This window comes from Mesorhizobium argentiipisi (SeqCode) (genome assembly GCF_037179585.1).
Lineage (GTDB): Bacteria > Pseudomonadota > Alphaproteobacteria > Rhizobiales > Rhizobiaceae > Mesorhizobium > Mesorhizobium argentiipisi.
In genome coordinates, this window is sequence record NZ_JAPYKO010000002.1 from 1 (window position 1) to 54681 (window position 54681).

Sequence of the window (54681 nt, forward strand, 5' to 3'; positions counted from 1 at the left end):
TCAGGCCCGGTCAATAACGTCACATGGCTCATGCTGTGCTGCTAACTACGCTCGTAAGGACGACCTTAAGAGCGCAGCCTCGCTACCATGCCATGCTCGCGCAAGGCGGCCCTCGCCGGAGGCGTACCTAGTTCTGAGAGGTTTTCTCTAAGGTAATTGGGGTCGTATTCTGACCCCACGTCGAGTTGTATACCGACCCCACGCCCGCTTTCCGTGGGGTCGTATTCTGACCCCACGTCAGCCTTGGCGGCAGCCAGTGCCTTCTTCCTCCGCTCCTCTTTTCGCTCTTCTGCCGCTCTTTCTTTCCAGCACTCGATCCGCTCATCCGCGTTCCGCCAGTAGTCACGGCGATAGAGCCGCGCCGTTTCGCCCAGAGCCTCGGCCACGCTGTCGTACAGCCTCGGCTGGCGATAGAGACGCGTGCCGTCGACGATCTTCCCGTAGGGGATATCGCCCGAGCGCCGAAGCTGCAGAGCCAAACGTATCACCACGTTGTTGTATTCAGTCTCGGTCTTCTCGATCAGCGATTGCGAGACCATCAGGTAAAACAGGTGCCGGATCGTCAATTCGTCATGGGCGGCGATGATCGCCAGCATCGAAGCCTTCAGGCGTTCGATCTCCGCCGACGTGCGGCGAGGCCGTTTATGGGGCATGCTGGATAAAATCATGCTGCGGCCGCCTTCAAGACTTCGATGTCCGACCGAAGCAGCTTGCCGCGCATTGCCCGATAGACCGCTCTCTCAAGTCGATCGCCGTTCGGGATCCCCTGCCCTGTCAGCCAAATCCGAGCAGCCTCGACCGTCTCAGGAGGATCAAGCGGAAGCTCGTCGGTAAACGTCTCTCGCGCGTGCGTAGACGCTAGTTCTTCCTCTTCCCGGCCATCTTTAATATCCTGCTCCTTCTCCTGTTCCTGTTCCTGCTCCTGTATGCCGATACTCTTCGGCTGACCTTTCAGGAAGGCTTTCGGTAAGGCTTTGCCGAAGCCTTTCGACATGCCTTCCGCAAAGGCTTTACCTATTTGAATTACCTCGTTTTTCAGGTCGCACTCGGGCAGCATATCCAGGCTGACTTCCCAAGCTTTGACCACATTCGGCGAGACGGGCGGGTTGTACTTGATGAAGTTGGGAAGGGCGATCAGGTGAACCCTTTCGTCATGCTTCGCCATACCCTTCCCGCATATCTTCGCGAAGGCTTCCCGAAAGTCTTCCGTCGACCAGCCGAGCTCTTCGGCAAGACCGGACGGCGTGGCCCGCATGGCGCCAAGAGGCGTCATTGCCGGGTGGGTCAGCAGCATGAAGAATGCCAGCTTCCCCTTGTCGTCGAGCGACGCAAACTTGGCGTCATTCCAGATGCGCACGTCGATCTTGCGGTATCGGCTCATTCGACCCTCGCAAGAATGAGGTTCGCCTGGGCGATAGCGGTGCAGGCCTCGACTGGCGTTAGCCCGAAGCGCTCCCTGAGCAGAACCACGGCCGGCCGATCACGCTGACGACGAGGCGTCGTGGCCAGCCAAGTGGCAGCCTCGTCAATTGCTGCAGTGTGTTCGTGATCGAGGCCGGTCATTATGCGGCCTCCGTCGGAGCCACGATCGCCTCGGCTTCGCAGGCCTTGCGCCAGTCGGCCTGCGCCTCAACGCTGATAAGTTCGCGACCATTCACATGCATGGTACGCGGTGCTTTGCCCACCTTTTTTAGATTGTAGAACGTCGATCGCGAGATGCCATGCGCGACGCAGAATTCAGGAATGCTATTAGCTTTGCGTTCAATGTCCATTTGAGTGCTCCCGTGTTGCTACGGGGCCAAGATGGACGCTCGTTTTGGTTGTCGCTAATTGTCAGTGGTCAGAGTTTGTCACTGTTGTAACTCTGACAGCAATTGCCGAAGAGCTTTGACACATGTGTTGCGGGAGGCGCCGAACATATCGCCCAGCGCATCCTGTTTCATCGCGTCCAGTTTAGACAGGTCATGGGCTCGCATCGCCTCCTTTACCCTCTCTAGGGTCAGTGGCTTGGTTCCCCGCTGTCGAGGATTGACGGCGGGCGATCTGTCCACCACGGTGGATATTTCTGAGCGAGACGCGCGCCCGGTGGCCATACCGACCGACACTTGATTGGCCTCGACAACTCTAGCACGCATCGGATGATCGGCCGGCACGTCTCGCAGGAACGCGCAACGCAGCGCCCGGTATTCGCCTTGCTCGCCCTTGGCGGTGCCGTTTTCGACGTCCAAAGTTAAGAAAGGCCAATAGTGGGCGGGGATGATTTCCTGGCCCTTTTCCGGGCTTCGGTGCCCAGCGGCGAACCATATGCCGTCAACGGCTTGGGAAATCATGAGCCGACGAACGGCAGCCTCCGTGTCAGCGATCCTAGCCATGATCGCGGCCACGTTCCCGTCATACGCTGCCCTCTCGCCGGCGTAGTGGGCCCGAACCTCTTCTGTCTCGCCTTTATCGTGTAAAATGCGGCGACTTCTTTCAGACAGCTCCCATGCCGCGTCCTCAAACTTTATCTGTTCCAAATATCCAGCAATGGCATCCTGTGCCGGCACGCCGTCCTCGAGCCTCTGCGCCCTTGCCAGGATAGCTTTGTAGATTTGATTTGGCGTTTTCCAGAAAGAGGCCATGGCCTAGGCGTCCTTCTGCATCGGAAGGATATTGCTCTTCTCGACCGTCTGGAACCGGGGCGCGCTCGCCCTAACCGCGTCGGCTACGTAGGACGGCGACAGATGCCCATAGTGCTTCTCGACCATGCGCGTGTCGCTGTGGCCAAGGTTCTTCGCGACGACCATTAGCGGCATACCGTTCATGACAGACAGGCTGGCCCAAGTGTGCCGCAACCCGTGGAAACCGATTGCAGGAACGATCTTGGCGTTCTTGCAAGCCTCCTTCATCGGCCGGAACTGGTGCGACTTCTCCCATACGCCGCCGGGTTCGGTGGTCAGAAGTAAATCGATGCGCGCTTTGCCAGTTTTCAACTGGTCGAACAGTTCTTGGCCTTCATCGGTCAGGACGATATGCCGACCCTTGCCCGACTTGCTCGCCCTGATCGTGAGGGTGCCGACGTCGCTGTTGAAGTCCTCGACGCGGAGCCGAGCGAGTTCGCTGTAGCGCGCGCCGGTCTGTAACGCCGCTTGCACCAGATCCCGGAAAGCACCGCTGGAGGCATTCACTAGGCGCTGAGCCTCGGCGATGGTCAGGTAGTGAATGCGGGCGCTCTCGACGTCCTCGAACGGCTCGACGCGGCGCCACTCCCTATCCGATGCTGCCTTCCCTTCCCGCCATGCATAGTTCAGCGCGGCTCTCAGGATTGTCAGGACGCGGTTTGCCGTCGCCCTGCGCTGGCGAATGGACTCGGGGTTGTCGTCATCATCGATCGCCTTGAACCGCTGTTCCTTCCCTGCCTTTGTGCGGAGCCGCGGCGCCGTCTTTGCAACGTCGCTATGCCACTTCCTGATCTGCTTCGCGGTCAGCTTCGAAACGTCGATGTCGCCGATCTGGGGAAGGATCAGAGCCTCGGCGCGATAGCGGGCATCCTTGGAGGATTTCCGGTTGCCCTCCATCCATTGCAAATAGTCCTCGAGCGCTTCCTTGACGGTGTAGGCCCCGGCGACCTTTCCCGCCTCGCCGGACATAGCCTTGTGAACGTCTCTCGCCTTGTCCTGGGCTTGCCAGAAAGTGAGGATCGATCCGCCGTTGGCGTCCAGCCTGTCGTCGGCATCAGCGATCGTCTCAACGCGGTAATCCTGTTCGCCGACATACATCCGCACGACCCAGCGGCCTGCTTCCTTGCCCTTGCGATAGCCGACATGCAGGCCGGGGCCGATCGACTTGTAATAGGGCTTGCCTCGAGGCTTGAGCTTCGCCCTCGCCTCTTTGCTATCCAGCGTCGCGTCCCGAACCCGCCTTGCCATTGCTCTGCCCCGTCGTGTCCAACAGTTTGTCCAATATATCGGCGTGTACCGTATTGGACAAGCATAAACACAACTGGACGCAAACCCATGCACGGTAAGGGGTTTTGAAAATTGGGCTGGACAGCGCTAGACGGCTTAGAAGCCCTTTCACGGCGGTAACAGGGGTTCGATTCCCCTTGGGCGTACCAGGCTTTCAAGAACTTAGTACGCGTCTCGCTGAATTCGTCGAATAATCATCGAATATACACCGACGGGCATAAGTCGACTTATCAGCAAGGCCGTCCCGGCACCCTTGGTTCTGTGTCGCTCACGGGCAGGCCCGGCTCCGTGCTGGCCTCCGCCAGACCAAGCCGAGCCCCCAGGGACAAGGGCTTCTCACTTCTTCTTCGGAGCGTCCGCCGGGTTGGCGAACGTGATGCCGCCAGGAGCACTGACCTGAACGTCAATGATCCCGCCTTCGTCTCCGGTCCACACGTAGTGCATACCGCCAGGTTGTAACGCGAAAAAGGCTCCCGGCTTGAGCCACGGGCCGGTCTTGTCGAGCTTATCCCCGAAGCCGAACCCGACCTGACCGCTGATCAGCCACACGGCCTCCGCATTAGGATGGCTGTGCGGCGGGACGACGTAATGGGGCGGGAACTTCACGCGTGCCACACTCCAGTTACCGGATTGCGCCAGGACAGCGACCTTGGCGCCAGGCGGCAGGTCGTCTATGTCCTGCCACTTCAGGTCCGTGCTATCGGTCGTTAGAACGGGGGTCGTCTTTACGCCCTCCTGACCCTCGACAGCGAAGGCCACGCCTCCAGATATAAGGGCTGCCGCACTGGTGAGCCCGAGCACAATGAGCATTGATCGGCCGTTTGATCGCGATGAAATCTTCATGATTGCATCCTCCCAGGTTCGTCACACGAGTGAACGTGCGAGAAGCCTCATATTAGCATAGCTGCATCTATCTGGCGTTGGGCGTTTTGCTGGCCTCCCCCCGCCATTCGCCGGCTCCATCAGCGGCGCCGCTTGTCCGGCGTCACCGCATGATTGGTGAACTGCAGATTGCGATCATCCCGGCCGGCGCCGCGGCATTCGTGGCAATAGATGATTTTCAGCAGACCCCAGTGCGAGCAGGACTGATCCGGCCCGAACCGTCTGACAGCCGCATTCGATCGTGGACACGTTGAAGAACATCAGCAGCGGGCAGAAGATCGGGCTGACTGGCGAAGTCCTCCGCGTCGATGAAAACACCGTGACTGTCGGCGGCAAGGATCTCGGGATTACGGTCAATCGCAGTGCCGTGCGGCTCGTAACGAGCTATGCGGCGCCGAAGCGGAAGACGCCGATGGCCGACAAGACCTCACAGCCACCTAAGTAGTAATAATGGGATATATCCGGCACCAATGTTTTGGTCCGCACTTGCTCAGACATTTACCCAAAATAATAGTTCCGCTTGCACAAACAAAGGCTTTAAGAGATGCTTAACCCTAAGCCGTGGGAGGGCTGGGGATGAGATTAAAGGCGTTGATGGCACTTTGTGCCAGTGCCGCGCTGTGCGGCTGTCAGACGAGCAATCAAGCCGATTATGTTCAAATAGGTTATGGGCCCAGTTTCGACGTCGCCCATGCTCAGTGCGAAATGCAAAAAGGGTCGGTAGACCAGGGATATATTGCTATCGGGTCTCCCGGTTTTGTGGCCGGCGCCGGTATTGGCAACGCCCTGGGCAATATGGCTCTTGAAGATCGATATATGAAGAACTGCCTCATCCTGAGCGGATGGAAACGGGCGCCGCGAGGTCAGGGAGCCGCTGCGGCAGCCGCGGAGGCCGCCGGCAAATCGCCGACACCGTACGGCATCGCTCGAGCGCCTGGGAGTTGGATTAACACCGCTCTCCTAGACTGGTCCGACGCCAACAAGAAATGCGTGGCAGGTGATAAAGCGGCCTGCGCCACTCGCGCGCAGCTCGGCGCGAAGCTCCGGGCAGCGGGTATGGACCCGTCGAGCTGACGTCGACGTCATGCATTTTAGCAAAATCTGAAACAAAGTGATTTCGCCCGCGTTGAAAGCTCCACAAAGGAGCTTCGGCGATGGACCCGGCAACTGCGGCAGTGATGGTTTTGCTTTCGTGCAGTCCAGGCGATGCGTCCATCTGCAAACCGGCTAAGACGGCGCCTCGGCTGTTCGCCTCCCTCAACGAATGCCGTACCTCGTTGGCAGCTGAACTCGCGGGCGCTCCAAGCGGAAGAATGATCGGCCGGTGCCAGGTGCTCGATCCCGCTGTCACAGGCTCCCTGCCTGCCGGCTATACGACAGTTACGGTTACGCACGGCGGCAGCTCCGACAGGTATATTGTTCCGCACAAAGAATAGCCCGCCACCAGCGCCAGCGAGCCATCGACTGTCCAAAGACACTTATCAGCAGTTCAGCTGCCTCCTCCGCGAACGTTGCCCGCCCGCACCCGACGAAACCCGTGACGTGATGATGTGACCAGGGTAGAGGTCGCCGTGAGGCTGCTCCTTTGGCCGGCCAAGACGTTGGCGGGACCTTCAAATCGGTGCTCAACGACTTTGCCTTTTCAGTGTAGAGTTATGCCTCCCCACGGAGGCGCGGATGACCTGCTTCGGATAGCTCTCTTATGTGCGGTAATGACCGGCCCGGCCGGGCTGCAGCCCGTCCTCGCCGAGGATCAGCCCATCCAGTCAAACGGCGACGCAGCGCAACAGCAGCCGCCCGTACACTGTGTGGGACAGAATTGCCTGCCGCCGAAGGACGATCCCGCCTTGGAGTGCAAGGGGCAGGATTGCACGCCGGCTCCAGCGACCGACCAGCCGACGGGCCCGGAGATTAAGAAGGTCACGTGAGAGGCAGCGGATGCGCTGCGGCGCGGCAAGCGCCGATCAATCCGGAACCATTGGCGCCGGCTCCTCGCACGATAAACCATGCACCGGCCATCGCTGGCCGGCACATAGTCGACCATCGGCACGTAGGGAGCATCGCACTCGTTGCCGAATTGGCGGACATAACGATCATAGGTGCTCGGTCCGGTGCTCAGCACCGCCGCATGCTGGCTCTCGATCAGCGCCTGGGTCTGCGCGCACGTCATCTTGCGCGTATCGGGCCGAGCGTCGGCGAAATGTGTGGCTGCAACGACCATCGCCGCCGCGCGGAACGCAATCTTGCCTATGGGCATGGTGGCATCCTCGCAAACATCGGATCGGCAAATTCGCATCCGGCGGCGCCGTTCCGCAACGGTCGCGCTATCACGATGCAGCGAGCGAGGCCGTCATCGGTACACAAAGATGTCCATGACGAGTCGAGGGCAATCGCGGCCCAATGCCGCGCCTGATATCGAAGGGCCAGTAAGACGAACACCCATTGGACTGGGCGAACGATGTCTATCCGCTTGTTGACAGCCCGTACAAATCTCCGTGAGCGATGGCCGCAAGCAATATCCCACTTATATAACAGCGTCGTTGAGGTAATGAGATGTCAGGCGCCTACGATCTCGGAACCAATCTGGTCCGCCGTATCTATGAAAAGCGCATAGATGCACCGGCCATTCTTGACGCCGGCACACATTTTCCCAATGCCACGAAGTTCACCGCCGCCTGGCAAAATATCCGTGACGAGGCGCTGGCGGCGAAGCTGAACAAGGCGCCGCGCTTCCACGACATCATGCCGGAGCAGGCCGATATCTCGGCCAATGACGGTCTCGACTGGCGCATGTTCGTGCTCAAGGCCTATGACATGACCATCCCGGAGAACCTCGCGCGCATGCCGGTGCTGACCCGGCTGCTCTCGGAATGCCCCGAGGTCAAATCGGCGGCCGTCTCATTTCTGGCACCGCGCAAGCACATTCCGCCGCACCGCGGACCCTTTCGCGGCATCATGCGGTTCCATCTCGGCCTGGTCATCCCCAAACAGCCAGACGGCCGTCCGGCAACGATCATGATGATCAATCACGAGGAGAGACGCATTGCCGACGGCGAATGCATGCTATGGGACGACACGTTCGAGCACGAGGTCATGAACAACTCGGATCAACCCCGCGTCGCTCTCCTGCTCGACGTGTGGCGTCCGCAAATGCCGCTGGACATGGAAATCCTGTCACGCGTGATCGTGCGCGGCGTGCAGGTGGGAATGCGCTATCGCGGCGTTTCGTTCGGCGGCTGAACCGATCGATGTCTACGCTCGCGTCTCGCGATACGTTCCTGCCCCGCTGCCACGCTTGCCAGGGAACATCGCGTCCTTCGCCAGCAATCCGCTGACGCGGCAGAAGGCCGCGAAGGCGCGGCAGGCTTCCTCGGTGCTGGCCACGTCGACCGTCGCCCCAAAACAGGCATTGAACGCGGCTTCATAGATCTTGCCCTGCCGGCGCTTCGGCCAATCCTGCAGGAAATCGAGCGCCTGCTCGACGCTGTAGATTTCCTCGACCGGCAGGCCGGGCGCGGGCGTGATACGCACCGGCACCTCGAATTGCAGTCTGTCCATTCCCTGTCTCCCGAGCTGGCGTAGCCGGGGCAAACGCCATTCGTTCTGAAAAGTTGCTTCTGGTGGCCTTCTGACTCGCAAATGTGACCTCAGTGCGATGAAGAATCGGTTCGCCGGTGCGGCGGATCGGCGTCGGGCCGCTACAGGTTGGCCGGGTCCGTCTCCGCGTCATGGCCATGCAGGTAAACACCATCAGCAGATAGGCGGACGGCAGCGTGAAGAAGGCCCCGAGCACGATCGCCGCCGTTTCTTCCTCCGAACATCAGGACCGACCCAACCCATGGAATGGCCGAAGGAAAGCCGCAATGGAGGCCGCAATCGCACTTCGTCCTTGAACCTTGCGGCTTCCGGTGCCAAATCTGGGGCAAATTTTCGCATTCGGCTCCTTGGAGCTCACGCCGGCAAACGGACAAGAATGGTTACCTATCTCGACGCCTCCACCGCGCCCCTTCGAAACACCGGTCAGATCCGCCTTTATGGCGAGGAAGGCTTTGCCGGCATGCGCAAGGCCTGCGATCTCACCGCGCGCTGCCTCGACGGGCTTGTGCCGATGGTGAAGCCCGGCGTAACGACGGAAGCGATTGATCGCTTCGTCTTCGAATTCGGCATGGACCACGGCGCGTTGCCGGCGACGCTCAACTATCGCGGCTACACCAAATCGTCCTGCACCTCGATCAACCATGTCGTCTGCCATGGCATTCCCGACAACAAGCCGCTGAAGGAAGGCGACATCGTCAACATCGACGTCACCTATATCCTTGACGGCTGGCATGGCGATTCCTCGCGCATGTATCCGGTGGGCACGATCAAGCGCGCCGCCGAGCGCCTGCTTGAGGTGACTTACGAGTGCCTGATGCGCGGCATTGCCGCGATCAAGCCAGGCGCCCGCACCGGCGCCATCGGCGCCGCGATCCAGACCTATGCCGAGGCCGAGCGCTGCTCGGTGGTGCGCGACTTCTGCGGCCACGGCGTCGGCCAGCTTTTCCACGACGCGCCGAACATCCTGCATTACGGCACCGTCAATGAAGGCGTCGAGATGCGGCCTGGAATGATCTTCACCGTCGAGCCGATGATCAATCTCGGCAGGCCGCATGTGAAAGTGCTGTCGGACGGCTGGACGGCGGTCACGCGCGACCGCTCGCTGTCGGCGCAGTACGAGCACACGATCGGCGTCACCGACACCGGCTGCGAGATCTTCACGCTGTCGCCGAAAAAGCTCGACCGCCCTGGCCTGCCGGGGTAGAGCGGTCCATCGTTTCATGGAAACGATGGTCGCTCTATGCTCCTGTTTCACGCAATTCCGAACTGAAAACCGCTTCACACTTTTCCTGGAATTGCTTTAGGTTTCAGCCGAAACTCCTGGAGCGGGCGTATGGGCAAAGTCGAGGACGAGCGGGCGTTCTTTTCCGAAGGCTGGGTCGAGCCGCCCAAGGCGGCGCTGAAAAAGGCAGCGGCAGCAGAAAAGCCCCATTATCACGGCCATCGCGACCGCCTGCGCGAACGCTTTGCCGCCGGCGGACCGGACGCCCTACCCGACTATGAACTGCTCGAGCTGCTTCTGTTCCGGCTGATCCCGCGCGTCGACACCAAGCCCATAGCCAAGGCGCTCATCGCCCGCTTCGGCTCGCTGGCCGAAGTGCTTGGCGCGCCGGCATCCCTGCTTGAAGAAGTCAAAGGCATCGGGCCGAACGTCGCGACCGATCTCAAGGTCGTCGCCGCGACCGCCCAGCGGATGGCGCGTGGCGAGGTGCGCGGCCGCGAAGTCCTGTCCAACTGGACGCAACTGCTCGACTACTGCCGCTCGGCCATGGCCTTCGAGGCCCGCGAGCAGTTCCGCATCCTGTTCCTCGACAAGAAGAACGGGCTGATCGCCGACGAGGTGCAGCAGACCGGCACCGTCGACCACACGCCGGTCTATCCGCGCGAGGTGGTGAAGCGCGCGCTCGAACTCTCCGCCAGCGCCGTCATCCTGGTCCACAACCACCCTTCCGGCGATCCGACGCCGTCGCGCGCCGACATCGAGATGACCAAGCAGATCATCGACACGGCCAAGCCCCTCGGCATTGCCGTGCACGACCACATCATCATCGGCCGCAAGGGCAATGCCTCGATGAAGGGCCTGCTGCTGATTTGAGGCATTTGCCCGGCATTTCGAGATTGCCGGGACATCGTCTCCTCATCAGATAGTCGGCTCTGGAATTTCAGCAGGAAATCAAGCATGATGGGACTTGGTATTTCCCCGGGATGCTTCGCGCACCAGTGAAATACCGGGAGGACGGGACATGGCCATTGTGCTTGTACTCGTTTTGATCGTTGTGGGCTCGGTGCTGTTTCACCTCCTGAGCCCATGGTGGTGGACGCCGATCGCCTCGAACTGGGACTACATCGACAACACCATCATCATCAGCTTTTGGATCACCGGCATCGTCTTTGCCGCTGTCGTGCTCTTTATGGCTTATTGCGTCTTCCGCTTCCGGCATCGGGAAGGCAATCGCGCGGCATATGAACCGGAGAACAAGCGGCTCGAATCGTGGCTGATGATCGCAACAGCGGCCGGTGTCACGGCCTTGCTGGTTCCCGGCCTCTTCGTCTGGAGCCGCTTCGTCAACGTTCCCAGCGAGGCCGCCGATATCGAGGTTATCGCCCAGCAATGGCAATGGAGCTTCCGTCTGCCCGGCAAGGACGGCAAGCTCGGCACCTCCGACACCCGCATCGTCTCGGCTGAAAACCCGCTCGGCATCGCACCCGGCGACCCGAACGGCCAGGATGACATCGTGGTCGAGGCGGCGGACCTGCACCTGCCGGTCGGCAAGCCGGTCAAGGTGCTATTGCGCTCGATCGACGTGCTGCACGATTTCTACATCCCGGAATTCCGCGCCAAGATGGATATGATCCCGGGATCTGTCACGTATTTCTGGTTCACGCCAACGCGGACCGGAACCTTTCAGGTCTTGTGCGCCGAGCTGTGCGGCCAGGGACATCCGCTTATGCATGGCGTGGTCATGGTCGACACCGAGCAGGACTATCTGGCCTGGCTCGGCCAGCAACAGACCTTTGCGCAATTGTCCGCGCCCAAGCAAACGGGCTCGGCGAACCAACCGTCAGAAAAGACGATGGCGTCCAGTTTGGACGACGCGGCAAAACTCGAAACGCTCGAGGCCCGCTGAACAGGGCACGGAGGCGCTCCCATGGTCGACGTCACACCTGCAGATGCCGTTCCACCCGCCGAAGTCGCGGAGATGGAGCTCTACCATCCGCACAGCTGGTGGACGAAATACGTCTTCTCACAGGACGCCAAGGTCATAGCAGTCCAGTATTCGGCGACGGCGACGGCTATCGGCCTCGTCGCGCTGATGCTGTCCTGGCTGATGCGCCTCCAGCTCGGCTTCCCCGGCACGTTCGATTTCATCACTCCGGAGGCCTACTATCAGTTCATCACCATGCACGGCATGATCATGGTGATCTATTTGCTCACCGCGCTCTTCCTTGGCGGCTTCGGCAATTACCTCATTCCGCTGATGGTCGGCGCCCGCGACATGGTCTTTCCCTATGTCAATATGCTGAGCTATTGGGTCTATCTGCTCGCCGTGCTGGTCCTGGTGTCGAGCTTCTTTGCGCCGGGCGGGCCGACGGGCGCGGGCTGGACGCTTTACCCGCCGCAGGCGATCACGAGCGGCACGCCGGGCGGCCAGGACTGGGGCATCATCCTGATGCTCTCTTCGCTCATCCTGTTCATCATCGGCTTTACCATGGGTGGCCTGAACTATGTGGTGACGGTGCTGCAAGGCCGCACGCGGGGCATGACCTTGATGCGCCTGCCGCTCACCGTCTGGGGCATCTTCACCGCCACGGTCATGGCGCTTCTGGCCTTCCCGGCACTGTTCGTTGCTTGTGTGATGATGCTGCTCGACCGTCTGCTCGGCACTTCCTTCTTCATGCCGGCAATCGTCGAGATGGGCGAGCAACTGCAGCACAATGGCGGCAGCCCGATCCTGTTCCAGCATCTGTTCTGGTTCTTCGGCCACCCGGAAGTCTACATCGTGGCGCTGCCGGCCTTCGGCATCGTGTCCGACCTGATCAGCACACATGCGCGCAAGAACATCTTCGGCTATCGCATGATGGTCTGGGCCATCATCGCCATCGGCGCGCTGAGCTTCGTGGTCTGGGCGCACCACATGTATGTCAGCGGCATGAATCCTTATTTCGGCTTCTTCTTTGCCACCACGACGTTGATCATTGCGGTACCGACCGCGATCAAGGTCTATAACTGGGTTCTGACGTTGTGGCGCGGCGACATCCACCTCACCATACCGATGCTGTTCGCGCTCGCTTTCATCGTCACCTTCGTCAATGGCGGCCTGACGGGCTTGTTCCTCGGCAACGTCGTCGTCGACGTGCCGCTGTCGGACACGATGTTCGTCGTCGCACATTTCCACATGGTCATGGGCGTCGCGCCGATCCTGGTGATCTTCGGCGCGATCTATCACTGGTATCCGAAGGTCACCGGACGGATGCTGGACGAGAGACTCGGCCGCTTCCATTTCTGGATCACCTTCCTCGGCGCCTACCTGATCTTCTTCCCCATGCACTATCTCGGCCTGATGGGCGTTCCGCGGCGTTACGCCGAACTGACCGACATGAATATCATGACGGAATCGGCCCACCATCTGAACTCGTTCATCAGCATCATGGCCTTCATCGTCGGTTTCGCCCAGATGGTGTTCCTGTTCAACCTGATCTGGAGCATCCGCCATGGCCGTGAGGCCGGCGGCAATCCGTGGCGGGCAACGACGCTCGAATGGCAAACGGCTGAGACGCCGCCGGCGCACGGCAATTTCGGCAAGGAACTGCCGATCGTCTATCGTTGGGCCTACGACTACAGCGTGCCGGGTGCCAAGGAGGACTTCATCCCGCAGAACGTGCCGGGCTCCTTCGGCCCCTCTAGGGAGCCGGCATGAGTGTCATCGTGGTCTTCCTGTTGGTGATCGCCGGCTTTGCCGGTTGGTGGCTTTCGCACCAGCGGTTGACGGCGAAGCCGTGGCTGGAGCAAGGCGTGGCCGGGGACTTCGTCGGCTTCGACCGATCGTCGCTGCCCACCGCCAAGATCGGCCTCGGCGTCTTCCTCGCCATCGTCGGCTGCCTGTTCTCACTGTTCACCAGCGCCTATTTCATGCGCATGGGCCTGTCGGACTGGCGGCCGCTGCCGCTGCCGCGCCTGCTTTGGCTCAACACCGGCGTGCTGGCGCTGAGCAGCGTCGCGCTGCAATGTGCCGTGGTCGCCGCGCGTAGAGGCCAGGTGGACACGGTAAGGCTCGGTCTTGCAACGGCGGGATTGACCGCCCTCGCCTTCCTCGCCGGCCAGTTGATTGCTTGGCGGCAGCTGACCGAGGACGGCTACCTGCTGGCCTCCAACCCGGCTAACAGCTTCTTCTATCTGATCACGGCGATGCATGGCCTGCACATACTGGGCGGGCTGGTCGGCCTTGGCAGAACGAGCGCCGGCGCCTGGAACGGAACGCGGCGGGAGCGGCTGCGCCTCAGCGTCGAGCTCTGCGCCATGTATTGGCATTTCCTGCTTTTCGTCTGGCTATGCATCTTCGCCGTCCTGGCCGGTTGGGCGGCGACGTTCGTGAGCATTTGCCAACGGCTGCTGACCTAGGAGACTGCTGATGGCCGAGACCACACTGACGCATACCAGCCAGTTGGATCGTCCCCCAGGCTGGCGTGGGATCGCTGCCGATTGGGCCTCGGATCAGCGCGCGTTCAAGAACGTGTCCTGGGGCAAGGCCATGATGTGGATCTTCCTGCTCAGCGACACCTTCATTTTCGGTTGCTTCCTGCTTTCCTATATGACGGCGCGGATCTCCACGCGCGTGCCGTGGCCGAATCCAAGCGAGGTCTTCGCCTTGCGCATCGGCGGCTCGGAGATCCCGCTGATCCTGATCGCCATCATGACATTCGTTCTCATCTCGAGCAGCGGAACCATGGCCATGGCGGTCAATTTCGGCTATCGCCGCGATCGTCGCAAAACCGCGATCCTGATGCTTTTGACCGCCGCGCTCGGCGCGACCTTCGTCGGCATGCAGGCCTTCGAATGGACCAAGCTGATCACCGAGGGGGTCCGGCCCTGGGGCAACCCCTGGGGAGCCGCGCAATTCGGCTCATGCTTTTTCATGATTACCGGCTTCCACGGCACACACGTCACGATTGGGGTCATCTTCCTGATCATCGTGGCGCGAAAAGTCTGGCGCGGCGATTTCGACGTCGGGCGGCCCGGTTTTTTCACCAGTCGCCGCGGCCGCTACGAGAATGTCGAGATCATGGGACTCTACTGGCACTTCGTCGACCTGGTCTGGGTGTTCATTTTCGCCTTCTTCTATCTTTGGTGAGAAGGCAGGCTTGTTGAGAGGCAGACATGGCTGAAGCAACCGCAAACGGTCTCGGACAACACGCGCTGCATCCCCATGACGCAGCGATCGTCGCCAAGGCGGAGACGCATCAGGAGCACCCGATCAAGCTTTATCTGGTGGTCTGGGCGTGGCTGTTCATTCTCAGCACCTGCTCTTATCTGGTCGACTATTTCGGCCTCCACGGCTACCTCAGATGGTCGCTGATCCTGATCTTCATGATGCTCAAGGCAGGACTGATCGTCGCCGTCTTCATGCACATGGCCTGGGAGCGGCTGGCGATGATGTATGCAATCATCCTGCCGCCGATATTGGTGCTGGTTTTCGTAATGATGATGGTCCTCGAGGCCGACTATACGCTGCTGACCCGTATCGCGTTTTTCGGGCCTGGCCCCTGACACCCGATAAGGGTCCAGCTGCAGCATGAGCAGCCGGGGAAGGCCGGCGCCGATGCCTTGAACAACAGGCCGCCGGCCCATTTATTGGTTTGGCGTACGCGCCGTGAACTCAAGCAAAGGACGCGAACAATGACGATAGCAAACAAACTGAGAGACTTTATCGACGGCAAGGGCATCCCCTACGATACCGTCGGGCATCATCGAACTGCCACCAGCAGGCAGGCCGCCATTGCCGCGCACGTGCCCGGCAGCATCATGGCGAAATCCGTGGTCGTGCATCACGAACTCGGTTATGCACTGGCCGTAGTCCCAAGCACCCACAGGATCGAACTCGGCAAGCTGCAGGACGTCATGGACAAACGCCTCGGCCTCGCTTCCGAAGACGAGGTGGTTTCGCTCTTTGACGATTGCGACATCGGCGCCATACCGCCGATCGGCGCGGCTTATGATGTGCCGGTCATTCTGGACGAAAGCCTGCGCGATGCCGCCGATATCTATTTCGAGGGTGGCGACCACAAGACGCTTGTGCATGTCAGCGGTAAGGATTTCCACAGCCTGACGACGGACGCGCGCCAGGCGCGGTTCAGCTATCCGGCCTTCTGACGCACTGACACTCCCGCCGCTGCGTCACGACAGGGGCGGATTACTTCGACGGTCTGGGGTAGCCGCCGGCTCTACGGCCTTGCGGTAAACATGCCAGGTGGAGTGGCCGAGGATCGGCAGCACGACCGCCAGTCCTGCAAAAATAGGCAAAGATCCGATAATCAGCCCAACGGCGACGATAAGTCCCCAGACGGCCATCACAATGGGGTTGGCCAGGACCACGCGCACCGAAGTGTGGATGGCTTCATAGGCGCCGACATCGCGATCAAGCAGCAGCGGGAACGCGACCACGGTGGTGCACAACACGACCACGGCAAATAGGAACCCGATGGCGTGACCCAGCACGATCAAAGTCCAGCCGCGCCCGGTGGCGAATATCTCTGCTATGAAGCTGGACAGCGATGTCGGAGGCTCGGGACCGAACAGGTACTTGTAGAAGAGCTTGGCGGTCAGAAGCCACACGATGAAGATCGCAAACAGCATGATCCCGACCGCGGCGATGGCCGGCAGTGCCGGGGAGTTCCTGACCTCGAAGGCATGGCTCCAGGATGCATCGAGCCCGGCTTCCCGTCTGCGGCTGATCTCGTAGAGACCGATCGCCGCGAACGGACCGATCAGCGCAAAGCCGGACACCAGCGGAAACAGCAGCGGCAGCGCGTTCGCTCCCGATGTCCAGGTGGCAAGCACCACGCCGACGAGCGGATAGATCATGCACAAAAAGACGATGTGCGAGGGTTTGACCATGAAGTCGTCGATACCGCGCCTGAGCGCATCGAAAAGGTCGGAAATGCTGACCTTTCTAACTCTGGTGTGCTCCAGCGTCTCGCTGGCCCCCGCAATCACGTGAAAGCTTGCCATGACCAATCCCTCCAGACCAAGTCCGGCAAGGTCGCGGATTTCGCGGTGCTACCGCTTTGCATGGCTGGCCACGCAAACCGCGACCTGCATCTGGGAGCAATATACTCCTTTGCGCCCGATTTGTCCCCTCTGGATAGCGCCGGCTAATGGTCAGCCGCATCAGCGTGCTGGCTCCAGGGCTGCTTTTTCGGTATCCTCAAGATGCGAAGGTGAACGCCATGGACACGCGGACGCTTCTCATACTCGGCCTTGGCATAATTATTCTGTTGGTGTTGGGATTCTTTGCGCTGCCGGCTTGACGGCGCGGGCGCAACATTTCAGCAGCGCAATTGCCGGCCGCCTTCGGTCGAGCGAAGCCGGCGACCACCGACCGGGCCGGAAAGGGCTGCTTACTTGGAAAACTGCTTCAGGTAGGCGATGACGTTGGCTATGTCCTGATCGCTCTTGAGGCCTGGAAACGCCATCTTCGTCCCTTTGACCATCGCCTTGGGGTCGTGAAGATATTTTGTCAGCGTAGGCTCGTCCCATTTGATGCCGGATTTTCCGGCCTCGATCATGGCCGTGGAATAGGTGAAACCGGGATGCGTGCCTGCGGTGCGCCCGATGACGCCGTGCAGAGACGGGCCGACCTTATTCTGGTCCTGGTCGGCAATGTGGCAAACCTTGCACTTGGTGAAGACCTTCTCGCCTGCGGCAGCGTCCTGTGCCTGCGACGGGCTTGCAAAGAAGGTCGTAGCGGACAAGACGATGAAAAGCGCTGTTGCGCGCATGGCACTTCCTCCCGATCGTCGTTTAGTCGGACGACCCGCGCCACGCTGGCGTACCCTGCATGATGGGCGTCCGTGTCTCTTCAGTGGAACTGCGGCACCTACATACCACAGAATCGAACCAATGGGCAAAAAATGCCGGTTTGCGAAGGCTTAGGCCGTGCGCCGAGGACTAGCTGCCCAAAAAGCGCCAAGCGGTCCAGGCCTGTTCTGAACGGCGACGATCAGGGCGGATCGGTTTTGCAGCTCGCCGCGATCTGGCCGATCGCCTCGGAGAGACCGGCGAGCTCGAAATCGGCCTCGCCGCGCCCCGACAACAGGCCGAAGCGCCACGACAGCGTCAGCCGGTTCGCCGAAGCCAGGCGCCTGATGCCGTCGTCTCCATCCCTGACCAACGTTCTGCCGCGCGGGCCGACCGACCAGCTTTCATCGGTTTTGCCGCCGCCATCGACAATGACGGAGATGGTGATCTTGCGGCTGGCGGAGACGGCGTCATTGAGCTGGAGCCACTCGCTCCACCGCGGTTCGCCATCTGGCCGGCAAGCCAAGGTCAGCACCGGGCTGTAGCCTAGCGCCCCGCCCCCGGTGATCAGCTTGTTGCTGGCGTGCAGCGATGCCGTGATCTGGCCATTGTCGCCGCCGCCGACGCTCCAATTGCCGAGATCCGGCTCGGCCCGCGCGACGCCGATTGCTGCGGCAAACAAGAGCGCCGCGGCGGCGACCACGTCTCTCATCATGAACCCCAGCCTCACCAATGCCTCCAAACACCCGCGAATGCGATGAAACGCAGATAATGTTCAACGGTTGGTATCGCCAGCGGCGGACGATCAAGACTAGTTGTCGGTGTTGCCGCGCCGCCACAATGAAGTAGCTCCTAATGAAAAAGCCGCCCGGAGGCGGCCTTTCCAAATCGCGGTGTTGAAACCTGTTACTCGGCTTCCTTGGCAGCCTTCTTCTTCGGCGCCGCCTTCTTCTTCGGCTCGTCGGCCTCGGTGGCGGCTTCGTCGGCCTTTGCCTCACTTGCCTTGGCTTCGGCCTTCTTCGAGGAGGCCTTCTTGGCCGGCTTCGCCTTGGTCGCGGTCTCGGCCTCCTCGTCGTCGGCCATCAGCTCGTCCTTGCCGACCTTGACGTCATTGACCGTAATCTGGCCGAGCAAATAGTCGACGACCTTCTCCTCGAAAATCGGCGCGCGCAGCGCGTTGATGGCTTCCGGGTTGCTGCGGTAGTACTCGAAGGCTTCCTGCTGCTGGTTGGCCGGGAAGCGGCGCACCTGCTCAAACAGGCCGCGCTGCAGCTCCTCGTCCGATACGGTGAGGCCGGCCTTCTCGCCGATCTCGGCCAGCACCAAGCCAAGGCGCACGCGGCGCTCGGCAAGGCGCATATATTCGGCGCGCGCCTCTTCTTCCGTCGTCTCTTCGTCGGCGAAGGTACGGCCGGCGGCTTCGAGATCGCGGTTGACCTGAGCCCAGATGTTGTTGAACTCGGCCTCGACGAGCTTGGAGGGCGCCTCGAAGGAGTAGGATGCGTCAAGCTGGTCGAGCAGCTGGCGCTTCACCTTCTGGCGGGTCATCGAGCCGAATTGGTTCTCGATTTGGCCGCGCACGATCTCGCGCAGGCGCTCGAGCGATTCCAGGCCGAGATTCTTGGCAGTCTCGTCATTGACTTCGAGCTCGCCGGGTGCCGACACTTCCTTGACCGTGACGTCGAAGGTGGCTTCCTTGCCGGCCAGATGCGCCGCCTGGTAGTTTTCGGGGAAAGTGACGGTGATCTGCTTCTCGTCGCCGGCCTTCGTGCCGATCAGCTGGTCCTCGAAGCCCGGAATGAACTCCTTGGAGCCGAGCACCAGCGGCTGGTCGGTGCCGGAGCCGCCGGCGAAAGCCTCGCCGTCGATCTTGCCGACATAGTCGATGCTCACGCGGTCGCCCTCGGCGGCCTTGCCGGTCTTCGGCTCGTAGCTGCGCGCCGACTCGGCGACGCGCTTGACCTGGTCCTCGACTTCTGATTCCGGCACATCGTAGACCTGACGCGTCACCTTGATGTCGGAGAAGTCCTTGATCTCGATCGCCGGGATGACCTCGTAGTTGAGACTGAATTCGAAATCGGCGCCGCCGGCCAGGATCTTCTCGGCCTCCTTCTCGTCCTCGGTCATGATCACTTCGGGCTGCATGGCGGCCTTTTCACCGCGCCCCGAGATGATCGAACGGGTCGAGTCGTTGAGGATCTCGTTGACGACCTCGGCCATGAACGACTTGCCGTACATCTTGCGCAGATGCTGCACCGGCACCTTGCCCGGGCGAAAGCCGTTGATGCGCACCTTGTCGCGGGCATCGGTCAGCCGCGCCATCAGCTTGGCTTCCATATCACCGGCCGGCACGGTGATCTTGATCTCGCGCTTGAGACCGGAGTTGAGCGTTTCGGTGACCTGCATCCTAGAACCTTTGTTTTCACCAATGAGACTGCCAAACGGCTTTAGCCGTTTACAGCCTGCCGGTATGATCTTGCCGGAAATGGCTTTTGGTACGGAACCCGGCGATTTGACCGCCGATGCGGTTCAAACTCTCCTGAACTGCGCCTTGCCGGATGCGAATAAGTTTTTGTTTTTCCTATAACTTTTCACATCTTGCTGAAGCGGAAATTCACGTTCCGTCACATTCGACACGCCTTTTGTCACAGGCTAGGCTAATTTTCAACTATCTTCGCTCCAATGCATGCCGCCCAAAAGTGCGCAGCGTTTTTGGGAAAACGGCATGCATCAAGACAAGGCCTGAGGCGCGTCACCTGAACCGTTTTCGACATGACGCGCTTTTAGCCGAGTAAACATGACTTGAGCCCCGACATTGACAGAATGATGGCTACATGGGATTGCCGGGGAAAGCGGATGTGGCGGAATTGGTAGACGCCCTGGATTTAGGTTCCAGTGCCGAAAGGCGTGGGGGTTCGAGTCCCTTCATCCGCACCATCATTCGCTCTTCGGGTGGCAGGGGCCCCCTGAAGATAAGTGGACATGGGTCTCTCCCAAGTTGGCGAAGAAGAACCGCAGCCATCTCCTGGCCGCGCAAGCAAGGCTCTCACGCTCTCGGAGACCATCCCGCTTTGTGCATCCGATGCACTTGAAATAGCCCTTTAACAGGTTCTTACTCGCAATCGGCGGGTCGGGGCTCTGTCAGATTGTGCGCGTGATTTCTCTAGTTCTGGGGGTTGGGTCAGCTCTCGCGGCGGCAGCGTCTCAGGTTGAGGCTTTGGAGTACACTCCGGCTTCTCTTCCGGGTCAGCGGCCAATGCTCATTGTCTCCGGTGAGTTTAGCCCCAATGAGTCCTTGAACGGCTTTAGCCGCGCGGTTGCGAGCAGCGGGGCCAAGGTGATTGTATTCAACTCCCCTGGTGGCAACGTCGGCGGTGCTATTCGGTTGGGGCGTATGATCCGCGCAGCAGGGTTGGATACGCTTCAGGTTGGCCAATTGCAGTGCGCTTCAGCCTGCTCGCTGGCCTTCCTGGGCGGCATCCACCGTGTTGCCGAACCAAGTTCCATCGGCATTCACCGGGCGTTTCTCAAACTGGCTGACGGGATGTCCACCGAAGAAGCGAAGGCCCGCGTCCAGCTCGGAACGGCTGCAATCACATCCTATGTGGTCGAGATGGGAGTGGATCCCAAGCTGATAGAATTGGCTTCGAGCTATGGCAAGCATGACATAAGATATCTATCGGCCAGCGAAATGGCTGAGTTGCATGTGACCAATGCCGCGGCGAACCAATCGCCGGCAGATATTTCACAGGTGTTAACGAGGCCAAATCCTGCGCCCGTGTCCGCTCCTGCACCCGACGCCAGCCAACTGCCGGAAAGCATTGCGGTCGCCTTCGTCAGGGATCTCATCGAGCATCATGGCGACAACGACGATTTCGCTCTTGCCCAAGTTCAGGCGTCCTACGCTCCCAAGGTCGATTATTATGGCAAGCTGACGAACTTGAGGTCGATCATTGACAACAAGAGGAACTATTACCGGCGATGGCCTGAACGCGGATATAGCGTCCGCAATGACAGCATCGTGGTCACCTGCACTAAGGATCGCTGCATGGTCTCGGGCGTCTACGACTGGGTTGTGCGCAGCCCCTCGAAACACAAGCAGGAAAAAGGCGTAGCAAACTTTAGCTATACGATTTCGATCGGTCCCTATCCCAAAATTATCGCAGAGACAGGGAGTGTCCAGCGATAACCGGGATCCGCGTTAGCGCGGACACTGACCTCAAGCCCTATACACTCACACTCTAATAAAGCGGCTCCTCGAACAGCGTCTTGTCGCCGTCCATCAGCGCCTTGATCTGTGCCGTGCCGTCGGACGCGAGCGCGAGCTTGATGCCGAACGGCCGCACGCGCATGTCGTCCTGGATAGCCATTCCTTCGCCTTCCGGCAGATAGAAGCGGTCGATCCCGTAGTCGGGCGCGATTGTCGCTTCCGGATCACGAAGGTCCCAGCCCTCCGCGACGCGTCCGCCAATGTCGGCTTCGTCCGGGCCGGCAGGCGCCGGCGCCTGGCCGAACCACGCCGCGGCTGGCTGCCAATAACCGTCGGCGCCCTTTTTCAGCCGGACCACGATCGATGTGTCGTCGCTGGAGAACTTGCTCTGCGGGACATTGGCGATCAGCTTCACCGGGATGCGTGAAATGTTGTTGTTGAGCGAGATATAGTCGCCGCGCAGGAGATCGCGTGGATCGACGGGTTGGACTTTCAGGAGCACTTCCTTGCCGTTGCGCAGGATCGCGGCCCGGCCGGCGATGATCCAGCTGAGGAAGCCGATCTGGACGAGCGCCAGCACCAGCGCCGAGATGATGAGTTTCTTGCCGGTCATGCCGCTGCTCCTGTCTCGGCGGGCGCTCTCATGCGCTTCTCGATGCGGATGATGATCAGCGCCAGTATGCCGAGCAGCACGGCAGCCGCCAGGAAGAAGCCGGCCGTATCCAGCATCGACCGCAAGGTGACGCTATAGATAATGGCGAGTTCGAAGGCGAAGCCGGCATAGGCCAGCCAGCGCAGCCCCCTGCTCTCGCGGCCCGCCAGCATGATCGCCCCGACGATACCGGCAAGCGCTACGATCGAGGCGACGGCGAAACCGCTGTTGTAGGTGCTTTCATCAGCCAGTTCGAACTGGATGATCGCCATGCCGGTGAGGAAGCCGAGCAAGGCGTGCACGGGCAGCCGGCCGCCCAGTTGAAGGATCCTGTCGAGCGGACCGCCGGCAAAGATCGCAGCGGCAAAGAGCAGCGCTGACGCGATGGCCAGCGACACGGCCACCGGCAGTGTGTCGTGATCCGTCGCCAACAAAACCAGATAGAGAATGACCGACAGAATGATGAGGTGGCGCGCTGCCCGGCTGCGTGTCCAGAACGAAATGGCGAACAGGACGATCGCCATGACAATGAAGAGATGCGGAATTTCCGCGCGCCAATAGAAGCCGAACCCCTTGAGGACCAGCCAGGCATCGGCAATGCCGACCGCAGCCACGGTCAGTGGGTTCGAGCGCAGCGCTACTGCCGCCAACGCCGTGCCGGCGCACCATGTCACAAGCGCCGAGGCCTCGTCGCCCGAAAGATGATACATCTGGCCGATCAGCGCGATCGATCCGCCGAAGGCGGCGGCTGCAACGATCCACAGCGCCTCGCCGATCGCTGCATGGTCGCGCGTCTTCAGCACCGCGCCACCGACATAGCCGGCGAGGATGACGGCAAACAGGGCCGCCACGCGAACGAGGCGCGGGATGGCCTCCCAGTTGGCGGCAACGAAAATCAGGATCGCTGCGCCGAACAGAAGTGCCGCCATCATTGCCAGGATTGAGCCGAAACTCAGTGATGCGCGCTCGTTGGCGGCGACGTCGCGCGTCAATGCCTCCGCCGTGGCAGGATCAATCAGTCCTCTCTCCCGCCAGCGGGCGATATCCACCCTTACCCGTGCCGAATAGCTCGCCATGCTTTCCCCCTAAGCCCGGTCATTTCCTGAGCCCGGACAGCCAAACCGTTGACGCGGCGGCGCTTTCCGATTCGGCCTTCTTTGCGACGCAGGCGTGAATGGCCGTTAATGTTGCATTGCACAATTTGCATTGCTGCCATGCGCCAACGGCACTTTTAAACCGATATGATCCCACCTATTTTCTGTTCGTACACAAACGGAATGATCCGAACCAAAGACGAAACGAGAACTACCATGAACCTGATCCGCAACTACCGCAACTGGCGCCGCTACCGGGACACCGTCTCCGAGCTGAGCCGCCTGTCGAACCGTGAACTGACCGACCTCGGCATCAGCCGCAGCGACATCCACTACGTCGCCCGCAAGGCGGTCTAATCCGCTTCGGACCGCAAATGGTCCGAACCAGTTTTGAAGAGAGTAACACAATGAACCTGATCCGCAGCTATCGCAACTGGCGCGTCTATCGCGACACCGTTGCTGAGCTGGGTCGGCTTTCGAACCGCCAGCTCCACGATCTCGGCATCGTTCGCGACGAGATCAAGATGGTCGCCCGCAAGGCGATCTAACCAGGATTTCGCCAGGGTCGACCTCCTCCCCGACCCTGACGGATACGGTCAACCCTTACCTCCTCCCAAGGGTTGACCACTGAAACGGCGCCCGCCGGTCCTCCTCCCCCGGCGGGCGTTGTTCAGAAGCGAACGAAGTTCGTCTTCAGCGAACGCAGTTCGTCTTCAGCGAACGTAGTTCGTCTTCGAAGGTGTCGCCCCTTCTCAAAGGCGAAAAAGAATTCTCGCCCTCAAACGGCGAAAGAGATTTCGTCAAAGCCGACCTCCTCCCCGGCGATGACGAATATGGTCGATCTTCACCTCCTCCCGAGGATCGACCCCCAAAACGACACCCGCCGGACCTCCTCCCCCGGCGGGTGTTGTTGTTTCTGGCGCAGGTACCGGCCACCTGCGTTCTCGGCCGGCAATTGCAATCGCGTCCCCAAGCGATTATTCCGGCGCTCATGAGCAAAAATCCCATACACGTCATCGGCGGCGGCCTCGCCGGCTCCGAAGCCGCATGGCAGATCGCCGAGGCCGGCGTTCCGGTCGTGCTGCATGAAATGCGCCCGGTGCGCGGCACCGACGCGCACAAGACCGACGGCCTGGCCGAGCTGGTCTGCTCCAACTCCTTCCGCTCCGACGACGCCGAAAACAACGCTGTCGGCCTGTTGCACGCCGAAATGCGGCTTGCCGGCTCGCTGATCATGAGCGCGGGCGACGCCAACCAGGTGCCGGCCGGCGGCGCGCTCGCCGTCGACCGCGACGGCTTTTCCGACGCAGTTACCGCGAAGATCGAGGCGCATCCGCTGATCACCATCCAGCGCGAGGAAGTGCCCGGACTGCCGCCCGAGGACTGGGACCAGGCGATCATCGCCACCGGTCCGCTGACCGCGCCTTCCCTGGCGCAGTCGATCGCCGAGGCCACCGGCGCCGATGCACTTGCGTTCTTCGACGCCATCGCGCCGATCGTGCATTTCGACACGATTGACATGAACACCGCCTGGTTCCAGTCGCGCTACGACAAGGTCGGGCCTGGCGGCACCGGCAAGGACTATATCAACTGCCCGATGGACAAGGACCAGTATCTCGCCTTCGTGGCGGCGCTGCTGGAGGGCCAGAAAACCGAGTTCAAGCAATGGGAAGGCACGCCCTATTTCGATGGCTGCCTGCCGATCGAGGTGATGGCCGAGCGCGGCGTTGAGACTTTGCGCTACGGGCCGATGAAGCCGATGGGGCTGACCAACGTTCACAATCCGACGGTCAAAGCCTATGCGGTGGTGCAGCTCCGCCAGGACAATGCGCTGGGCACGCTCTACAACATGGTCGGTTTCCAGACCAAGCTGAAGCATGCCGAGCAGGTGCGCATCTTCCGCACCATTCCGGGGCTTGCAAATGCCGACTTTGCGCGTCTCGGCGGTCTGCACCGCAACACCTACATCAACTCGCCGACGCTGCTCGATCCTTCGCTGCAGCTCAAATCGCGCCCCGGTCTGCGCTTTGCCGGCCAGATCACCGGCTGCGAAGGCTATGTCGAAAGCGCCGCCATCGGCCTGCTCGCCGGCCGCTTCGCCGCGGCCGAACGGCTCGGCGAGGCGCCGTCGCTGCCGCCCTCGACCACAGCTTTCGGCGCGCTGCTCAACCACATCACCGGCGGCCATATCGTCTCGGACGATGAGCCGGGCAAGCGATCCTTCCAGCCGATGAACGTCAATTTCGGCCTGTTCCCGCCTGTGGAAGCGCCTAAGGCCGAAGGCAAGCGCCTGCGCGGCAAGGACAAGACCGTCGCCAAGCGCCACGCCATCACCTCGCGCGCTCTGGCCGACTGCCGGCAATGGCTGGGGCTGCCGGCGCGGGCCGAGGCGGCCGAGTAGCTGTGGCTGCCGTCTCCAAGTTGCCTCAGCTCCTGCCGCCGGGTTTGCCGGCAAGCGAAGAACCCTTCGCGGGTGGCTACGAGATTGTCTGGAGCGTCTATATTCGCTGCAAGAGCCTCCAAAAATTGCGCGAGGTTCATATCCCAGCGCTCGAAGCGCTGATCGGCCAGCCACATGGCGGCAAAGGCTGGCTGTACGACAACGAACGCTACATCAAGAACCGGGACCGGAGCCTGAAGAGGATTATTGCCTTAAAGCGCATCCCAGGCCCCTACACCGATCAGATCCTGGTCGATTTCATGAAGACGCTTTATTCGCTCTCTTCGTATTGGACAATTCAAGCCCGGCTGGACCCGTCGCACCCCCGCGGTCTGTATGTGTGCGCCAGCTTCAGATCCGAACCTCCGCCCTCAGAGACACCGGCGGTCGTCGACGCGCAGGTTGAATTGGAGGCCAATTTCACCGATGCGATGGGCGGTGAATCAGGGCGCTATCTCGGCTCCGGTCAGCGCATCAGCTAGTGATTTCCAACTATTCCGCCGCCGCCGCCCTCGCGCCCGGCAATCCCGGCTTTCCCGCCTCTTCCGGATTCCTTCGTACATAAGCCGCCTTCAGCGTCTCGGACGTGTCGCGCGAACCGTCATGGCTCCAGCCTGGCGGTTGGATAACATAGTTGACGCGCTGACCAAGCGCGCAACGGAATCCCTAGCATGATTGACGTTTACGTCAAAGGGGCGTCCAGCCCCGCATCGCGTGACGCAAGAGCAGCCAGTGCCGGCGCAAGGTGGAGAGCGTCGCTGTCCCACCAAGCGGCGACCTGCCCGCCTTCTCCATCTTGTCGAGATAGGCGCGAGTCAGCGCCAGTGGCAGGAAGGCCGGGCGCAACGAAACGGGAAGCGCTGGCGCACCTTGCTCGAAGGCGTTGAGATGCTCCCGCGCCAGCGCGATCATTGCTGCCACCGCGCGCTCCGCCGCAGCCCCGCCCTCGCCTTTGACGAACTCTTCCGGCGTCGTGCCGGCTGCCGCCAGTATGTCGGCGGGCACAAAGCACTGGCCGCGCCGACGATGGGATGGCAGCAGAAGCAGCAGGCCGGCGATGGCCTGCGCGCAGCCGGCCCTGCCCGCCAGATCGGCAAAGCTGGGTGCCGCCGCCGGATCGAGCACCATCGCCGCAAGCTGGATCAGCGCCGCGGCGGTTTCGCCGCAATAGCCCTCGAGGTCGGTCCGCGACGGCATCGGGTCGTCATAGAGATCGAATATCCGTGCCTCGAGCATGTTCTCGAAGGCAGCCTTCGGCAGATGATGGGCGGCGATCGTCGCGCGTAGCGCATCGGCGGTCGGGTGGCCTGTCTCGGCATCCCCTTCGGCCGCGATGACGTCGCGCCACCATTGCAGCCTGACCTCGCCAGGCAGCGGCTCGTGAATGCGATCGCGCACGCCCGCGATTTCGGCGTTGAAGGCGTAGAGCGCAAGCAGCGCATCGCGCTTGTCGGCCGGCGCGTAGAGCGCCGACAGGTACCTGTCATGGTCGGCGGCGCGCACCGCATCCAGAACGATGTCGCCCGTCGCGATGCTGGAAACGCCGGCCATTCAATCGACGGCGATCAGGGCCGCTGCCACGGCGCGGTCTTCGGCGAGCAGCACATTGTAGGTCCGTACGGCCGCTCCGGTAGACATCGGGTCGGCCGAGATGCCGGCCTCGTTGAGCGCGACGCGCAAAGGCGCCGGCAGCGGCCGCAAATCCTTGCCCATGCCGACCAGCAGGATCTCGACATTGCCGGCCTCGGCGAACAGCTTGTCGAAATCCGCGGCCTTCAACGCCAGCGGATCGGCGGGCTCCCAGCCATGGATGCCCGACGGCAGGACGAGCAGCGATCCGCGATGCGACATGTCGGCAAAGCGGAAGCCGCCATTGCCATAGGCCTCGATCGGCGCCTTGCCCGGGAAATGCGCCTCGCGGATGATGATGCCTTTGGCCATGGGTCTAGAGCATGATGCCGAAAAGTGTGGAGCGGCTTTCGAACGACATCATGCTCTATCTCTTTGACTTAGACGGCGTCAGGTCGCCACGGGCTTGCCGTTCACCGGCTTCTTCTCCTCTTCGGCTGAGGCCTGCGGCCGCAACCGGAACAGGATCAGCAGCGGCGCGGCGATGAAGATCGACGAATAGGTGCCGAACACCACACCGAACAGCATTGCCATCGTGAAGGAGCGGATCACCTCGCCGCCGAACAGCACCAGCGCGAGCAGCGCCAGGATGGTGGTGACCGATGTCAGCGTGGTTCGAGACAGCGTCTCGTTGATCGCGTTGTTCAACAGCTGTGGCAGCGGCATCTTCTTGTATCTTCGAAGATCCTCGCGGACGCGGTCATAGACCACGATCGTGTCGTTCAGCGAGTAGCCGATGATGGTCAGGATGGCCGCAAGCGAGGACTGGTTGAACTCCAACCCGGTCAGGACGAAGAAGCCGATCGTCATCACCACATCGTGCACCGTGGCGATGATGGCGCCGACCGCGAACTGCCATTCGAAGCGGAACCAGACATAGAGCAGGATGCCGACCAGCGCGATCAGCATGGCGATCGTGCCCTGCTTGGCAAGTTCGCCGGACACCGTCGGGCCGACCACTTCGACGCGGCGGAAATCATATTGATCCTGCAGTTCGCCCCGCACTTTGTCGATGACGGTCTGCTCGGCATTCTCGCCGGCGTCCTGCGCGCCGACGCGGATCAGCACGTCGTTCGGAGCGCCGAACTGCTGCACCTGGATCTCGCCGATATTGAGCTCGGACAGCCTGTTGCGGATGTCGCCGAGATCGGCGTCGCCCTTCTTAGACTGCACCTCGATTATCGAGCCGCCCTTGAAGTCGATGCCGTAGTTGATGTCGATAGTCAGGAATCCCACGACCGACAGGACCGACAACAGGCTGGACAACGCGAAGGTCCAGCGGCGAATGCCCATGAACGGGATCTTTGTGCCCGGCGGAATGAAGGTGACCGGCGCGCGCGGCAGTTCCTTCGGCCGGGCGCGGCGCAGCCAGATCGACACCAGCATGCGCGTGAAGGTGAAAGCGGTGAAGACCGTGGTCAGAATGCCGATCGCGTAGGTGATGGCAAAACCCTTGACCGGGCCGGTGCCTAGCCAGAACAGCACCACAGTGGCGATCAGCGAGGTGACGTTGGAGTCGACGATCGTCGCCAGCGCCTTGGAGAAGCCCGTATCGATCGCCTGTATCACCGAGCGGCCGTTTCGCCGCTCCTCGCGGATGCGCTCGTAGATCAGAACGTTGGAGTCCACCGCCATGCCGATGGTGAGCACGATACCGGCAATGCCGGGCAAGGTCAGCGTGGCGCCCAGCAGCGACAGCACGGCCACGATCATGGCCACGTGGACCGCGAGCGCGACGTTGGCGAGGAAGCCGAGGAAGCCATAGGCGACGAACATGAAGGCGACGACGAGGATCGAGCCTATGATGCCGGCGATTTTACCCGCATGGATCGAGTCCTGGCCAAGGCCCGGGCCGACCGTGCGCTCTTCGATGATGGTCAACTTTGCCGGCAGGGCGCCGGCGCGCAGCAAGACGGCGAGGTCGTTGGCGCTCTCGGCCGTGAAATTGCCGGAGATCTGACCGCTGCCGCCGAGGATCGGCTCGCGGATCACCGGCGCCGAAATCACCTGGTTGTCGAGCACGATGGCGAACGGCTTGCCGACATTCTGTTGGGTCGCCTGGCCGAACCTAGTCGCTCCCCGGGAATTGAAGGTGAACGAAACCACCGGCTCATTGGTCTGTGAATTATAAGTCGGCGTCGCATTCGACAGGTCTTCGCCCGACACGATGACGCGGTTTTCGACCAGATAAGGAACGGGAGGATCGTCCTGCGAATAGAGAACTGAATCGCCAGGCGGCGGGCGATTCTTGATCGCGTCCTGGACCGGCACCGACGTATCGACCATCTGGAAGGTCAGCTTGGCGGTCTGGCCGATGATGTCCTTGAGTCTTTGCGGATTTTGCAGCCCAGGCACCTGAACCAGAATGCGATCATCACCCTGCCGCTGCACGATCGGTTCCGTCGTGCCGAGCGCGTTGACGCGCCGCTCGACCACCTCGATCGCCTGCGACAACGCCGTCGATGTACGGTACTTGATGCCCGCATCCGTGACGGTGAACTTCAACAATCCGGACTCGGAATCGTCCAGCGTCATCGACTGGACCGAACCGCCGGCAAAGAGGCCGGCCGCGACCGGATTGGTTATCGGCTTCAGCGCCGTCTTTGCGGCTTCTACCTGACTGGGATCGTTGATGCGCACCTGCACGGTGCGGCCCGTTCCACCAAGTCCCGTATATTGGATCTTGGCATCGCGCAGCAGCGTCCTGATCTCGTCGCGTGTCGTCTCAAGTTGATCCTTGATCAGGTCGTTCTGATCCATCTGGAGCAGGATATGCGAACCGCCCTGAAGGTCGAGGCCGAGCGTCATCTGCCGCTTCGGCACCCAGTTCGGCAATTGCGCCAGCATGCTCGCCGGGAAGAGATTGGGCGCGGCGAGGATCACTGTGATGGCTACGGCGAGCCAGATCAGGATCATCTTCAGGCGCGAGAAATAGAGCATTCGTTTTATCCGTTCAGGCGTACAAGCGGCAGCGTTCCGCCATCGGCTCGTTGTCAGCTATGGTTGTCATTCCGGCCATGGCCGGCCCTATCGTGCTTCCTCGACGATTGTCAATCTCGCCGGCAGCGCGCCGGTGCGGAATAACAGGGCCAGTTCCTTGGCGCTTTGGGCCGTGAAATTGCCCGATATCTGCACCGTGCCATGCTCGATGGGTTCCCGGATGATCGGCGCTGAAATCACCTGATCATCCAAAATCACCGCAAATGGCTTGCCGATATTCCGCGTGGTCGCCCACTTGAAACGTTGCGTACCCTTGGAATCGAGCCGGAATGCGACGACAAACTGTTCCGTCGAACTGTCGTGGACCGCTTTCGCATCCAGCACGCTGTCGCCCGAAACAAGCACCCGGTCTTCGACCAGATAGGGAACTGGCGGATCATCCGGCGTGTACAGCACCGTTGATCCGGCAGGCGCCTGGCCATTGACAGCATCGTCCACAGGCATCGAAGTATCGACCAATTGGAAACTCAGTCGGCCTTGCCGCGCGAGGGTTTGCGCCAAACTGTGCAAATCCGCGACGCCTGGCGCCTGAACCAGTATGCCGTCATCCGTCAACTGGACCGCGGGATCGGTCACGCCAAGTTCGTTGAGGCGATTTTTGATGATCTCGATCGACTGTGTGAGCGCGGCAGAGATTTGATACTTCGCGCCGGCATCGGTCATGGTGAACTTCAACAAGCCAGGCTCGCTATCGTCCAGCGCAAACTCGTGGACCGGACCTTCCTTGCCGGCAATGGGATCGACCAACGCCTTGAGCGCCGCTTTGGCGGCCTCGACTTGCCCTGGGTCGCCAGGGTGCAGTTGAACCGTGAGCCCCGATACGACAAGGCCGCTATAGTCGATCCTGGGTTCGGCATCGCGAAGCAGCGTCCTGATCTGGTCACGCACCGCTTCCAGCCGGCGGCTTTTTACCTGGTCCGTATCCAGGTGAAACACAATATGCGCACCAGGCACCGCGGCAAGAACATTCGGCGCGCCGAAGACCATCGAGATCAGGGCAAGCCCGATTAAAATGACCTTCAGGCGCGAAAGATGGACCATATATTGCCGTTCGTCAGAGCCCTGCCTGCGGCCGTTGCCGCCGGTTTTCGCTTACTTCTTGGCGTTCTGGTTCGCCACCGGCTCGCCCTTGACGCGCACGTCCGAAATCGTCGAGCGCAGCGCCGTCACCTTGGTGCCGCCGCCAAGGTCGATCTCCAGCTCGTTGTCGTCGATCACCTTGGTCACCTTGCCGACGAAGCCGCCGCCGGTCACCACCGTATCGCCGCGGCGCACGGCCGACAGCATCTCCTGGCGCTTCTTGAGCTGCGCGCGCTGCGGCCGGATGATCAGAAAATACATGATCACGAAAATCAGGACAAACGGCAAAATCGAGATCAACATGTCTGGCGAAGCGCCGACGCCTTGGGCGTATGCCGGTGTAACGAACATCAAGAAACTCCTGGATGGTAAAATTCCGCCGCGGCCGCCCCGCGAAAATTTGGCCGGAATATAGTCGGTAAAGTTGCCAATGCAACTGCGCTGCGCGCCCAATCCGTTGCTTTTCCAGCCATCTGCGGCGTGCTAGAGCGTCGCAGCGGAAGCCGCTTCGAGGCCGCCGAAAAGATGATGCTCCAACAAAAGCTTGGAGCTGGTTCTTGCAGCGATGTCGTGGAAGCTGCTCCCACACGCTGAAATACCTGAACAAAAGGTCCAAAATGACCGACAGCCTGGACGCCTTGAACAAGAAACTGGACCGCCTGATCGAGGCGGTTTCCCGTCTCGCCCCGCCGCCGGTTCCGCAGACCGATCTCGGCGTGGCGGACTGCTTCGTCTGGCAGGCGGAGCCCGGCTATCTGGAGCCGGTGCGCAAGGTCAACCGCGTCGACATCGGCCTGATCCGCGGCGTCGACCGCGTGCGCGACATCCTGCTCGACAACACCGAGCGCTTCGCGTCCGGCTATGCCGCGAACAACGTGCTGTTGTGGGGTGCGCGTGGCATGGGCAAATCCTCCCTGGTCAAGGCCGTGCATGCCGCCGTCAACGCCTCCGACAAGCTCGACCGGCCCCTGAAGCTGATCGAGATCCACCGCGAGGACATCGATACGCTGCCCAAGCTGATGGGTCTCCTGAAGGCGGCTCCCTATCGCTTCATCCTGTTTTGCGACGACCTTTCCTTCGACCATGATGACACCTCCTACAAGTCGCTGAAGGCGGCGCTCGAAGGCGGCGTCGAGGGCCGGCCCGCCAACGTCATCTTCTACGCCACGTCCAACCGGCGGCATCTTTTGCCGCGCGACATGATCGACAATGAGCGCTCGACCGCGATCAACCCGTCAGAAGCGGTGGAAGAAAAAGTCTCGTTATCCGACCGCTTCGGGCTGTGGCTCGGTTTCCACAAATGCTCCCAGGACGAATATCTCGACATGATCGATGGCTATGTTCGGTATCACGGCCTGACGATCGATCCCGAGCAACTGCGCGCCGAGGCGCTGGAATGGGCAACGACGCGCGGCAGCCGTTCGGGCCGCGTCGCCTGGCAGTTCACACAGGATCTCGCCGGCCGGCTCGGTAAGCCGCTGAAGGATTAAAGCGTTAACGTCACCTGGGCGACTGCGCCCGTCGCAAGTCGCGCGGCGTCTGGCCGATCTCGCGGCGCATCCAATACGCCAGATGTGACTGGTGCGCGAAGCCCGTCAATTCTGCAACCTCGCTCGTGCTCAGATCGCCTCGCCGCAACAGAACGCACGCCCGTTCCACGCGGCGTCGAAGCACGTAGCGATGCAAGGTGACGCCCATCGCCGCCTTGAACAATGTGCGCAAATGCGAGCTGCTCGCGCCGGCAATCCGGCTCAGGTGGTCGATCGAAAGCGGCTCGTGGAGAGCGGTCTCGATATGTTCCAGGACACGCTTTAGCTGGGCGTCCGACAACCGGTTCACTCGAACCACGTCTGGGCCATCGAGGCCGAGCAGCCTCACCGCAAGCGCGGCGCCGATGCTTTCGGCAAACAAAGGGCCACTCGGTGCGGCTGCGGCGAGATCGCTCTGCAGTGCTCGAGCGAGATGCTCTATACGCTGGTCACGAAGCAGATGGCGGGTGTCGAGCCGCAATGCACGCGCCCTGCCGCCAAGTTCGGCGGCGACCCTTTCCATCAAAGCCGGCTGCAAGACGATCTCCATCGTCTCGAACGGGGTTTCGGCCTCGAAACCACCCTCCTCTCCGGCCGGCACCAGGTCGATATCGCCGGCGCGCCTGACGAAATATCGCCCAACCTGATTGCAGTAGGAGCGCGTCGCCGCGCTTGCATGCACCATGATGCGATGGTGCGGCGCGCGGGGCAGCCGATGCACGCCTGCCGCGACATGCCGGCAAACCATCGTGACGTCGGACGGGGCCGGAGCGAATTGCGAAAGCATGCTCTCTCGATTCATGGCAAAACCTGTTCAAGATTTGGCAATTCCCGCGCGATCTTCAATGCCGCGAACCTGTACTCACGCCTCTCCATCAAGCTTGAAGAGAGGTTGCCATGAGTTTGTATGTCGTTGTCGGCGCGGGCCCGGTTGGACGTGAGACCGCCCGGCTTCTTGGCGAAGAAGGTCATGATGTCATCCTGACCAGCCGAAGCATCGGTTCGAACGCATTGCGGAATGTGCGGCCGATACAGGCTGATGCCACGGACGCCTCGGCGCTGTCGCGTGTCTGCCGCGGCGCCGATGCCGTTTTCATGTGTGCCATGGCCACATATCATCGCTGGCCAACCGACTTTTTCCCAATAATGGACGGCACCGAGCGCGCCGCGGAAGCAGTGGGCGCCAAGCTCATCGTGCTTGGAAACCTCTATGGTTACGGCAAGAATGGCGACAACCCGCTGCGCTCCGACATGCCGCTGGACCCGAATTCCAAGAAGGGAACCGCCCGGACAATCATGTGGCAGCGGGCCTTCCGCGCCAGCGTGCCGGCGCTCGAAATACGGTCCAGCGACTATCTCGGGCACGGCGCGATCAGCTATTTCTCGCTGATCGCCCTGCCCTCCATCATCGAGGACAAGCCCGTTGCGTTCATTGGCGACCTCGACGCCACCCATGCCTGGAGCTTGACCAAGGACGTCGCCAAGACACTCGTCGCGGCCTCCCGCTACACCGGCGAATGGGGACGGGCGTTTCATGTCCCCTCGCAACACGCCTCGCCCCGCGAGCTCATCCAGAAAACGGCGGCGATGCTCGGGCGACAGGTTTCCGAGGCGCGTTCCTATTCCATCCCCGAGATGGAAGCCTTGGGCATGCATGAGCTCATCGAGATGAGATACCTCTTCGAGAGCCCCTTGCTGGTTGATTCCTCCGACGCGGAGACGCTTTTGGGCGTGAAGGCCAGCAGCCTTGAAGAGATGATCGCCGACACGCTCCGGGATCATTTTTAGGCCCGAGCGTCAGGCATCTTCGGCAACTGAAAAAGCCCGCTCCTTGCGGAGCGGGCTGAAGACGGCGGGGCCGGACTGGAGGTCAGGCGGCCCGCAATTGTTCTTGTTCTATTCGAGATAGCCCGACGGATCGACCGGGGCCGAGTTCTTGCGCACTTCGAAGTGCAGCTTCGGCGAGTCGGTGGTGCCGCTCATGCCGGAGAGCGCGATCTCCTGGCCGCGCTTGACCTTCTGGCCACGCTGCACCTCGATCGAGCTTGCATGGCCGTAGACGGTGACCAGGCCGTTCTCGTGTCGCACCAGCACGGTGTTGCCGAATTCCTTGAGGCCGTCGCCGGCATAGATGACGACGCCGTTCTCGGCTGCCTTGATCGGCGTTCCTTCCGGAACCGCGATGTCGACGCCGTCCTTGCCGGAACCGAAGCCCGAGATGACTCGGCCGCGCACCGGCCAGCGCATCTTGCCGATGCCGGTCCCGTCGGGCGCCACCGCATCATCGTCCTCGGCCTGCTGGATGACCTTGGCGTCCTTCTTCGGCGGCGTATAGGAGGCGAGCGTCTGCGACGGCGTGGTCTTCGCCGGCGGCGGGGTCGTCGCGGTTGTCACAGGATCGACGGCAGGCTTGGCAGCGGCAGGCTTGGCGGATGCCACGACCGTGCCGCCGGTCGGGACCTTGAGCGTCTGGCCGATCTTGAGCAAACCGTCCTGCATGCCGTTGGCCTGCTTCAGCGCCACGACGCTGACGCCGGTCTTCATGGCGATCGACGACAGCGAGTCGCCCTGCTGCACGGTGTAGGAGCCACCGGCGCCTGCCGGCTTGGCCTCGGCCATCTGCTGCGCCGGCTTTGGATTCTTGGAACCCGCCGCTGCCGCCGACGCATCGACCTGAGCGGAGGATTTGCCGTCCTTGACCTTGGGCTGCTGCGGCAAAACAGCGACCTTCTCCGGAGCGGGCTGCTTCGGCGTGTTCGCCGGCTTGCCTTCGGCGACCTTCGGCTCCGCCTTGCTCGAATAAGCATAGGCCGGGATGACGATCTTCTGGCCCGTCCTGAGGCCCTTCTTCGGGTCGATCCCGTTGACCTTGGCGATGGCATCGGCCGGCACGTGGTAGTGCGCCGCCAAGCCCGAAAGCGTCTCGCCGTCGCGCACCACGATTTCGGTCGCGTGCGGCGCAGCGCTCGCATTGCGAACGGCGTCGGGCTCGGCGGTCTTGAACGGCTTGGCCTGGGCGACCGAGCCGGTGCCCTTCCTGTCGAGGCGCGGTGCAGGAGCAAGCGCCGGAGCGGGTGCAAGGGCAGGAGCGGAAGCGGTACGCATAGGCTTGGCAGGAGCCGGCGCCGACGGAGGCGGCAGCTGCTGCGCCGTGACCGGCTCGAGGCTCGATCGGCTCACCGACTGGGTGTGGGTGCCGTCGACCGGCGCCGGCGCGACCGTATCGCCCGGGTAGGGCTGGTCGACATTCTGCTTGTTGATGATGGCGCGCTGATTGTTGGTGGATGATGTGAAGACATCATCGACACCGTTGAAGCGCATCGACTGGGAACTGCACCCGGCCGCCGCGCCAGCAATGATCAGGACAGCGCAACCGCGCGCCAGATTGCGTCTGTTTGCCTTCAAGTGATTGAATTGCATCGCACTAACCCGCACAGACCCGGTACAAACTGGTCACGATTAAAGCGCGTTAATGTTACTGGCCGGTTAACCCATTAGAATCCGGCGAAAATTTTCTTAAAACATTGGGGGAAATTTTGGCGAAGGCCGCAAAGCCGCTAGATCACCGCGGCAACGCTGCGCAGGATCGGCTGCAGCCTGACCATGCCGATGTCCTCGCGCTCGAAGCGGCTGCCCACCTTGGTGAGCTTGGCCAGCACCTGCTCGCCCTCATCCGGGCCGATTGGCGCGATGACGATGCCGCCGCTCGACAGCTGGTCGAGCAGAAAGCGCGGCAGGCTGTCGAAGGCTGCCCAGGCGACGATACGGTCGAACGGCCCTTCATTGGGCAGGCCGTTGGACCCGTCGGCCTGGCGGGCGATGACGCTGCTGATGGCGAGCGCCTCGAAACGCTGCTTTGCCTGCTCGGTCAGGGTCTTGTAGCGGTCGATGGTGATGACGCGCGCCGCAAGCCTGGACATGACCGCTGCCGTGTAGCCCGAGCCGGTGCCGATCTCGAGCACGCGGTTGCCAGGCTCGATGTGAAGTGCTGCGATCACCGCCGCCTGCAGATCGGCGCCCTCGATCGCCTCGCCGCATTCGATCGGCAGCATGCCGTCCGACCAGGCGAGCGCGTGGAACTGGGCCGACAGGAAACCACGCCGCGGCGTCGCCTCGAAGGCTGCGACCAGCGCCTTCGGCGCCGTGCCCCTACCCCGCAGCCTGAGCAGGAAAGCGGCAAACCCTTCGCGGTCGTCGATAGCCGTGTTCATGCCAGGACCTTATTCATGACAGCGCTTTGGTCAGCTGGTCGCGGAGTTCGTGGGCGGTAAGGTCAAGCTGCAACGGCGTCACCGACACAAGCCGGTTGCGCAGCGCATAAAGGTCGGTGCCCCTCTTGCCTTCGACCGGCTCGCGGCCGAAGCGCAGCCAGTAATAAGGCAGGCCGCGCCCGTCGCGCCGCTCGTCGACCCAGAGACTATGCACCAGCTTGCCTTGCGAGGTGACGACGGTGCCCTCCACCTCGTCGGGCGCACAGTTCGGGAAATTGACGTTGAGCAGCACACCGTCTGGCAACGGCGTTTCCACCAGCCGCTTGAGCAGCGCCGGCGCCAGCGTCTCGGTCGTCTCGTAAGGCACGACGCGGTCCTCGCCGACATAGGAATAGGCCTGGCTCACCGCGATCGAACGCACGCCGAGCAGCGCGCCTTCCATGGCGCCCGCCACGGTGCCGGAATAAGTGACGTCGTCGGCGATGTTAGCGCCGGAATTGACGCCGGACAGGATCAGGTCGGGCGGTCCGGGCAGGATTTTTTTCGTGCCCATGATGACGCAGTCGGTCGGCGTGCCGCGCACGGCATAATGCTTCTCGCCGATCTTGCGCAGCCTGAGCGGCTCCGAGATCGACAGCGAATGCGCGTAGCCGGACTGGTCCTGCTCGGGCGCGACCACCCAGACATCATCCGACAGCGTGCGGGCGATGCGTTCGAGCGACGCCAGCCCCTCGGCGTGGATGCCGTCGTCATTGGTCAGGAGAATGCGCATCAAGTCACTTCGCTTCGATCTTCGCGAGACCACCCATGTAAGGCCGCAGCACTTCAGGAATGGTTACGCTGCCATCCTCATTCTGGTAGTTTTCGATGACGGCTATAAGAGCGCGGCCGACCGCGGTGCCCGAGCCGTTCAACGTATGGACGAAGCGATTGCCCTTGCCGTCCTTGTCCTTGTAGCGGGCATCCATGCGCCTGGCCTGGAAATCGCCGCAGACCGAGCAGGACGAGATTTCGCGATAGGCGTTCTGCCCCGGCAGCCAGACCTCTATATCGTAGGTCTTTCGCGCGCCAAAACCCATGTCGCCGGTGCAGAGCGTCACGGTGCGGAATGGCAGGCCGAGCCGCTTCAGCACTTCCTCGGCGCATTGCGTCATCCGCTCATGCTCGGCGATCGAACCTTCCTGGTCGGTGATCGAGACCAGCTCGACCTTGTAGAACTGATGCTGGCGCAGCATGCCGCGCGTGTCGCGGCCGGCCGAGCCCGCTTCCGAGCGAAAGCACGGCGTCAGCGCCGTGTAGCGCAGCGGCAGTTTTTCATGCGCGGTGATCTCCTCGCGCACGAGATTGGTCAGCGGGACTTCCGCCGTCGGGATCAGCCCGAGACGGCCGTCCCCGTGCGGCGTGAAGAACAGGTCCAGCTCGAATTTCGGCAGTTGGTTGGTGCCGAACAGCACTTCGTCGCGCACCATCAGCGGCGGGATGACCTCTTCATAGCCGTGCTCGGTCGTATGCAGGTCGAGCATGAACTGGCCGAGCGCACGCTCCATGCGCGCCAGCTGGCTCTTCAGCACGGTGAAGCGCGCGCCGGATAGTTTCGCCGCCCGCTCGAAATCCATCATGCCGAGCGCTTCGCCGATCTCGAAATGCTCCTTCACCCAGTTCGGGCGCGTCGGCACCTCGCCGACGATGCGCTTGACGACGTTGTCATGCTCGTCCTTGCCGACCGGCACGTCATCGAGCGGCACATTGGGCAGCACCGCGAGCGCGTCGTTCAGCGCCTTGTCGAGCTCGCGCTCGCGCGCCTCGCCGTCCTGGATGAACGCCTTGATCTCGCTGACTTCGCCCTTGAGCTTCTCCGCAAGCGCCGCATCGCCCGAGCGCATGGCGTTGCCGATCTCCTTCGAGGCGGCATTGCGGCGCTCCTGCTTGACCTGCAGCTCGCTGAGATGTGAGCGCCGCGCCTCGTCCCTGGCAATCAGATCGTCGACCGTGGACTGCGCCTCGCCCGCCGACCACGAGCGCTTCACCAGCGCCTCGACAAGGGCCTTCGGGTTGTCGCGAATCCATTTGATGTCAAGCATGGCCGATCCTCAAACTGATGCATGTCACCCAAAAATGTGCAGCGGTTTTGGAAAACGACATGCATGAAAATAGAGACTTAAAGCGCGTCGCTTGAAATCCGTCTCACGCGACGCGCTTAAGGATCGAGGGGGTAAACCGCATCCGCCATCGATGCAAGACGGCGGCTAAGCCGAGCGGTTCGATTTCCCGGCTTGAACGGCCTTGCCTATGTGGACGGGGCGTCCGGCGTGTCGCTCGCGACCGAGCTCCCCGCCTCCGCCTGTTCGCGCGCCAGGCGGTCGCGCGCCTGGGCGCGCTCGATCATGCGCGAGGACCAGATGGCGACCTCGTAGAGGATGATCGTCGGGATGGCGAGGCCGCACTGGCTCATCGGATCGGGCGGCGTCAGCACGGCGGCGACGACGAAGGAAAGCACGATCGCCCATTTGCGCTTCTCGGCCAGCGCCTGCGACGACAGAAGCCCGACGCGCGTCAAAAGGCTGGTCACCACCGGCAGCTGGAAAACCAGGCCGAAGGAGAAGATCAGCGTCATGATCAGGCTGAGATATTCCGACACCTTCGGCAGCAGCGAGATCTGCACCTGGTCGTTGGTGCCGGTCTGCTGCATAGCCAGGAAGAACCACATCACCATCGGGGTGAAGAAGAAATAGACCAGCGAGGCGCCCATCAGGAACAGGATGGGCGAAGCGATCAGGAACGGCAGGAAGGCGCTGCGCTCGTTCTTGTAGAGGCCTGGCGCGATGAATTTGTAGATCTGCGTGGCGATCAGCGGGAAGGCGATCACCATGCCGCCGAACATGGCAAGCTTAACCTGGGTGAAGAAGAACTCCTGCGGCGCGGTATAGATCAGCTCGACCTTGTGCGGGTCGAGCCCTGCCCATTGCGTCGCCCATTTGAAGGGGACGACCAGAAGGTTGAACAGGCGCTTGGCAAAGAAGAAGCAGACGAGAAAGGCGACGAAAAAGCCGCCCAGCGACCAGATCAGACGGCGGCGCAGCTCGATCAGATGCTCGATTAGCGGCGCGGACGATTTCTCGATTTCTTCCTTTTCCTTGTCCGAAACGCTCACTTGGTGTCGCCCGTCATCTTCTTGCCGTCGGTTGCCTTCTTCGCGGCAGGCTTCGCCTCAGTCTTGGGCGCGACCTTCCTGGCGGGTGCCTCGGCGGCCTTGGCCGGCGCCTTTGCGGCGGATGCCTTCGATGCCGTCTTGGCCGCCGTGCCGGCGGTCCTTGCCTTGGCGGTCGCCACCTTTTTCGCCGGCTTGGCCGGAACGGCGATGTCCGAAACCGGTACGGTGACGGACGCGTCCGTCATGCTCGGAAAGATCGGGGCGGCCGAGACAGCCTCGGCTCCGTTGACGACGGGCATATCCGTCGCGCCGTTCTTGAGCGGTTCGGCGGCCTGCGGCGTCTCTGCTGCCGGCGCCGCCGGATCGGCGGCCGGCTTGGGTTTCATCATCGTATCGACGCCGGCCCGCACATCGGCCGCGGCCTGCTCGAACGGATTGAGCTGCTTGCGCACCTCGTTCATCGGGTTGAGGCCGCGTAAGCTATCGATCGAACTCTTCACGTCGTCGAGCTCGGCTTCCTTCAGCGCTTCGTTGAACTGCTTCTGGAAGTCGCCGGCCATGGCGCGCAATTTCGCCGCGGTGCGGCCGAACGTGCGAAGCATGTTGGGCAAATCCTTAGGCCCGACGACCACGATCATGACGACCGCGATCACCAGCAGCTCGCTCCAACCGACTTCGAACATGACAATCTATTCCGACGCGTGCATGCCGCCCGCACAGGCGAAGCGGATTTGGGACAACGGCATGCTCAAAGCAACAACCGAGATCAGCTCTTGCTGACCTTTTCCTTGGCCGGCGAAACAGTCTCGTCGGCCCGGTGCTCGACGGTACGCTTGTCGTCGGCGTCGTCGTCAGCCATGCCCTTCTTGAAGCTCTTGATGCCCTTGGCCATGTCGCCCATCAGTTCCGGGATCTTGCCGCGGCCGAACACCAGAAGCACGATGACCAGCACGATCATCCAGTGCCAAATCGAAAATGAACCCATAACAATCTCTCTCGAATGGTTTCCCTCGGCGATGATCTATGCGTTTTCGCTCGGGGATTCAAACACAACCGCAATGAAGTTGATAAAATGGCTAGCGGATGTCACGCACTTTCGGCGTGAGCGCCTTGCTACGAATCCGCGCAGGCTTTGCTAATAAACCATTCGTGCCGGTTTTCGCGGTCACTCTTCCGTGACGCGCGGCGTCAGCAACCCGAGTTCCTCAAGGTCGATATCGGTCAGCGCATCCTCATCCTCGGCGAGCGCGTCGGGATCGGCAGGCGGCACCGGCATCGAGAAATTGGCCGGCATGCGCGTCGAGAGCAGGCCAGCGCCCTTCAGCTCTTCCATGCCGGGCAGATCGCGGATTTCCTCCAACGCGAAATGATCGAGGAAAGCGTCGGTCGTGCCGTAGGTCACCGGGCGTCCGGGCGTGCGGCGGCGGCCGCGCATCCTGACCCATTCCGTTTCGAGCAGCGTGTCGAGCGTGCCTTTCGACGTTTCGACGCCTCTAATGTGTTCGATTTCGGCGCGCGTGACCGGCTGGTGATAGGCGATGATCGCCAGCACTTCGAGTGCCGCGCGCGACAGCTTTCTTTGCTGGACGGAGTCCCGGCTCATCAGGAAAGCCAGGTCGCCCGCGGTGCGGAAGGCCCAGGCGTCGCCGACCCGCACCAGGTTGACGCCGCGCTTGGCATAGATTTCCTGCAGGTCCGCCATTGCGGCGGCGATGTTGACGCTTTCCGGCAGGCGCGCGGCAAGCTGCTTTTCGCTGACCGGCTCGGCGCTGGCGAAAACGATCGCCTCGGCCATGCGCACCGCTTCCGACAGCTGCAGCCGCTCCGCGGGGTTCTCGAGTGAACCCTGCTCGGCCATCTCGTCTTCCGGCTCGTCCTCGACCTTGAACGGGATGACCGAAGCGTTGGCGCGTTCGCTCATGATACCACCTCGACTGCCCTTACCCCTTGCGCGCGGCCGCGCAGATAGATCGGCGCGAACACCTGGTCCTGCCGCACTTCCAATTTGCCTTCGCGCACCATTTCGAGCGTCGCGGCGAACGAACTCGCCATCGCCGTGCGCTTCTCTTCCGGCGCCGCCATATATTCGATCAGGAAACTGTCGAGCGTGGTCCAGTCGCCGACCGAGCCGATCAGCCGCGCCAGCACCTCGCGCGCGTCCTTCAGCGACCACACGGCGCGCTTGGCGATCGTCACATTGTTGATCGCCTGCCGCTGGCGCTGCTGCGCATAGGCGGTGAGCAGATCATAGAGCGAAGCCGAAAAGCTGTTGCGCTTCTCGATGATGACCATTTCCGGCATGCCGCGCGCGAAGACGTCGCGGCCGAGCCGGTTGCGGTTGACCAGCCGCGCCGCGGCGTCGCGCATGGCTTCAAGGCGCTTCAGCCGGAATTGCAGCACCGCCGCCAGTTCCTCGCCGCTTTCGCCCTCCTCGCCCGGCTGCTTCGGGATCAAGAGCTTCGACTTCAGGAAGGCGAGCCATGCCGCCATCACCAGGTAATCGGCGGCAAGCTCAAGCCTCAGCGCCCGCACCTTTTCGACGAAGGCCAGATATTGCTCCGCGAGCGCCAGGATCGAAATGCGCGCCAGATCGACCTTCTGGTTGCGGGCAAGATGCAGGAGAAGATCGAGCGGACCCTCGAAACCGGCCACATCGACGACCAGCGACGGGTCGCCGGTTAGCCGTGAATCGTCGTTCTCGGCCCACAGACGGTCCATCGGTGCGGCCTTCGCGGCCTTGCCTTCCAATGCCTCCGACACTCGCCTTTTGTCCCTTCCGGTTCAGGCCACCGCTTCGAAATATGTGGCAAATTCCGCGCGTATCGCCGTTTCGTCGGCGACGTCGCGATCCGTTATATAGGTCAGCGCCCGCTCCGCGCGCTGCAAGGACTTGCCTGACAGCGCCGTCGTGCGCGACGCGATCCCGGACATCTCCTCGAAAACGCCGTTGCAGTGAAGGACGAGATCGCAGCCGGCCGCAAGGATCGAGGCCGCCTTTGTCGGGAAATCCCCAGAAAGTGCCTTCATCGAGGTGTCGTCGCTCATCAGCAGCCCGTCGAAGCCGATCTCGCCGCGGATCACCTGACCGACGACCTTGGCGGACGTCGTCGCCGGATTGTCGGGATCGATGGCGCTATAGACGACATGCGCCGTCATGGCCATCGGCAGCTCGTTCAACGCCTTGAACGGGGCGAAATCATGCCGGCTGAGCTCCTCGATCGGCGTATCGACAGTCGGCAGCGCGAAATGCGTGTCGGCAAAGGCGCGGCCGTGGCCGGGAATGTGTTTCATCACCGGCAGCACGCCGCCCGACATCAATCCCTCGGCCGAGGCGCGGCCAAGCTCGATCACGGCGTTGGGCTCCTTGCCATAGGCGCGCGCGCCGATTACGTCGCTGGCGCCTTCGACCGGAACATCGAGCACCGGCAGGCAGTCGGCGGTGATGCCGAGGCGCGAGAGATCGAAGGCATGCAGCCGGGCCAGCAGCCAGGCGGCGCGGCGGCCGGCTTCCTTGTCCTCGCGCCACAATTCGCCAAGCGCACCCCCGGCCGGATAGTTCGGCGCCAGCGGCGGACGCAGGCGCTGCACCCTGCCGCCTTCCTGGTCGATGAAGACTGGAGCGCCCGGGCGGCCGACACAGTCACGCATCGAGGCGACAAGGTCGCGGATCTGCCCGGCTTCGCCGATGTTGCGCGCAAACAGGATGAAACCCCAGGGACGTTCGTCCTGATAGAAGCGGATTTCGTCTTCGGTGAGGGATTTCCCGGCGCAGCCGAGAATCATGGATTTTGATTCGCTCATAGAGGCAAGCTTAAGGCTTTGAGCGAGCAAAGGGAATCGGACCAACCAAAGCCCGCAATCGTCCACAACGAAAAGCCGGCGCGGCCTTTCGGCGGCGCCGGCTTTGAGAGACCAGGATTTCGTTAGCGTGACACGAAGCAGTTGCCCCCGGCAGCCTTGTAGCTGGTGCAAAGGTTGATCGCATCGTTGCGCGACTGGGCCGGAACGCGGACGCGGTAGAAGGTGCCCTTGCCCGCGACCTCGGCCTTGACGATGTTGGCGGTGCGGCCGGAGAGCACGCTGCCATAGCGGCGCTGCAGGTCCTGATAGGTCGACTGCGCGCTGTCGACCGTCGGCTGCGAGGCAATCTGCATCGACCACGAGCCGCCGCCGGCTGCCGCCGCCGGATCGATGGAAGCGACCTGGTCCGGCTTGACCTCGCCGACGATATCGACCGGCTGGTCGGACGGACGCGCCGGCGCCACCGGCACCGTCGCCGGCGTGTTGGCCGACTGCGCCTTGGCTTCAGCCTTCTTCGCAGGCTTCGACGGCTTGACCGTCGCCGCATCGGCCTGGCCCGTATCGGCCTGGCCCGCGTCGGAAGCCACGGTTCCCGTCTGCTGGCCGTCGGAGGCCGGCGCGACATGCTGCGGCGCCGGATCGCTCGGCTCGGCCGCCGCGACCTTCGGCGCGGCCGGGGCCGGATCCTCGCGCGGCACCAGCGAGCCGTCAGGCTTCACCATCATCGTCTTCACTTTGCGCGGCGCGACCGCGACGACATCGTTGTTGGCGGCGTTGTCGGCATCCTGCTGCAGCACCTGGGCGATGCGGTCTTCCGACTTCGGCGTCGGCGCGGCCGGTTGTGCGCTTGCCGGCGCGGCAGGCTGTGTGCTTGCCGGCGCGGCAGGCTGCGCGCTCGCGGGCGCAACGGCTTGTGCGACGCCGGGCAACGCTGAGTCTGGATTGTCGGCGGTCTCACTGCCGGCGGCAGCGTCATTATCCTTGGGCGAAAGGTCGACCACGCGGCTCTGCGGCGGCTCCTTCGATACCAGGTCAACGGGCTGCTCGGTGGTGTTCACCAGCTTCTGCTGCACCGGCTCGGCGGACTTCGCCGCGCCGCCGCCCTTGGCCACCGCGTCATAAACCTTGTTGTCCTGGTTCGGCACCACCGTGCCGCCCGGGTTTTCTGGCTTCACCTTGATCGGCGAATTGTCGGCCTTGACGATCACCGGCGCCTCGCTGCCGCCTTTGCCGCCGAAGGAGAAGGCCAGCGCGCCAAGGCCGCCGAAAACTACCACGGCGCCGACGAGCGCCGCGACCATCATTCCGCGCCGGCGCGGCTGCGCCGCCCCGCTCTCGGTAAGCCCGGGGATAGCCATCGCTTCTTCGAGCTCAGGGTCGTAATCGAGCTCTTCGCTGGCGAAGTCGTCCTGCTGCGAAACCGGCCGGCTGCCGGGCAGATCGTCGGCGTCGTAGTCGTTGACGACGGCGAACGAAGCTGGGGCTGCCGGAGCCGCCGGAGTCTCGGCACGCAAGTCGCGACGGTCGTAGCCGTTGAAACCGGCATTGTAGGATTCGTCATCATAGCCGCGGCTTTGTGCGGGCGCCGATGCGATCTCCGTCGCTTTCATGTCGGTCAGCAGGCTGGCGAATTCCGCGTCGAGATCGTCGTAAGCGGGGGCCGCGGGCTGATCTTCCTCGAAGCTGAGCTCCGGAATGTCGAGATCATCCGCGAGCGCTACCACGCGCTCCGGCACGTCGACCGTCTCCACATCCGGCACGTCCTCAAGCCGGCGAGCCTGCGGCGAAGGCGTCGGCTTGGCGTAGGCGGCATAATCGACTTCCGGTTCGCTGCGATAGGCGGGCGCCGCCATCTGCACTGGCGCCGAAGGCGCTGCCATCTGCACCGGTGCCGAGGGCGCCGGCTGCGCGGCGAACGAAGCTTGTGCCGGGTGGGCGGCGGTCGGGGTCGAGCGACTCCATGACCTTGCCGGCTCGGCGGAATGCAGCCAATCGGATGAATTTGCCGGAGACTTCGCCCGGGCGGCCGCCTGCTCGGCCTCGATACTCTGGGCGAAAGCAGCGCCGAAGTCATCGTCGTCAAGATCAATGCCCGGTTCGGTCGCCGAAGGTTCGGTCTTGGAAGACTCGGTCTCGGCAGGGGCCGCAAAATCCTGGCGATCGAGCTCGCTGGCGAGCAAGTCATCCAGGTCGCCCTCCACCGGCTGAGCGCCCTGCCCGTTCTGCGCCGGCTGGTGCTCGTCGAGATCCCAATCGAGATCGTCGGCTGCCGCCTTCCCGCTCACCTGGTGGCTCTCGGGTTCCGCAACAACTCGTGGGGCGTAAGCAGGCTCCTTGACTGCCGGCATCGGCCGCGCGGTCATGGCGCCGAGCAGCGCATTGAGCTCGTCCTCCAGGCTACGCTCGCTGGCAGCCGGCTTCATCGGCTCAACGGCGGCGACCGGCGGAACCGGAGCGGCAACGACGGGACCCTCGGCGACGGTCGGCTGCAACGCGGCGACGGGCTCGACGGCCGGAGCTTGCGGCTCCTCGTTCAACGCATCGCGAAAGCTCAGCTCGAAATCGTCATCGAGGGTCAGCGCATTGGAAGGTTCGGGCGCGACGGGTTCTGGCTCAGCAGCAAAATGGGCCGTCTCGACCGGCGACACGACCATCGGCGCCGGCTCGTCGTCAAGCGACAGCTCCGGCTCCTGAATCTCCTGGGCCTGGCCGGGATCCATATCGACATCGGTCATCGCCTGATCGAAATGACCGACAAAATCACCTTCGGAAATAAGCGGGGCGGCTGCATGAGCTTCGACCGGCTCGGCGGCCTGCGCGTGCTGCTCCGGCTCGTGGCTCTCAAACGACAGCTCGTCTTCGAGCGACATCTGGACCGCATTGTCGAAATCGGCGTCGAACGCCTCTTCACTCGCAGCCTGCAGAGCTTCGATGGCATCCTGACGAGCGTCAGCCGGCTCGTGATAGTTGGCGGCCTGGTGATGGTCGAGCTGAAAATCCTGGTCCAGCGAGGCCGCCATTTCCTGATCGATCGGAAGCTCGTCTTCGAGCGCCGACACATCCAGCGAACTGGCCACCGCCTTGTCGAAATCATCGTCGAAAGCGACTTCCGGCTCGGGAGCTGCTTGTGGCTCCGGCGCCACATGCGGCTCCGGCGCGAAACGTGGCTCAGGCGCGAAATGCGCCGCCGACGCGACTTCCGGCTCGGGCACCACATGCGGCTCCGGCGCGAAATCCGGCACCGGCGCACGGGCCACGGCGAAGTCGGCATAATCCGCCGCATCGTCGAACACGAAATCCTGCTCGAACGACGCGGTGAGCTCATCGTCATTTGCGACGGCGCTGGCAGGCTCGAAGGCCCGCTCATTGCTGATCTGATGCAGTGCAGCCTGCTGAGCGACCGGCGCGCTTTCCTCGACGGAATCGAACTCGCCCATCAACTCCTTCTCGAGGTCGATATCGAAATCGTCAGCCTCCACTGCCGGCATGGCTTTCTCGACCGCTGGGGCCGGCTGCCTCACCGGCTGGCGCGGGTCGAAACCCATGATCCGGGTCAGTTCCGCGAACGGATCATCGTCGGCGATGTCGTTGTGGTCGGCTACTTTCAGCGGGGTTCTGTCTGCCATTATTGTTCCCGAACTCGCACACAGTCGGACGCCATGGACGTCGCGCAGGGTTGGCCCTTACCAGCGCAATGTGGGCAAAAGGTGACAGGTTTTTTAGTTAAACCTAACGCATTTCGATGGGCGCGTCTGCCCCGATCAGCGTCAGGCCGGAGGTCAAGACATCCGAAACAGCCTGCACCAGCCCTAGTCTGGCATAGGTTGATTCTCGGTCGTTAACCTTAACAAAACGTAAGTCCGGATTATCGTTGCCGCGATTCCACTGTGCATGGAAGCCGGAAGCGAGATCATAGAGGTAGAATGCGAGCCGGTGCGGCTCCAGCGAAAGCGCCGCGGACTCGATCAGCCGCGGATATTCAGCCAGCTTCCGGATCAGCGCGATTTCGCCCTCGTCGGCCAGCGCCGCCACCGAGGCCGCGAGCCGGTTGCGATCGAAGTTCGCCTCGCCGAGCTGCTCGCTTGCCTGCCTGAAGACGGAATGGCAGCGCGCCGATGCGTACTGCACATAGAACACCGGATTGTCCTTCGACTGCTCCGTCACCTTGGCGAAGTCGAAATCGAGCGGCGCGTCGTTCTTGCGGTAAAGCATCATGAAGCGGATCGGGTCGCGGCCGACCTCCTCCACGACCTCGCGCAGAGTGATGAAATCACCGGACCGCTTCGACATCCGGACCGGCTCGCCGTCCCGGAACAGTTTTACGAGCTGGCAAAGCAGCACCGTCAGCTTGACCTTATCGCCGGCAACCGCCCGCGCCAGCGCCTCAAGCCGCTTGACGTAGCCGCCATGGTCGGCGCCGAGCACGTAGATCAGATCGACGAAGCCGCGCTCGACCTTGTCCTTGAGATAGGCGACGTCGGCGGCGAAATAGGTGAACGAGCCGTCCGACTTGACCAGCGCTCGGTCCATGTCGTCGCCAACCGCGGTCGAGCGGAACAGAGTTTGCTCGCGGTCTTCCCAGTCGTCCGGCTTCTCGCCCTTGGGCGGCGGCAGCTTGCCCTTGTAGATATGTCCCTTGAGCGTCAGGTCGGCGATCGCCGCCCGGATCTTCTTGGCGTTGTCGGCATGCAGCGTGCGCTCCGAGAAGAACACGTCGTGATGTACGTTGAGCAGCGCCAGATCCTCGCGGATCATCGCCATCATCGCGTCGACGGTGCGGTCCTTGACGATCGCCAGCGCCTCCTCTTCCGGCATTTGCAGCAGGCCGCGGCCGAATTCCTTGGCCAGCGCCTGGCCGACGGGGACCAGATAGTCGCCCGGATAGAGACCGGACGGGATCTCGCCGATGTCGTCGCCGAGCGCCTCGCGGTAGCGCAGGAACGCCGAGCGGCCGAGCACGTCGATCTGCGAGCCGGCGTCGTTGATGACGTATTCCTTGGTCACGTCGTAGCCGGCGAAGGCCATCAGATTGGCAAGCGTATCTCCGACGACGGCGCCGCGGCAATGGCCGACATGCATGGGGCCGGTCGGGTTGGCCGAGACATATTCGACATTGGCCTTGCGGCCGCCGCCGATGGTCGAGCGGCCGTAATTGCGCCCCTCGCCGAGCAGCGCCGCCAGATGCGCGTGCCAAAACCCGTCCTTGAGCCTGAGATTGACGAAGCCAGGCCCGGCAATCTCGGCCGAGGCAATATCAGCGTCGCCCCTCAGCGCTTCGGCAAGTTTCTCGGCAAGCGCGCGTGGGTTCTGGCCGGTGGGCTTGGCCAGCACCATCGCCGCGTTGGTGGCAAGGTCGCCATGGCTTGCATCGCGCGGCGGCTCGACCGCGATACGCGACAGGTCGAGCGCGCCCCCGTCTTTGTCCTTCAGATCAAGAGCTTCGACGGCCTTTATGATCCGCGCGTTGAAATCGGCGAAGATATTCATTGGAAGTGCTCTGGGCTTTAAGAGGCAACCGGCTCGATGGCCGGCAAAATCGAGGCTCGCCCTAGCTCAAATCGGGCGTATGGTCAAACAGGCGCCGATGTTCCTTCAAGGCATAGGTGTCGGTCATGCCGGCCAGGAAGTCCGCGACGCTGCGCGCCTTGATGCGATCCTCGGCCCGGTCGAGCCCTTCGCGCCAGCCATCAGGCATGGCGCGCGGATCGGCGAAATAGGCGTCGAACAGCTCGCGCACGATGCGCTCGGCGTCGGTCCGCACCCGCATCACGTCCGGATGCCGGTAGAGATGCTTGTAGAGGAAAGCCTTCAGTTCCTTCTCGGCCGCGGCCATGCCTGCCGAAAAGGTCACCAGGGTCTCGCCCGCAGCCCGCACCGCGTCGGCGCTGTCCGGCTTCAGGCGCTCGATATTGGCGGTGGTCGACGCGATGACATCCTCGACCATCAGCGTGATCTGCCGGCGCATCAGTTCATGGCCGGTGCGGACATCGTCAAGCTGGGGATATCGCTCACGAACGCCTGTCAGGATCGAGCCTGGCAAGCCGACCTTTTGCAGCATGTCCAGCGTCAGCAGGCCGGCGCGCAGGCCGTCGTCGATGTCATGCGTGTTGTAGGCGATGTCGTCGGCGATCGCGGCGCACTGCGCCTCGATGCCGGCGAAACGGTCGAGCTCGAGATCGTGCAGTTCCGAATAGTCGCGGATCGCTTGCGGCACCGGGCCTTTGAGCCCCTTCCCGCTCGCGTCGGTCAACGGGCCGTTGTGCTTGACCAGCCCCTCCAGCGTTTCCCAGGTGAGGTTCAGCCCGTCGAATTCGGCATAGCGCCGTTCGAGCCGCGTGACGACCCGCAGCGACTGGGCGTTGTGATCGAAGCCGCCCCAGGCCGCCATCTTCTCGTTGAGCGCGTCCTCGCCGGTATGCCCGAACGGCGTGTGGCCGAAATCGTGGACAAGAGCCACGGCTTCGGCCAGATCCTCGTCGCCGCGCAATGCCCGCCCCAGCGCGCGGGCGATCTGCGCCACTTCGATCGAATGCGTTAGCCGTGTGCGGTAGTGATCGCCCTCATGCGCGACGAAGACCTGCGTCTTGTGCTTCAGCCGGCGAAAGGCGGTGGAATGGATGATGCGGTCGCGGTCGCGCTGGAACGGTGTGCGGGTCGGGCTTTCCGGCTCGTCGAACAGGCGTCCGCGCGAGCGCGCCGGATCGCTCGCATAGGCCGCGCGCGGCCGGTCGCCGAACCCGATGTCGCCGAGAGCATCCTTGCCCTGCCGCTCGTCCATTGATCCACCAGTTGACTTGGCCCCGCCCGCTTCATACCTATCATGTGAAACCGAAAGCAAGGTGACGCCGATGGGCGCGGATGCCAAGACTGCCATGAAGGTCGAAATGACCGACGCCGCGGCAAAGCGGATTGCCAGGATTGTCTCCAGCGAACCGGGCAAGACGGCGCTGCGCGTTTCCGTCGAAGGCGGCGGCTGCTCCGGCTTTTCCTACAAATTCGATCTCGTCGCAGGTGCGAACGATGACGATGTCGCCATCGAGAAGGATGGCGCGACCATCCTGATCGACGACCTCTCGCTGGTCTATATGGGCGGCTCGGTGATCGACTTTGTCGACGACCTGATGGGCCAATCCTTCCAGATCAGGAACCCGAACGCGGTCGCCTCCTGCGGCTGCGGCACCAGCTTCTCCATATAGCCCAATGCCTGCCATCGGCGCGGTCCGTCAGGTCGCGCTCTCGGCCGGCCGCGATCTCGATGCGACGCTTGCTTTCTGGCGCGATGTGCTCAGTCTGAACCTGCATGCCCGCTACGACCCGCCCGGTATTGCCTTCATTATGGCCGGTGATGTACGCCTGCTCTTCACCGACGGCGTTCCGGCCGGCACCGTCTATTTCGACATCGCCGGCCTCGAAGCCTTCCACGCGGAGGCGAAAGCCGCGGGCATTCCGTTCACCGCGCCGCCGACGCTCGTCCACCGCGACACCGAGGGGCAGTTCGGCCCGGCGGGGGAAAGCGAATGGATGGCCTTTCTAAAGGACCCCGCAGGCAATACGATCGGCCTCGTCGAACGCCTGCCTTCCGAAGAGCATTGAGGTCCTCATGAAGATCGTCACCTGGAACATCAACGGCGTTCGCGCCCGCATCGGCAACCTCACCCACTGGCTGACCGAAAGCGCGCCGGACATCGCCTGCCTGCAGGAGATCAAGACGGTCGACGAGCAGTTCCCGCGCGCCGAGATCGAGGCGCTGGGCTACAATGTCGAGACGAACGGCCAGAAGAGTTTTAACGGCGTCGCTCTTCTGTCGAAGCTTCCCTTCGACGAGGTGAATCGCGGCTTGCCTGGCGACGATGCGGATGACCATGCCCGCTTCATCGAAGGCGTTTTTTCTACCGACCAGGGCGCCTTGCGCGTCGCTTCGCTTTATCTGCCCAACGGCAATCCGGTCGACGATGAACGGAAGTTTTCCTACAAGCTCGCCTGGATGGCGCGGCTGGAGCGCTGGGCGGAAGAGCGGCTGCGGCTCGAGGAAGCGCTGGTGCTGGCCGGCGACTACAACGTCATTCCCGAACCCGCCGATGCCCGGTTTCCCGAAAACTGGCTGGGCGATGCGCTGTTCCAGCCGCAAACAAGGCAGGCCTTCCGCCGGCTGAAGAATCTCGGCTTCACCGAAGCGGTGCGCGCCGTGACCGACTCGGCCGGCGTTTACACCTTCTGGGATTATCAGGCCGGCGCCTGGCAAAAGAACAACGGCATCCGCATCGACCACCTGCTGCTCTCGCCCGAAGCCGCCAACCGCTTCTCGTCGGCCTCGGTGGAAAAGCACGTCCGCGCCTGGGAAAAGCCTTCCGACCACGTGCCCGTCGCGATCGACCTCAACCTGCGGCCCGTCTGAGACTACAAGGCTCCCGGACCCCAGTATCGCCACAAATCCCGTCTTTGATGCGGACTGCTGTGGGGGTTGAATGGCGATCCGATTTCTTTTGCGGCCGGTCGGCCTTGCTTTGGCGCTTGCCGCGCCGACGCCATCGCTGGCGGCACCGACCTGTCTGGCCAACGGCAAGTCCTTCAATGTCGGCCAGACGGCGTGCCTGACGCTGGACGGCGAAAGCTATCTCGCCCGTTGCGACATGGTTCTCAACAACACGTCCTGGACGAAGATCAAGGATGAATGTCCGGAAGACGCGCCAAAACCGCACCCGACATCGATCTCGACCCCAACGCCCGGTCCGACACCGACGGAGCCGACCGAAAACTAAGGCGCTGCCGAGCGGCGCTTACTGGTCGCCGTTGTTGCCCTTGGTCAGGATATCGTCGGCGAGCGAGATGGCGGTCCGGCGATCGGCCTCGCCGGCCGCGGCGAAAGCCTCTTCCTGCATGTTGCGGATCCAGGGCTGGTCGGCCGCTGGAGCCCGCTCAAGCGCGGCCGTCATCATCGCCAGCCCGCGCACAACCTTGCCGCTCTGGAACAGGAGATTGCCGAGCGTCGCCTGCGCGCCGGCATGGCCCTTCTCGGCGGCGAGTTGCAGCCAGCGGCCGGCCTGCTTGACGCTGGCCTTCACGCCACCCTCGCCCTTGAGGAACATCCGGCCGATCTCGAACTGGGCGTTCGGATTGCGGTAGTTGGCGGCGGCGCGCATGTAATATTCCTGCGCCGCGACGTCGTTTTCCTCGACCGGCGTGCCGGGAATGCCCTTGCGCAGATAGTCGCCGAGCGCCACCAGCGCGTCCGACACATAGCTTTCTTCCGGCGAGCCGGGCTCGACATCCTGGTCGACGATCTCCGAGAAGAACTTGAAGGCGGCATAGTCGTCGCGCGTCACGCCGTCGCCCGCGGCATACATGCGCGCAAGCTTCCAGGTGGCGCCGATCTGGCCATTCTCGGCGGCGTATTTATAGGCCTCGACCGCCTGGTCCTTATGGCCGCTCTTGTAAGCGGAGAAACCGAACTGGAACACCGCCCACGGGCTCGACTGCGGCTTCACACCGGTCTTGTCGTCGAACACTTTGTCGTCGAAGGCCATGGCCTGCCCCGCGGCGCCCAAGGTCGCAAGAGCGACCAGTGCCGAAAAGACAGACGACCTCAACACCTCAGATGTCCGCATAACAGTGCGTCTCTTTGGCGGCACCCGGATGGGTCACCGCGCCGTCGCGGGCCGACCCTACGGTCTGCGCATATTTCCAGATCGCGCCGGACTGGTAGTCGGTCTTGCGCGGCTTCCAATTCTTTGCCCGGGCCGCCAGTTCGGCGTCCGACAGGGCCACCTCGATCGTGCCTTTCTCGGCGTCGATCGAGATCACGTCGCCATCCTTGACGAGCCCGATGGGCCCGCCGACCGCAGCTTCCGGCCCGACATGGCCGATGCAGAAGCCACGCGTGGCGCCGGAGAAGCGCCCGTCGGTGATCAGCGCCACCTTGCCGCCCATGCCTTGGCCGTAGAGCGCCGCCGTCGTCGACAGCATCTCGCGCATGCCGGGACCGCCGCGCGGCCCCTCGTAGCGGATGACGAGAACCTCGCCTTCCTGGTAGTTGCGCTGCGTGACCGCTTCGAAGCATTCCTCTTCCGAATCGAAGCAGCGCGCCGGGCCTGAGAATTTCAGTTCCGACATGCCCGCGACCTTCACGATCGCGCCTTCGGGGGCAAGGTTGCCCTTCAAGCCCACAACGCCGCCTGTCTTGGTAATTGGCCGATTGGCGGGACGCACAACATCCTGGCTTTCATTCCAGGAAACGTGCTCCATATTTTCGGCCAAAGTGCGGCCGGTAACCGTCATGCAGTCGCCATGCAGATAGCCGTGGTCGAGCAGCGTCTTCATCAGGAGCGGAATGCCGCCGGCCTCGAACATATCCTTGGCGACATATCTGCCGCCGGGCTTGAGGTCGGCGATATAAGGCGTCTTCTCGAAGATCGCCGCCACGTCGAAAAGATCGAACTTGATGT

General features: G+C 62.4%; 60 protein-coding genes, 1 tRNA gene and 1 pseudogene (1 of these 62 only partly in view). 24 read left to right on the forward strand and 38 right to left on the reverse strand.

Going from position 1 to position 54681, the window contains the following annotated elements; genetic code table 11:
• Positions 1-65: 65 nt before the first annotated feature.
• The 7 genes from O7A05_RS02910 to O7A05_RS02940 all read right to left on the reverse strand — a co-directional run bounded on the left by O7A05_RS02910 (position 66) and on the right by O7A05_RS02940 (position 4790).
• Positions 66-668, reverse strand: coding sequence for a hypothetical protein (locus O7A05_RS02910; RefSeq protein WP_337091452.1), 603 nt, complete (start codon positions 666-668; stop codon positions 66-68).
• Positions 665-1381 (reverse strand): hypothetical protein, encoded by a 717-nt coding sequence (locus O7A05_RS02915; protein ID WP_337091453.1) that lies wholly within the window; start codon positions 1379-1381, stop codon positions 665-667. Before O7A05_RS02915 ends, O7A05_RS02910 begins: the two co-directional genes overlap by 4 nt.
• The gene (locus O7A05_RS02920) at positions 1378-1563 is read right to left on the reverse strand and encodes a hypothetical protein (RefSeq protein WP_337091454.1); all 186 of its coding nucleotides are present in this window, start codon (positions 1561-1563) and stop codon (positions 1378-1380) included. The genes O7A05_RS02915 and O7A05_RS02920 overlap by 4 nt, the downstream gene beginning before the upstream one ends.
• Positions 1563-1772, reverse strand: a complete 210-nt coding sequence (locus O7A05_RS02925) for a transcriptional regulator (RefSeq protein WP_337091456.1) — start codon at positions 1770-1772, stop codon at positions 1563-1565. Before O7A05_RS02925 ends, O7A05_RS02920 begins: the two co-directional genes overlap by 1 nt.
• A gap of 78 nt (positions 1773-1850) precedes the next feature.
• Complete coding sequence (locus O7A05_RS02930) at positions 1851-2621, reverse strand: hypothetical protein (RefSeq protein WP_337091457.1); 771 nt, start codon at positions 2619-2621, stop codon at positions 1851-1853.
• A 3-nt stretch (positions 2622-2624) separates the two neighbouring features.
• Entirely contained in the window at positions 2625-3758 is a 1134-nt protein-coding gene (locus tag O7A05_RS02935) for a tyrosine-type recombinase/integrase (RefSeq protein ID WP_337091458.1), read from the reverse strand.
• Positions 3759-4283: 525 nt separating this feature from the next.
• A complete protein-coding gene (locus tag O7A05_RS02940) occupies positions 4284-4790 on the reverse strand; it encodes a cupin domain-containing protein (protein ID WP_337091459.1) in 507 nt (168 codons plus the stop codon).
• A 289-nt stretch (positions 4791-5079) separates the two neighbouring features.
• Between O7A05_RS02940 and O7A05_RS02945 the strand changes: the two genes are divergently transcribed.
• Both O7A05_RS02945 and O7A05_RS02950 read left to right on the forward strand, forming a co-directional pair.
• The gene (locus tag O7A05_RS02945) at positions 5080-5274 is read left to right on the forward strand and encodes a hypothetical protein (RefSeq protein ID WP_337091460.1); all 195 of its coding nucleotides are present in this window, start codon (positions 5080-5082) and stop codon (positions 5272-5274) included.
• Positions 5275-5405: 131 nt separating this feature from the next.
• The gene (locus O7A05_RS02950; RefSeq protein WP_337091461.1) at positions 5406-5903 is read left to right on the forward strand and encodes a hypothetical protein; all 498 of its coding nucleotides are present in this window, start codon (positions 5406-5408) and stop codon (positions 5901-5903) included.
• A 679-nt stretch (positions 5904-6582) separates the two neighbouring features.
• On the opposite strand, the gene O7A05_RS02955 is transcribed toward O7A05_RS02950, so the two are convergent.
• The gene (locus O7A05_RS02955; protein ID WP_337091462.1) at positions 6583-7086 is read right to left on the reverse strand and encodes a hypothetical protein; all 504 of its coding nucleotides are present in this window, start codon (positions 7084-7086) and stop codon (positions 6583-6585) included.
• Positions 7087-7382: 296 nt separating this feature from the next.
• Between O7A05_RS02955 and O7A05_RS02960 the strand changes: the two genes are divergently transcribed.
• On the forward strand, positions 7383-8069 hold the full coding sequence (locus O7A05_RS02960) for an aspartyl/asparaginyl beta-hydroxylase domain-containing protein (protein ID WP_337091463.1): 687 nt from the start codon (positions 7383-7385) through the stop codon (positions 8067-8069).
• A 12-nt stretch (positions 8070-8081) separates the two neighbouring features.
• On the opposite strand, the gene O7A05_RS02965 is transcribed toward O7A05_RS02960, so the two are convergent.
• Positions 8082-8387, reverse strand: a complete 306-nt coding sequence (locus O7A05_RS02965) for a DUF982 domain-containing protein (RefSeq protein WP_224511322.1) — start codon at positions 8385-8387, stop codon at positions 8082-8084.
• A 415-nt stretch (positions 8388-8802) separates the two neighbouring features.
• Here O7A05_RS02965 and map point away from each other — a divergent pair, with 415 nt between their 5' ends.
• The 8 genes from map (at position 8803) to O7A05_RS03005 (ending at position 15795) form a co-directional block, all read left to right on the forward strand.
• Complete coding sequence (gene map, locus O7A05_RS02970) at positions 8803-9630, forward strand: type I methionyl aminopeptidase (protein WP_337091464.1); 828 nt, start codon at positions 8803-8805, stop codon at positions 9628-9630.
• Positions 9631-9759: 129 nt separating this feature from the next.
• On the forward strand, positions 9760-10521 hold the full coding sequence (radC, locus tag O7A05_RS02975) for a RadC family protein (protein ID WP_337091465.1): 762 nt from the start codon (positions 9760-9762) through the stop codon (positions 10519-10521).
• 148 nt (positions 10522-10669) lie between these two features.
• Positions 10670-11554 (forward strand): cytochrome c oxidase subunit II, encoded by an 885-nt coding sequence (locus O7A05_RS02980; protein ID WP_337091466.1) that lies wholly within the window; start codon positions 10670-10672, stop codon positions 11552-11554.
• A gap of 21 nt (positions 11555-11575) precedes the next feature.
• Entirely contained in the window at positions 11576-13345 is a 1770-nt protein-coding gene (gene ctaD, locus O7A05_RS02985; protein WP_337091467.1) for a cytochrome c oxidase subunit I, read from the forward strand.
• Positions 13342-14046 carry a cytochrome c oxidase subunit 3 gene (locus tag O7A05_RS02990; protein ID WP_337091468.1) on the forward strand — a complete coding sequence of 235 codons (705 nt, stop codon included), beginning with the start codon at positions 13342-13344 and terminating at the stop codon, positions 14044-14046. The genes ctaD and O7A05_RS02990 overlap by 4 nt, the downstream gene beginning before the upstream one ends.
• Positions 14047-14056: 10 nt before the next feature.
• Positions 14057-14776, forward strand: coding sequence for a heme-copper oxidase subunit III family protein (locus tag O7A05_RS02995; RefSeq protein ID WP_224511310.1), 720 nt, complete (start codon positions 14057-14059; stop codon positions 14774-14776).
• 26 nt (positions 14777-14802) lie between these two features.
• On the forward strand, positions 14803-15192 hold the full coding sequence (locus O7A05_RS03000; RefSeq protein WP_337091469.1) for a cytochrome C oxidase subunit IV family protein: 390 nt from the start codon (positions 14803-14805) through the stop codon (positions 15190-15192).
• A gap of 129 nt (positions 15193-15321) precedes the next feature.
• Complete coding sequence (locus tag O7A05_RS03005) at positions 15322-15795, forward strand: aminoacyl-tRNA deacylase (RefSeq protein ID WP_337091470.1); 474 nt, start codon at positions 15322-15324, stop codon at positions 15793-15795.
• Between the two features lie 24 nt (positions 15796-15819).
• Here the strand turns inward: O7A05_RS03005 and O7A05_RS03010 are convergent, their stop codons facing one another.
• A complete protein-coding gene (locus tag O7A05_RS03010) occupies positions 15820-16653 on the reverse strand; it encodes a DUF2189 domain-containing protein (RefSeq protein WP_337091961.1) in 834 nt (277 codons plus the stop codon).
• A gap of 146 nt (positions 16654-16799) precedes the next feature.
• Here O7A05_RS03010 and O7A05_RS03015 point away from each other — a divergent pair, with 146 nt between their 5' ends.
• Positions 16800-16952: a hypothetical protein gene (locus O7A05_RS03015; protein ID WP_337091471.1), complete on the forward strand. Its 153-nt coding sequence runs from the start codon at positions 16800-16802 to the stop codon at positions 16950-16952.
• A gap of 90 nt (positions 16953-17042) precedes the next feature.
• Here O7A05_RS03015 and O7A05_RS03020 read toward each other — a convergent pair whose 3' ends face one another.
• The 3 genes from O7A05_RS03020 to tig all read right to left on the reverse strand — a co-directional run bounded on the left by O7A05_RS03020 (position 17043) and on the right by tig (position 19848).
• Positions 17043-17423, reverse strand: a complete 381-nt coding sequence (locus O7A05_RS03020) for a c-type cytochrome (RefSeq protein ID WP_337091472.1) — start codon at positions 17421-17423, stop codon at positions 17043-17045.
• A 221-nt stretch (positions 17424-17644) separates the two neighbouring features.
• Entirely contained in the window at positions 17645-18172 is a 528-nt protein-coding gene (locus O7A05_RS03025) for a hypothetical protein (RefSeq protein WP_337091473.1), read from the reverse strand.
• Between the two features lie 176 nt (positions 18173-18348).
• Positions 18349-19848 carry a trigger factor gene (gene tig / locus O7A05_RS03030; protein ID WP_337091474.1) on the reverse strand — a complete coding sequence of 500 codons (1500 nt, stop codon included), beginning with the start codon at positions 19846-19848 and terminating at the stop codon, positions 18349-18351.
• Between the two features lie 446 nt (positions 19849-20294).
• Between tig and O7A05_RS03035 the strand changes: the two genes are divergently transcribed.
• A tRNA-Leu gene (locus O7A05_RS03035) sits at positions 20295-20379 on the forward strand.
• A 319-nt stretch (positions 20380-20698) separates the two neighbouring features.
• On the forward strand, positions 20699-21631 hold the full coding sequence (locus tag O7A05_RS03040; RefSeq protein WP_337091475.1) for a COG3904 family protein: 933 nt from the start codon (positions 20699-20701) through the stop codon (positions 21629-21631).
• Positions 21632-21683: 52 nt separating this feature from the next.
• Here O7A05_RS03040 and O7A05_RS03045 read toward each other — a convergent pair whose 3' ends face one another.
• Positions 21684-22265, reverse strand: coding sequence for a GDYXXLXY domain-containing protein (locus tag O7A05_RS03045; RefSeq protein ID WP_337091476.1), 582 nt, complete (start codon positions 22263-22265; stop codon positions 21684-21686).
• Positions 22262-23380 carry a DUF2157 domain-containing protein gene (locus O7A05_RS03050; RefSeq protein WP_337091477.1) on the reverse strand — a complete coding sequence of 373 codons (1119 nt, stop codon included), beginning with the start codon at positions 23378-23380 and terminating at the stop codon, positions 22262-22264. Before O7A05_RS03050 ends, O7A05_RS03045 begins: the two co-directional genes overlap by 4 nt.
• A 234-nt stretch (positions 23381-23614) precedes the next feature.
• Here O7A05_RS03050 and O7A05_RS03055 point away from each other — a divergent pair, with 234 nt between their 5' ends.
• The 4 genes from O7A05_RS03055 to O7A05_RS03070 all read left to right on the forward strand — a co-directional run bounded on the left by O7A05_RS03055 (position 23615) and on the right by O7A05_RS03070 (position 26320).
• Positions 23615-23755 carry a DUF1127 domain-containing protein gene (locus O7A05_RS03055; RefSeq protein WP_006335194.1) on the forward strand — a complete coding sequence of 47 codons (141 nt, stop codon included), beginning with the start codon at positions 23615-23617 and terminating at the stop codon, positions 23753-23755.
• 50 nt (positions 23756-23805) lie between these two features.
• Positions 23806-23946: a DUF1127 domain-containing protein gene (locus tag O7A05_RS03060; RefSeq protein ID WP_071031998.1), complete on the forward strand. Its 141-nt coding sequence runs from the start codon at positions 23806-23808 to the stop codon at positions 23944-23946.
• 443 nt (positions 23947-24389) lie between these two features.
• Positions 24390-25799 carry a methylenetetrahydrofolate--tRNA-(uracil(54)-C(5))-methyltransferase (FADH(2)-oxidizing) TrmFO gene (gene trmFO / locus O7A05_RS03065; protein WP_337091478.1) on the forward strand — a complete coding sequence of 470 codons (1410 nt, stop codon included), beginning with the start codon at positions 24390-24392 and terminating at the stop codon, positions 25797-25799.
• Between the two features lie 2 nt (positions 25800-25801).
• Positions 25802-26320, forward strand: coding sequence for a hypothetical protein (locus tag O7A05_RS03070; RefSeq protein ID WP_337091479.1), 519 nt, complete (start codon positions 25802-25804; stop codon positions 26318-26320).
• A 10-nt stretch (positions 26321-26330) separates the two neighbouring features.
• Here the strand turns inward: O7A05_RS03070 and O7A05_RS03075 are convergent.
• From O7A05_RS03075 to yajC, 6 genes and pseudogenes are all read right to left on the reverse strand, one after another.
• Positions 26331-26489: pseudogene (locus O7A05_RS03075) on the reverse strand (sterol desaturase family protein); the annotation flags it as partial.
• Positions 26490-26525: 36 nt separating this feature from the next.
• Entirely contained in the window at positions 26526-27389 is an 864-nt protein-coding gene (locus O7A05_RS03080; RefSeq protein ID WP_337091480.1) for a phytoene/squalene synthase family protein, read from the reverse strand.
• Positions 27390-27779 carry an Mth938-like domain-containing protein gene (locus O7A05_RS03085; RefSeq protein ID WP_337091481.1) on the reverse strand — a complete coding sequence of 130 codons (390 nt, stop codon included), beginning with the start codon at positions 27777-27779 and terminating at the stop codon, positions 27390-27392.
• Between the two features lie 78 nt (positions 27780-27857).
• Positions 27858-30407: a protein translocase subunit SecDF gene (secDF, locus tag O7A05_RS03090; protein WP_337091483.1), complete on the reverse strand. Its 2550-nt coding sequence runs from the start codon at positions 30405-30407 to the stop codon at positions 27858-27860.
• An 87-nt stretch (positions 30408-30494) separates the two neighbouring features.
• Positions 30495-31508 (reverse strand): SecDF P1 head subdomain-containing protein, encoded by a 1014-nt coding sequence (locus O7A05_RS03095; protein ID WP_337091485.1) that lies wholly within the window; start codon positions 31506-31508, stop codon positions 30495-30497.
• A 51-nt stretch (positions 31509-31559) separates the two neighbouring features.
• Complete coding sequence (yajC, locus tag O7A05_RS03100; protein WP_095765024.1) at positions 31560-31898, reverse strand: preprotein translocase subunit YajC; 339 nt, start codon at positions 31896-31898, stop codon at positions 31560-31562.
• 266 nt (positions 31899-32164) lie between these two features.
• Here yajC and O7A05_RS03105 point away from each other — a divergent pair, with 266 nt between their 5' ends.
• A complete protein-coding gene (locus O7A05_RS03105) occupies positions 32165-33037 on the forward strand; it encodes an ATP-binding protein (RefSeq protein WP_337091487.1) in 873 nt (290 codons plus the stop codon).
• A 10-nt stretch (positions 33038-33047) separates the two neighbouring features.
• On the opposite strand, the gene O7A05_RS03110 is transcribed toward O7A05_RS03105, so the two are convergent.
• Positions 33048-33863, reverse strand: a complete 816-nt coding sequence (locus O7A05_RS03110) for an AraC family transcriptional regulator (protein WP_337091488.1) — start codon at positions 33861-33863, stop codon at positions 33048-33050.
• An 11-nt stretch (positions 33864-33874) separates the two neighbouring features.
• On the reverse strand, positions 33875-34048 hold the full coding sequence (locus tag O7A05_RS03115; protein ID WP_337091983.1) for a hypothetical protein: 174 nt from the start codon (positions 34046-34048) through the stop codon (positions 33875-33877).
• On the opposite strand from O7A05_RS03115, the gene O7A05_RS03120 reads away from it, so the two are divergent.
• Positions 33974-34864: an NAD-dependent epimerase/dehydratase family protein gene (locus O7A05_RS03120; RefSeq protein WP_337091489.1), complete on the forward strand. Its 891-nt coding sequence runs from the start codon at positions 33974-33976 to the stop codon at positions 34862-34864. The two genes, O7A05_RS03115 and O7A05_RS03120, sit on opposite strands and share 75 nt — an antisense overlap.
• A gap of 108 nt (positions 34865-34972) precedes the next feature.
• On the opposite strand, the gene O7A05_RS03125 is transcribed toward O7A05_RS03120, so the two are convergent.
• The 13 genes from O7A05_RS03125 to O7A05_RS03185 all read right to left on the reverse strand — a co-directional run bounded on the left by O7A05_RS03125 (position 34973) and on the right by O7A05_RS03185 (position 51017).
• A complete protein-coding gene (locus O7A05_RS03125) occupies positions 34973-36496 on the reverse strand; it encodes a peptidoglycan DD-metalloendopeptidase family protein (protein ID WP_337091490.1) in 1524 nt (507 codons plus the stop codon).
• Positions 36497-36633: 137 nt separating this feature from the next.
• Entirely contained in the window at positions 36634-37287 is a 654-nt protein-coding gene (locus O7A05_RS03130; protein WP_337091491.1) for a protein-L-isoaspartate(D-aspartate) O-methyltransferase, read from the reverse strand.
• Positions 37288-37300: 13 nt separating this feature from the next.
• Positions 37301-38059, reverse strand: a complete 759-nt coding sequence (gene surE, locus O7A05_RS03135; RefSeq protein WP_337091492.1) for a 5'/3'-nucleotidase SurE — start codon at positions 38057-38059, stop codon at positions 37301-37303.
• A gap of 4 nt (positions 38060-38063) precedes the next feature.
• On the reverse strand, positions 38064-39368 hold the full coding sequence (gene serS / locus O7A05_RS03140; RefSeq protein ID WP_337091493.1) for a serine--tRNA ligase: 1305 nt from the start codon (positions 39366-39368) through the stop codon (positions 38064-38066).
• A gap of 206 nt (positions 39369-39574) precedes the next feature.
• On the reverse strand, positions 39575-40438 hold the full coding sequence (tatC, locus tag O7A05_RS03145) for a twin-arginine translocase subunit TatC (protein WP_337091495.1): 864 nt from the start codon (positions 40436-40438) through the stop codon (positions 39575-39577).
• Entirely contained in the window at positions 40435-41121 is a 687-nt protein-coding gene (gene tatB / locus O7A05_RS03150) for a Sec-independent protein translocase protein TatB (RefSeq protein WP_337091496.1), read from the reverse strand. Before tatB ends, tatC begins: the two co-directional genes overlap by 4 nt.
• Positions 41122-41204: 83 nt before the next feature.
• On the reverse strand, positions 41205-41423 hold the full coding sequence (locus O7A05_RS03155; protein WP_027167260.1) for a twin-arginine translocase TatA/TatE family subunit: 219 nt from the start codon (positions 41421-41423) through the stop codon (positions 41205-41207).
• Between the two features lie 180 nt (positions 41424-41603).
• On the reverse strand, positions 41604-42359 hold the full coding sequence (scpB, locus tag O7A05_RS03160; protein WP_337091497.1) for an SMC-Scp complex subunit ScpB: 756 nt from the start codon (positions 42357-42359) through the stop codon (positions 41604-41606).
• On the reverse strand, positions 42356-43156 hold the full coding sequence (locus O7A05_RS03165) for a segregation and condensation protein A (protein ID WP_337091962.1): 801 nt from the start codon (positions 43154-43156) through the stop codon (positions 42356-42358). Before O7A05_RS03165 ends, scpB begins: the two co-directional genes overlap by 4 nt.
• 63 nt (positions 43157-43219) lie before the next feature.
• Positions 43220-44239, reverse strand: a complete 1020-nt coding sequence (gene nagZ, locus O7A05_RS03170; protein ID WP_337091498.1) for a beta-N-acetylhexosaminidase — start codon at positions 44237-44239, stop codon at positions 43220-43222.
• A gap of 122 nt (positions 44240-44361) precedes the next feature.
• Positions 44362-47865 carry an SPOR domain-containing protein gene (locus tag O7A05_RS03175; protein WP_337091499.1) on the reverse strand — a complete coding sequence of 1168 codons (3504 nt, stop codon included), beginning with the start codon at positions 47863-47865 and terminating at the stop codon, positions 44362-44364.
• A gap of 103 nt (positions 47866-47968) precedes the next feature.
• The gene (argS, locus tag O7A05_RS03180) at positions 47969-49726 is read right to left on the reverse strand and encodes an arginine--tRNA ligase (RefSeq protein ID WP_337091501.1); all 1758 of its coding nucleotides are present in this window, start codon (positions 49724-49726) and stop codon (positions 47969-47971) included.
• 61 nt (positions 49727-49787) lie between these two features.
• Positions 49788-51017: a deoxyguanosinetriphosphate triphosphohydrolase gene (locus O7A05_RS03185; RefSeq protein ID WP_337091502.1), complete on the reverse strand. Its 1230-nt coding sequence runs from the start codon at positions 51015-51017 to the stop codon at positions 49788-49790.
• A 70-nt stretch (positions 51018-51087) separates the two neighbouring features.
• On the opposite strand from O7A05_RS03185, the gene erpA reads away from it, so the two are divergent.
• The 4 genes from erpA (at position 51088) to O7A05_RS03205 (ending at position 52998) form a co-directional block, all read left to right on the forward strand.
• Positions 51088-51435, forward strand: coding sequence for an iron-sulfur cluster insertion protein ErpA (gene erpA, locus O7A05_RS03190; protein ID WP_337091503.1), 348 nt, complete (start codon positions 51088-51090; stop codon positions 51433-51435).
• A 4-nt stretch (positions 51436-51439) separates the two neighbouring features.
• Positions 51440-51832: a VOC family protein gene (locus O7A05_RS03195; protein WP_337091504.1), complete on the forward strand. Its 393-nt coding sequence runs from the start codon at positions 51440-51442 to the stop codon at positions 51830-51832.
• Between the two features lie 7 nt (positions 51833-51839).
• A complete protein-coding gene (gene xth / locus O7A05_RS03200) occupies positions 51840-52634 on the forward strand; it encodes an exodeoxyribonuclease III (protein ID WP_337091505.1) in 795 nt (264 codons plus the stop codon).
• A gap of 70 nt (positions 52635-52704) precedes the next feature.
• Complete coding sequence (locus tag O7A05_RS03205) at positions 52705-52998, forward strand: hypothetical protein (RefSeq protein ID WP_337091506.1); 294 nt, start codon at positions 52705-52707, stop codon at positions 52996-52998.
• Positions 52999-53016: 18 nt separating this feature from the next.
• Here O7A05_RS03205 and O7A05_RS03210 read toward each other — a convergent pair whose 3' ends face one another.
• Entirely contained in the window at positions 53017-53844 is an 828-nt protein-coding gene (locus O7A05_RS03210; RefSeq protein WP_337091507.1) for a tetratricopeptide repeat protein, read from the reverse strand.
• Positions 53831-54681, reverse strand: partial view of a dihydroxy-acid dehydratase gene (gene ilvD / locus O7A05_RS03215; protein WP_337091509.1) — the end only. The gene runs 874 nt beyond the window's last position; the window shows 851 of its 1725 coding nt (coding positions 875-1725); its start codon lies off the right edge, out of view — the gene reads right to left on this strand; it ends in the stop codon at positions 53831-53833. The genes O7A05_RS03210 and ilvD overlap by 14 nt, the downstream gene beginning before the upstream one ends.

What these genes read in the sequence shown, in the direction of transcription:
- O7A05_RS03080 (WP_337091480.1), bottom strand. Translation starts at nt 27,389, where the DNA reads ATGGCCGGCGTTTCCAGCATCGCGACGGGCGACATCGTTCTGGATGCG.
- O7A05_RS02980 (WP_337091466.1), top strand. Translation starts at nt 10,670, where the DNA reads ATGGCCATTGTGCTTGTACTCGTTTTGATCGTTGTGGGCTCGGTGCTG.
- O7A05_RS02995 (WP_224511310.1), top strand. Translation starts at nt 14,057, where the DNA reads ATGGCCGAGACCACACTGACGCATACCAGCCAGTTGGATCGTCCCCCA.
- O7A05_RS03105 (WP_337091487.1), top strand. Translation starts at nt 32,165, where the DNA reads ATGACCGACAGCCTGGACGCCTTGAACAAGAAACTGGACCGCCTGATC.
- O7A05_RS03040 (WP_337091475.1), top strand. Translation starts at nt 20,699, where the DNA reads ATGCTCATTGTCTCCGGTGAGTTTAGCCCCAATGAGTCCTTGAACGGC.
- O7A05_RS03155 (WP_027167260.1), bottom strand. Translation starts at nt 41,423, where the DNA reads ATGGGTTCATTTTCGATTTGGCACTGGATGATCGTGCTGGTCATCGTG.
- xth (WP_337091505.1), top strand. Translation starts at nt 51,840, where the DNA reads ATGAAGATCGTCACCTGGAACATCAACGGCGTTCGCGCCCGCATCGGC.
- scpB (WP_337091497.1), bottom strand. Translation starts at nt 42,359, where the DNA reads ATGAGCGAACGCGCCAACGCTTCGGTCATCCCGTTCAAGGTCGAGGAC.
- O7A05_RS03000 (WP_337091469.1), top strand. Translation starts at nt 14,803, where the DNA reads ATGGCTGAAGCAACCGCAAACGGTCTCGGACAACACGCGCTGCATCCC.
- tig (WP_337091474.1), bottom strand. Translation starts at nt 19,848, where the DNA reads ATGCAGGTCACCGAAACGCTCAACTCCGGTCTCAAGCGCGAGATCAAG.
- O7A05_RS02940 (WP_337091459.1), bottom strand. Translation starts at nt 4,790, where the DNA reads ATGAAGATTTCATCGCGATCAAACGGCCGATCAATGCTCATTGTGCTC.
- O7A05_RS03015 (WP_337091471.1), top strand. Translation starts at nt 16,800, where the DNA reads ATGGTCAGCCGCATCAGCGTGCTGGCTCCAGGGCTGCTTTTTCGGTAT.
- O7A05_RS02955 (WP_337091462.1), bottom strand. Translation starts at nt 7,086, where the DNA reads ATGCCCATAGGCAAGATTGCGTTCCGCGCGGCGGCGATGGTCGTTGCA.
- O7A05_RS02915 (WP_337091453.1), bottom strand. Translation starts at nt 1,381, where the DNA reads ATGAGCCGATACCGCAAGATCGACGTGCGCATCTGGAATGACGCCAAG.
- secDF (WP_337091483.1), bottom strand. Translation starts at nt 30,407, where the DNA reads ATGCTCTATTTCTCGCGCCTGAAGATGATCCTGATCTGGCTCGCCGTA.
- O7A05_RS03045 (WP_337091476.1), bottom strand. Translation starts at nt 22,265, where the DNA reads ATGACCGGCAAGAAACTCATCATCTCGGCGCTGGTGCTGGCGCTCGTC.
- O7A05_RS03125 (WP_337091490.1), bottom strand. Translation starts at nt 36,496, where the DNA reads ATGCAATTCAATCACTTGAAGGCAAACAGACGCAATCTGGCGCGCGGT.
- O7A05_RS02920 (WP_337091454.1), bottom strand. Translation starts at nt 1,563, where the DNA reads ATGACCGGCCTCGATCACGAACACACTGCAGCAATTGACGAGGCTGCC.
- O7A05_RS03175 (WP_337091499.1), bottom strand. Translation starts at nt 47,865, where the DNA reads ATGGCAGACAGAACCCCGCTGAAAGTAGCCGACCACAACGACATCGCC.
- tatB (WP_337091496.1), bottom strand. Translation starts at nt 41,121, where the DNA reads ATGTTCGAAGTCGGTTGGAGCGAGCTGCTGGTGATCGCGGTCGTCATG.
- map (WP_337091464.1), top strand. Translation starts at nt 8,803, where the DNA reads ATGGTTACCTATCTCGACGCCTCCACCGCGCCCCTTCGAAACACCGGT.
- O7A05_RS03210 (WP_337091507.1), bottom strand. Translation starts at nt 53,844, where the DNA reads ATGCGGACATCTGAGGTGTTGAGGTCGTCTGTCTTTTCGGCACTGGTC.
- O7A05_RS03115 (WP_337091983.1), bottom strand. Translation starts at nt 34,048, where the DNA reads ATGACCTTCTTCGCCAAGAAGCCGGGCGGTCTCACGTCCAACCGGGCC.
- O7A05_RS03185 (WP_337091502.1), bottom strand. Translation starts at nt 51,017, where the DNA reads ATGGACGAGCGGCAGGGCAAGGATGCTCTCGGCGACATCGGGTTCGGC.
- O7A05_RS03110 (WP_337091488.1), bottom strand. Translation starts at nt 33,863, where the DNA reads ATGCTTTCGCAATTCGCTCCGGCCCCGTCCGACGTCACGATGGTTTGC.
- erpA (WP_337091503.1), top strand. Translation starts at nt 51,088, where the DNA reads ATGGGCGCGGATGCCAAGACTGCCATGAAGGTCGAAATGACCGACGCC.
- O7A05_RS03060 (WP_071031998.1), top strand. Translation starts at nt 23,806, where the DNA reads ATGAACCTGATCCGCAGCTATCGCAACTGGCGCGTCTATCGCGACACC.
- O7A05_RS02935 (WP_337091458.1), bottom strand. Translation starts at nt 3,758, where the DNA reads ATGTATGTCGGCGAACAGGATTACCGCGTTGAGACGATCGCTGATGCC.
- O7A05_RS03005 (WP_337091470.1), top strand. Translation starts at nt 15,322, where the DNA reads ATGACGATAGCAAACAAACTGAGAGACTTTATCGACGGCAAGGGCATC.
- O7A05_RS02925 (WP_337091456.1), bottom strand. Translation starts at nt 1,772, where the DNA reads ATGGACATTGAACGCAAAGCTAATAGCATTCCTGAATTCTGCGTCGCG.
- ctaD (WP_337091467.1), top strand. Translation starts at nt 11,576, where the DNA reads ATGGTCGACGTCACACCTGCAGATGCCGTTCCACCCGCCGAAGTCGCG.
- O7A05_RS03055 (WP_006335194.1), top strand. Translation starts at nt 23,615, where the DNA reads ATGAACCTGATCCGCAACTACCGCAACTGGCGCCGCTACCGGGACACC.
- O7A05_RS03205 (WP_337091506.1), top strand. Translation starts at nt 52,705, where the DNA reads ATGGCGATCCGATTTCTTTTGCGGCCGGTCGGCCTTGCTTTGGCGCTT.
- O7A05_RS02965 (WP_224511322.1), bottom strand. Translation starts at nt 8,387, where the DNA reads ATGGACAGACTGCAATTCGAGGTGCCGGTGCGTATCACGCCCGCGCCC.
- O7A05_RS03085 (WP_337091481.1), bottom strand. Translation starts at nt 27,779, where the DNA reads ATGGCCAAAGGCATCATCATCCGCGAGGCGCATTTCCCGGGCAAGGCG.
- argS (WP_337091501.1), bottom strand. Translation starts at nt 49,726, where the DNA reads ATGAATATCTTCGCCGATTTCAACGCGCGGATCATAAAGGCCGTCGAA.
- O7A05_RS03130 (WP_337091491.1), bottom strand. Translation starts at nt 37,287, where the DNA reads ATGAACACGGCTATCGACGACCGCGAAGGGTTTGCCGCTTTCCTGCTC.
- O7A05_RS03120 (WP_337091489.1), top strand. Translation starts at nt 33,974, where the DNA reads ATGAGTTTGTATGTCGTTGTCGGCGCGGGCCCGGTTGGACGTGAGACC.
- O7A05_RS02930 (WP_337091457.1), bottom strand. Translation starts at nt 2,621, where the DNA reads ATGGCCTCTTTCTGGAAAACGCCAAATCAAATCTACAAAGCTATCCTG.
- radC (WP_337091465.1), top strand. Translation starts at nt 9,760, where the DNA reads ATGGGCAAAGTCGAGGACGAGCGGGCGTTCTTTTCCGAAGGCTGGGTC.
- O7A05_RS02960 (WP_337091463.1), top strand. Translation starts at nt 7,383, where the DNA reads ATGTCAGGCGCCTACGATCTCGGAACCAATCTGGTCCGCCGTATCTAT.
- O7A05_RS02990 (WP_337091468.1), top strand. Translation starts at nt 13,342, where the DNA reads ATGAGTGTCATCGTGGTCTTCCTGTTGGTGATCGCCGGCTTTGCCGGT.
- serS (WP_337091493.1), bottom strand. Translation starts at nt 39,368, where the DNA reads ATGCTTGACATCAAATGGATTCGCGACAACCCGAAGGCCCTTGTCGAG.
- O7A05_RS03050 (WP_337091477.1), bottom strand. Translation starts at nt 23,380, where the DNA reads ATGGCGAGCTATTCGGCACGGGTAAGGGTGGATATCGCCCGCTGGCGG.
- O7A05_RS03010 (WP_337091961.1), bottom strand. Translation starts at nt 16,653, where the DNA reads ATGGCAAGCTTTCACGTGATTGCGGGGGCCAGCGAGACGCTGGAGCAC.
- O7A05_RS02910 (WP_337091452.1), bottom strand. Translation starts at nt 668, where the DNA reads ATGATTTTATCCAGCATGCCCCATAAACGGCCTCGCCGCACGTCGGCG.
- surE (WP_337091492.1), bottom strand. Translation starts at nt 38,059, where the DNA reads ATGCGCATTCTCCTGACCAATGACGACGGCATCCACGCCGAGGGGCTG.
- yajC (WP_095765024.1), bottom strand. Translation starts at nt 31,898, where the DNA reads ATGTTCGTTACACCGGCATACGCCCAAGGCGTCGGCGCTTCGCCAGAC.
- nagZ (WP_337091498.1), bottom strand. Translation starts at nt 44,239, where the DNA reads ATGAGCGAATCAAAATCCATGATTCTCGGCTGCGCCGGGAAATCCCTC.
- O7A05_RS03020 (WP_337091472.1), bottom strand. Translation starts at nt 17,423, where the DNA reads ATGCGCGCAACAGCGCTTTTCATCGTCTTGTCCGCTACGACCTTCTTT.
- O7A05_RS03095 (WP_337091485.1), bottom strand. Translation starts at nt 31,508, where the DNA reads ATGGTCCATCTTTCGCGCCTGAAGGTCATTTTAATCGGGCTTGCCCTG.
- O7A05_RS03195 (WP_337091504.1), top strand. Translation starts at nt 51,440, where the DNA reads ATGCCTGCCATCGGCGCGGTCCGTCAGGTCGCGCTCTCGGCCGGCCGC.
- trmFO (WP_337091478.1), top strand. Translation starts at nt 24,390, where the DNA reads ATGAGCAAAAATCCCATACACGTCATCGGCGGCGGCCTCGCCGGCTCC.
- O7A05_RS02950 (WP_337091461.1), top strand. Translation starts at nt 5,406, where the DNA reads ATGAGATTAAAGGCGTTGATGGCACTTTGTGCCAGTGCCGCGCTGTGC.
- O7A05_RS03165 (WP_337091962.1), bottom strand. Translation starts at nt 43,156, where the DNA reads ATGGACCGTCTGTGGGCCGAGAACGACGATTCACGGCTAACCGGCGAC.